Origin of the sequence: Methanothrix sp. (assembly GCA_029907715.1) — an archaeon.
Classification (GTDB): domain Archaea; phylum Halobacteriota; class Methanosarcinia; order Methanotrichales; family Methanotrichaceae; genus Methanothrix_B.
Genome location: JARYLI010000004.1, coordinates 54,790 through 112,460, shown reverse-complemented (window position 1 = coordinate 112,460; position 57,671 = coordinate 54,790). Strand labels below are relative to the sequence as shown.

50 protein-coding genes and 1 tRNA gene (2 of these 51 only partly in view) are annotated in these 57,671 nt (G+C 55.6%); 23 read left to right on the top strand and 28 right to left on the bottom strand.

Translation table 11 applies throughout. The annotated features are described in order from the left end of the window. From QHG98_04380 to QHG98_04340, 9 genes are all read right to left on the bottom strand, one after another. Positions 1-360: the beginning of a bifunctional 5,6,7,8-tetrahydromethanopterin hydro-lyase/3-hexulose-6-phosphate synthase gene (locus QHG98_04380; GenBank protein MDH7596969.1), read on the bottom strand. The gene continues 819 nt to the left of window position 1, outside the view; only the first 360 of its 1,179 coding nucleotides appear in the window; it begins with the start codon at positions 358-360; its stop codon lies beyond the left edge, outside the window. A 223-nt stretch (positions 361-583) separates the two neighbouring features. Beyond that, entirely contained in the window at positions 584-1,378 is a 795-nt protein-coding gene (gene truA, locus QHG98_04375; protein MDH7596968.1) for a tRNA pseudouridine(38-40) synthase TruA, read from the bottom strand. 95 nt (positions 1,379-1,473) lie between these two features. Continuing rightward, positions 1,474-2,724 carry a 3-isopropylmalate dehydratase large subunit gene (locus tag QHG98_04370; protein MDH7596967.1) on the bottom strand — a complete coding sequence of 417 codons (1,251 nt, stop codon included), beginning with the start codon at positions 2,722-2,724 and terminating at the stop codon, positions 1,474-1,476. A 189-nt stretch (positions 2,725-2,913) separates the two neighbouring features. Beyond that, positions 2,914-6,138, bottom strand: coding sequence for a carbamoyl-phosphate synthase large subunit (gene carB, locus QHG98_04365; protein ID MDH7596966.1), 3,225 nt, complete (start codon positions 6,136-6,138; stop codon positions 2,914-2,916). A gap of 1 nt (position 6,139) precedes the next feature. Further along, on the bottom strand, positions 6,140-7,225 hold the full coding sequence (gene carA, locus QHG98_04360; protein MDH7596965.1) for a glutamine-hydrolyzing carbamoyl-phosphate synthase small subunit: 1,086 nt from the start codon (positions 7,223-7,225) through the stop codon (positions 6,140-6,142). Between the two features lie 76 nt (positions 7,226-7,301). Further along, on the bottom strand, positions 7,302-8,171 hold the full coding sequence (locus QHG98_04355; protein MDH7596964.1) for a hypothetical protein: 870 nt from the start codon (positions 8,169-8,171) through the stop codon (positions 7,302-7,304). Between the two features lie 170 nt (positions 8,172-8,341). Beyond that, positions 8,342-9,274 (bottom strand): Vms1/Ankzf1 family peptidyl-tRNA hydrolase, encoded by a 933-nt coding sequence (locus QHG98_04350; GenBank protein MDH7596963.1) that lies wholly within the window; start codon positions 9,272-9,274, stop codon positions 8,342-8,344. Between the two features lie 87 nt (positions 9,275-9,361). Next, positions 9,362-9,913 (bottom strand): TATA-box-binding protein, encoded by a 552-nt coding sequence (locus QHG98_04345; protein ID MDH7596962.1) that lies wholly within the window; start codon positions 9,911-9,913, stop codon positions 9,362-9,364. A gap of 371 nt (positions 9,914-10,284) precedes the next feature. Continuing rightward, a tRNA-Arg gene (locus QHG98_04340) sits at positions 10,285-10,372 on the bottom strand. Between the two features lie 122 nt (positions 10,373-10,494). On the opposite strand from QHG98_04340, the gene QHG98_04335 reads away from it, so the two are divergent. From QHG98_04335 to cofC, 7 genes are all read left to right on the top strand, one after another. Continuing rightward, complete coding sequence (locus QHG98_04335) at positions 10,495-12,915, top strand: U32 family peptidase (protein ID MDH7596961.1); 2,421 nt, start codon at positions 10,495-10,497, stop codon at positions 12,913-12,915. A gap of 378 nt (positions 12,916-13,293) precedes the next feature. After that, positions 13,294-13,842 (top strand): XRE family transcriptional regulator, encoded by a 549-nt coding sequence (locus QHG98_04330; GenBank protein MDH7596960.1) that lies wholly within the window; start codon positions 13,294-13,296, stop codon positions 13,840-13,842. A 14-nt stretch (positions 13,843-13,856) separates the two neighbouring features. Further along, positions 13,857-15,740 carry an AMP-binding protein gene (locus QHG98_04325; GenBank protein MDH7596959.1) on the top strand — a complete coding sequence of 628 codons (1,884 nt, stop codon included), beginning with the start codon at positions 13,857-13,859 and terminating at the stop codon, positions 15,738-15,740. A 4-nt stretch (positions 15,741-15,744) separates the two neighbouring features. Continuing rightward, positions 15,745-16,788 carry a 3-methyl-2-oxobutanoate dehydrogenase subunit VorB gene (locus tag QHG98_04320; protein ID MDH7596958.1) on the top strand — a complete coding sequence of 348 codons (1,044 nt, stop codon included), beginning with the start codon at positions 15,745-15,747 and terminating at the stop codon, positions 16,786-16,788. Continuing rightward, positions 16,785-18,197 (top strand): 2-oxoacid:acceptor oxidoreductase family protein, encoded by a 1,413-nt coding sequence (locus QHG98_04315; GenBank protein MDH7596957.1) that lies wholly within the window; start codon positions 16,785-16,787, stop codon positions 18,195-18,197. The genes QHG98_04320 and QHG98_04315 overlap by 4 nt, the downstream gene beginning before the upstream one ends. Continuing rightward, positions 18,194-18,943, top strand: a complete 750-nt coding sequence (locus QHG98_04310; protein ID MDH7596956.1) for a coenzyme F420-0:L-glutamate ligase — start codon at positions 18,194-18,196, stop codon at positions 18,941-18,943. Before QHG98_04315 ends, QHG98_04310 begins: the two co-directional genes overlap by 4 nt. Positions 18,944-19,051: 108 nt before the next feature. Beyond that, positions 19,052-19,717, top strand: a complete 666-nt coding sequence (cofC, locus tag QHG98_04305) for a 2-phospho-L-lactate guanylyltransferase (protein ID MDH7596955.1) — start codon at positions 19,052-19,054, stop codon at positions 19,715-19,717. Between the two features lie 88 nt (positions 19,718-19,805). Here the strand turns inward: cofC and QHG98_04300 are convergent, their stop codons facing one another. The 7 genes from QHG98_04300 to QHG98_04270 all read right to left on the bottom strand — a co-directional run bounded on the left by QHG98_04300 (position 19,806) and on the right by QHG98_04270 (position 27,492). Beyond that, complete coding sequence (locus QHG98_04300) at positions 19,806-21,587, bottom strand: molybdopterin biosynthesis protein (protein MDH7596954.1); 1,782 nt, start codon at positions 21,585-21,587, stop codon at positions 19,806-19,808. A gap of 10 nt (positions 21,588-21,597) precedes the next feature. After that, on the bottom strand, positions 21,598-22,716 hold the full coding sequence (gene aroC / locus QHG98_04295) for a chorismate synthase (GenBank protein MDH7596953.1): 1,119 nt from the start codon (positions 22,714-22,716) through the stop codon (positions 21,598-21,600). Between the two features lie 3 nt (positions 22,717-22,719). Further along, positions 22,720-23,160, bottom strand: coding sequence for a ribonuclease HI (rnhA, locus tag QHG98_04290; GenBank protein ID MDH7596952.1), 441 nt, complete (start codon positions 23,158-23,160; stop codon positions 22,720-22,722). Then, positions 23,142-23,723 (bottom strand): flavodoxin family protein, encoded by a 582-nt coding sequence (locus QHG98_04285; GenBank protein ID MDH7596951.1) that lies wholly within the window; start codon positions 23,721-23,723, stop codon positions 23,142-23,144. Before QHG98_04285 ends, rnhA begins: the two co-directional genes overlap by 19 nt. 159 nt (positions 23,724-23,882) lie before the next feature. Beyond that, positions 23,883-24,419: an adenylyl-sulfate kinase gene (locus QHG98_04280; protein ID MDH7596950.1), complete on the bottom strand. Its 537-nt coding sequence runs from the start codon at positions 24,417-24,419 to the stop codon at positions 23,883-23,885. Positions 24,420-24,990: 571 nt separating this feature from the next. Continuing rightward, positions 24,991-26,259 (bottom strand): acyl-CoA thioester hydrolase/BAAT C-terminal domain-containing protein, encoded by a 1,269-nt coding sequence (locus QHG98_04275; protein MDH7596949.1) that lies wholly within the window; start codon positions 26,257-26,259, stop codon positions 24,991-24,993. A 639-nt stretch (positions 26,260-26,898) separates the two neighbouring features. After that, positions 26,899-27,492: a hypothetical protein gene (locus tag QHG98_04270; protein ID MDH7596948.1), complete on the bottom strand. Its 594-nt coding sequence runs from the start codon at positions 27,490-27,492 to the stop codon at positions 26,899-26,901. 696 nt (positions 27,493-28,188) lie between these two features. On the opposite strand from QHG98_04270, the gene QHG98_04265 reads away from it, so the two are divergent. From QHG98_04265 to QHG98_04250, 4 genes are read left to right on the top strand one after another with little or no spacing between them, the layout of a single operon-like run. Next, positions 28,189-28,356, top strand: a complete 168-nt coding sequence (locus tag QHG98_04265; protein ID MDH7596947.1) for a CopG family transcriptional regulator — start codon at positions 28,189-28,191, stop codon at positions 28,354-28,356. Next, complete coding sequence (gene queD, locus QHG98_04260; protein MDH7596946.1) at positions 28,353-28,709, top strand: 6-carboxytetrahydropterin synthase QueD; 357 nt, start codon at positions 28,353-28,355, stop codon at positions 28,707-28,709. Before QHG98_04265 ends, queD begins: the two co-directional genes overlap by 4 nt. Further along, positions 28,702-29,376, top strand: coding sequence for a 7-cyano-7-deazaguanine synthase QueC (gene queC, locus QHG98_04255; GenBank protein MDH7596945.1), 675 nt, complete (start codon positions 28,702-28,704; stop codon positions 29,374-29,376). The genes queD and queC overlap by 8 nt, the downstream gene beginning before the upstream one ends. A 7-nt stretch (positions 29,377-29,383) precedes the next feature. Beyond that, positions 29,384-30,118, top strand: a complete 735-nt coding sequence (locus QHG98_04250) for a 7-carboxy-7-deazaguanine synthase QueE (GenBank protein MDH7596944.1) — start codon at positions 29,384-29,386, stop codon at positions 30,116-30,118. A 119-nt stretch (positions 30,119-30,237) separates the two neighbouring features. On the opposite strand, the gene QHG98_04245 is transcribed toward QHG98_04250, so the two are convergent. The 10 genes from QHG98_04245 to QHG98_04200 all read right to left on the bottom strand — a co-directional run bounded on the left by QHG98_04245 (position 30,238) and on the right by QHG98_04200 (position 42,295). After that, positions 30,238-30,612, bottom strand: a complete 375-nt coding sequence (locus tag QHG98_04245; protein MDH7596943.1) for a hypothetical protein — start codon at positions 30,610-30,612, stop codon at positions 30,238-30,240. 196 nt (positions 30,613-30,808) lie between these two features. Then, complete coding sequence (locus QHG98_04240) at positions 30,809-34,387, bottom strand: cobaltochelatase subunit CobN (GenBank protein ID MDH7596942.1); 3,579 nt, start codon at positions 34,385-34,387, stop codon at positions 30,809-30,811. Continuing rightward, the gene (locus QHG98_04235; GenBank protein MDH7596941.1) at positions 34,378-35,163 is read right to left on the bottom strand and encodes an ABC transporter ATP-binding protein; all 786 of its coding nucleotides are present in this window, start codon (positions 35,161-35,163) and stop codon (positions 34,378-34,380) included. The genes QHG98_04240 and QHG98_04235 overlap by 10 nt, the downstream gene beginning before the upstream one ends. Then, positions 35,157-36,224 carry an iron ABC transporter permease gene (locus tag QHG98_04230; GenBank protein ID MDH7596940.1) on the bottom strand — a complete coding sequence of 356 codons (1,068 nt, stop codon included), beginning with the start codon at positions 36,222-36,224 and terminating at the stop codon, positions 35,157-35,159. The genes QHG98_04235 and QHG98_04230 overlap by 7 nt, the downstream gene beginning before the upstream one ends. 18 nt (positions 36,225-36,242) lie before the next feature. After that, positions 36,243-37,286: an ABC transporter substrate-binding protein gene (locus QHG98_04225; GenBank protein ID MDH7596939.1), complete on the bottom strand. Its 1,044-nt coding sequence runs from the start codon at positions 37,284-37,286 to the stop codon at positions 36,243-36,245. Positions 37,287-37,420: 134 nt separating this feature from the next. Next, on the bottom strand, positions 37,421-38,452 hold the full coding sequence (locus QHG98_04220) for a hypothetical protein (protein MDH7596938.1): 1,032 nt from the start codon (positions 38,450-38,452) through the stop codon (positions 37,421-37,423). Between the two features lie 108 nt (positions 38,453-38,560). Continuing rightward, positions 38,561-38,827: an alkaline phosphatase gene (locus QHG98_04215; protein ID MDH7596937.1), complete on the bottom strand. Its 267-nt coding sequence runs from the start codon at positions 38,825-38,827 to the stop codon at positions 38,561-38,563. Between the two features lie 614 nt (positions 38,828-39,441). Further along, complete coding sequence (locus QHG98_04210; protein MDH7596936.1) at positions 39,442-40,242, bottom strand: ABC transporter ATP-binding protein; 801 nt, start codon at positions 40,240-40,242, stop codon at positions 39,442-39,444. Further along, the gene (locus tag QHG98_04205) at positions 40,239-41,258 is read right to left on the bottom strand and encodes an iron ABC transporter permease (protein MDH7596935.1); all 1,020 of its coding nucleotides are present in this window, start codon (positions 41,256-41,258) and stop codon (positions 40,239-40,241) included. Before QHG98_04205 ends, QHG98_04210 begins: the two co-directional genes overlap by 4 nt. Then, positions 41,258-42,295, bottom strand: coding sequence for an ABC transporter substrate-binding protein (locus QHG98_04200; GenBank protein MDH7596934.1), 1,038 nt, complete (start codon positions 42,293-42,295; stop codon positions 41,258-41,260). The genes QHG98_04205 and QHG98_04200 overlap by 1 nt, the downstream gene beginning before the upstream one ends. 322 nt (positions 42,296-42,617) lie before the next feature. On the opposite strand from QHG98_04200, the gene QHG98_04195 reads away from it, so the two are divergent. The 5 genes from QHG98_04195 (at position 42,618) to QHG98_04175 (ending at position 48,243) form a co-directional block, all read left to right on the top strand. Further along, positions 42,618-44,633, top strand: a complete 2,016-nt coding sequence (locus tag QHG98_04195) for a putative cobaltochelatase (GenBank protein MDH7596933.1) — start codon at positions 42,618-42,620, stop codon at positions 44,631-44,633. 36 nt (positions 44,634-44,669) lie between these two features. Beyond that, entirely contained in the window at positions 44,670-45,659 is a 990-nt protein-coding gene (locus QHG98_04190; GenBank protein MDH7596932.1) for a dihydroorotate dehydrogenase, read from the top strand. Beyond that, positions 45,656-46,429 (top strand): dihydroorotate dehydrogenase electron transfer subunit, encoded by a 774-nt coding sequence (locus QHG98_04185; GenBank protein ID MDH7596931.1) that lies wholly within the window; start codon positions 45,656-45,658, stop codon positions 46,427-46,429. The genes QHG98_04190 and QHG98_04185 overlap by 4 nt, the downstream gene beginning before the upstream one ends. A gap of 10 nt (positions 46,430-46,439) precedes the next feature. Further along, positions 46,440-47,162 (top strand): fumarylacetoacetate hydrolase family protein, encoded by a 723-nt coding sequence (locus QHG98_04180; GenBank protein ID MDH7596930.1) that lies wholly within the window; start codon positions 46,440-46,442, stop codon positions 47,160-47,162. 136 nt (positions 47,163-47,298) lie between these two features. Further along, positions 47,299-48,243, top strand: a complete 945-nt coding sequence (locus QHG98_04175) for a rhodanese-like domain-containing protein (GenBank protein ID MDH7596929.1) — start codon at positions 47,299-47,301, stop codon at positions 48,241-48,243. Positions 48,244-48,273: 30 nt separating this feature from the next. Here the strand turns inward: QHG98_04175 and dapF are convergent, their stop codons facing one another. Beyond that, positions 48,274-49,113 (bottom strand): diaminopimelate epimerase, encoded by an 840-nt coding sequence (dapF, locus tag QHG98_04170; protein ID MDH7596928.1) that lies wholly within the window; start codon positions 49,111-49,113, stop codon positions 48,274-48,276. 58 nt (positions 49,114-49,171) lie between these two features. On the opposite strand from dapF, the gene QHG98_04165 reads away from it, so the two are divergent. From QHG98_04165 to gvpD, 3 genes are all read left to right on the top strand, one after another. Further along, positions 49,172-50,458 carry a bifunctional hexulose-6-phosphate synthase/ribonuclease regulator gene (locus QHG98_04165; GenBank protein ID MDH7596927.1) on the top strand — a complete coding sequence of 429 codons (1,287 nt, stop codon included), beginning with the start codon at positions 49,172-49,174 and terminating at the stop codon, positions 50,456-50,458. 446 nt (positions 50,459-50,904) lie between these two features. Continuing rightward, on the top strand, positions 50,905-51,282 hold the full coding sequence (locus QHG98_04160; GenBank protein MDH7596926.1) for a winged helix-turn-helix transcriptional regulator: 378 nt from the start codon (positions 50,905-50,907) through the stop codon (positions 51,280-51,282). A 78-nt stretch (positions 51,283-51,360) separates the two neighbouring features. Next, a complete protein-coding gene (gene gvpD / locus QHG98_04155; protein ID MDH7596925.1) occupies positions 51,361-52,722 on the top strand; it encodes a gas vesicle protein GvpD in 1,362 nt (453 codons plus the stop codon). Between the two features lie 157 nt (positions 52,723-52,879). Here gvpD and QHG98_04150 read toward each other — a convergent pair whose 3' ends face one another. Further along, positions 52,880-54,094, bottom strand: coding sequence for a proteasome-activating nucleotidase (locus QHG98_04150; protein MDH7596924.1), 1,215 nt, complete (start codon positions 54,092-54,094; stop codon positions 52,880-52,882). A 49-nt stretch (positions 54,095-54,143) separates the two neighbouring features. Between QHG98_04150 and QHG98_04145 the strand changes: the two genes are divergently transcribed. The 4 genes in view from QHG98_04145 to QHG98_04130 are tightly spaced (at most 14 nt apart) and all read left to right on the top strand, a layout consistent with a single transcriptional unit that may run on beyond the window. Next, positions 54,144-54,641 (top strand): multiprotein bridging factor aMBF1, encoded by a 498-nt coding sequence (locus tag QHG98_04145; GenBank protein ID MDH7596923.1) that lies wholly within the window; start codon positions 54,144-54,146, stop codon positions 54,639-54,641. A 7-nt stretch (positions 54,642-54,648) separates the two neighbouring features. Next, positions 54,649-55,263: an L-threonylcarbamoyladenylate synthase gene (locus QHG98_04140; protein ID MDH7596922.1), complete on the top strand. Its 615-nt coding sequence runs from the start codon at positions 54,649-54,651 to the stop codon at positions 55,261-55,263. Beyond that, positions 55,235-56,170: a nucleotidyltransferase domain-containing protein gene (locus QHG98_04135; protein ID MDH7596921.1), complete on the top strand. Its 936-nt coding sequence runs from the start codon at positions 55,235-55,237 to the stop codon at positions 56,168-56,170. Before QHG98_04140 ends, QHG98_04135 begins: the two co-directional genes overlap by 29 nt. Positions 56,171-56,184: 14 nt before the next feature. After that, a protein-coding gene (locus QHG98_04130) for an AMP phosphorylase (protein MDH7596920.1) crosses the window boundary here: on the top strand, positions 56,185-57,671 show its 5' portion. The gene runs 52 nt beyond the window's last position; 1,487 of the gene's 1,539 nt are visible here — the first part of the coding sequence; it begins with the start codon at positions 56,185-56,187; its stop codon lies beyond the right edge, outside the window.

The window sequence follows — 57,671 nt, the reverse complement described above, 5'->3', positions numbered from 1 at the left end:
CTTCGCATCCGGATGTATGAACACAGATACTACGATCACCAGCTCCTCAGCACGCTCCTTTGGGATCACACCCTCCTCCACGGCGTCTGCCACTGCCTTTGCCACAGCACTCTGGGCTGGACCGAATATGATCGCCGCCTGCTCCATGCTCTTCACAGTGACCTTCGGAACTATCAGCGTCGATGGCTTGGCCGGCAGGTTCGGCCTTATGACTGAGAGAAGTGGTGTGTGACCGGCAGAGAGCTGCGTGAGGCCATTTGCAAACGCAATGCCCACCGGACCGTTCTTATCCCCGATAAGCAGGTCGATGTGAGCTACCTCGGGCTCCTTCCCGATAAGAGCCTCTCCTACTAAAAACAATCCTACACCTCTCATCCCGAAGAAGGCTGCTGACGTATTAACCTTTCCGCCTGTCTGATGTCGAGCTGTGAGTGGTATTCCAGGCGGCTTAATCGCCCACTACGGGTCTTGCGATTCAAAGAACAGCCATTTGCAGCGCCCCTGGCATGCATCTCCATGATTATTCACATGATATCCCTGATGGGAGATCTCTCCGGCTAGGTCTTCGTTGATATCACAGATCTCACCTCATCCGCCAGAGCATCTCCTGGACAACGCAGGACATCGCTGCTCTCCTTCTCGCCTCGCTGATGAGCACCCTCGAGATGCGCTGCTTTGTGTAGCGATCCTCAACCCACTCCAGACCACTGTAGCCGACGTCCATGAGCATCAGTCCCTCTGGCGGGGCTGTTGGCGCGCCGTGTGGTGTCGATGGATCGAGGAGCTCCCGGATCCAGCCCACCGGCTTCTCGCCGATGCCTATCAGCTCGAGGGCTCCGACGATGCGCCGGACCATGTTCCAGAGAAACCCATCCGCTCTTATATCGAACATGACGATCCCACCGCGCTCGTTCACATCAATGGAGATGATCCTGCGGATCGTGTCCACCTTTGATGTGGAGAAATTCCTGAAGTCGTGGGTGCCTACAAGATGCTCTGAAGCTGCTCTCACTGAGCCCAGGTCGAGATCCGGAGAGAACAAAAAGTACCTGTACTCCCTCCACAGGGCGCTCCACCTGGCGCTGAACCCGACCGGCGCGACAGCCCTGGCCCATGCCCACACATCAGATGGGAGGAACCCGTTGATCACCCTGGGGAATGCGAGATGCCCTCTCTCATCATCAATCCAGAAGTCGATGACCTGGCCGAGCGCGCTTACGCCTCTGTCCGTTCTTCCCGCATAGCAGAAGTCCCCATTTGCGACCCCGATCCTCAGAAGAGCATCTCTTATGACAGATTCCACCGTGCGGAGCCCCGGCTGCCTCTGGAATCCGCAGTAGCGATCTCCGAGATATGCGACCTTCAGTGCAACCTTCATCGTATCATAAACGATCACGCAGAGGCCATTCGCGCCCCTGCGCCGCTCAGTGACTCATGCCTCTTCTGATGAGGGCCTTGCAGGTCCCACCACCATCAGATCTCCCGGGGATCCGTGATCTCTCCGGTTATGGCGCTTGCCCCTGCGACTGCGGGAGAGCAGAGATAAACCTCTCCCTTCGGGCTCCCCTGCCTTCCGACGAAATTCCTGTTCGATGTCGACAGCGAGACCTCTCCAGGCCCGATCAGCCCGAAGCTCCCGCCCATGCACGGGCCGCAGCAGGGTGACTCGACGATCGCGCCAGCCTCCACGAACTTCTCTATGAGTCCTGCCCTGAGAGCCCTCATGTACTCCTTCCTGCTCGCAGGGATGACGATCATTCTGACGCCCCGTGCGACCGGCTCATCGCCCATCACCTCTGCGGCGAGCTTGAGGTCCTCGAATCGACCATTCGTGCACGATCCGAGGAAGACCTGATCGATCTTCACGTGGGGGAGCCTGCTTACAGGTACAACATTATCGACGCGATGGGGCATGGCCACCTGTGGCTCGAGATCGTTCACGTTCCAGTGTCTTTCTGTGAAGATCGCGTCCTCATCGCCCCTGATCGGATCCCCAGTGACCCACTCCCTGAGGTACGTCATGGTCGTCCTGTCCGGCTCCACAAGCCCTGCCTTCGCCCCCATCTCTATCGACATGTTGGTCATGGTCATCCTCTCTGCGACGCTCATCCTTTCGACCGCGGATCCGGCGAATTCGCATGCGAGGTAGTTCGCACCATCCGCGCCGATATCCCCGATGATCCTTAGAATCACATCCTTTGATGTGACTCTCCTTGGCAGGCGCCCGTCTATCACAAGCCTGAGGGTCTGGGGGACCATAAACCAGAGCTTTCCTGTGGCGAAGACGCTGGCCATGTCTGTCGAGCCGATGCCGGTCGCGAATGCTCCCAGCGCACCGTATGTGCATGTGTGAGAGTCCGTGCCAACAATGAGCTGCCCTGGAAGCACATGGCCGTTCTCGGGCATGACCTGATGGCAGATTCCGCTGAATACATCGTAGTTTATGATGCCCTGCTCTCTTGCAAATGCTCTCAGCATCTGATGGTTCTCAGCCGCCTTTATGCTGTCTGCAGGCACCTGGTGATCGAAGAGTATCACAATCCTGGAGGGATCCCATACCCTGGCCCCCCTGCCTGCTATCTCGTAGAAGCCCCTGACAGCAAGGGGCCCGGTTATGTCATGTATCATCGCGCGATCTATCGAGGCCATGACGAACTCGCCCGCTCTGGCCTCCCTGTTCGCGGCCCTTGAGAATATCTTCTCCGAGAGGGTTTGACCAGCCATGCTCAGGCCCATCACGCCCATGATAGATAAATCTTGACCCTGATGCCACTTCGAACCCATGGCACCAGCATGGCCACAAACACGGCGATGGTTTGGTCTGTACCAGCAAGCGCCAGAAATAGCCTGATGTTTGAGGGCGTGGCTTATGCATCTGAGAAAGAGCTGATGAGGGTTGAGACGCTACTGGATTCAAAGGGTCCTGTAGCGCACCTCCCTGTGGTACTCGTCCAGCGCCTTTATCGTCAGCTCTCCCCTCAGAGCCTTCTCTATCGCCTCGGCTGCAGCCTTCGCCGCCTGCACCGTTGTTATGTACGGCACATGGTAGTCAACTGCGCTCCTGCGTATCTGGAAGCCATCCTTCACAGACTGCTTTGTCGTGGGCGTGTTTATTATCAGCTTCACCTCGCCCCTCCTGATGTAATCCAGAACGTTCGGGCTGCCGTTGTAGATCTTCCTGACGCGCTCCGCAGGAACACCCGATCTTCTCAGATACTCAGATGTGCCGCCTGTCGCTATTATCTTGAGACCGGCGTTTGCAAGCCTTCTGGCCACTTCTGCGATCTCAGCCTTGTCCTCGTCCCTCACAGAGATGAAGACGATTCCATCGAGCGGCAGGCTGTTCTCAGCGCTCATCTCCGCCTTGAAGAACGAGAGGCCCATGTTGTAGTCGATTCCCATGACCTCTCCTGTGGACCTCATCTCAGGGCCGAGGAGGACATCTGCGCCTGGAAGCTTGTCAAACGGCAGGAGCACCTCCTTTACAGCGACATACGGTATCTCAGGCTCGACGTTGAGGTTCATCTCCCTGAGAGTCATTCCTGCCATCACCTTTGCAGCGATCTTCGCCAGGGGCAGCCCCACAGCTTTTGACACGAATGGTATGGTCCTGGATGATCTCGGATTCGCCTCGAGGACGTAAATGGTGCCATCCTTGTAGGCCATCTGAATGTTGATTATTCCCCGGACATCCAGCGCCAGAGCTATGCGTCTCACATAATCCTTCACCGTCGCGATGACATCATCCGGAAGCGTCTGCGGCGGGATCATGCATGCGCTGTCGCCCGAGTGTATCCCCGCCTCCTCTATGTGCTCCATGATTGCTCCGATGAGAACATCGCGACCGTCGCACACAGCATCCACATCTATCTCGACAGCGTTCTGGAGGAAATCATCTATCAGCACAGGATGCTCATGCGATACGCGGACAGCCTCACGCATGTAGAGCTCCAGCCCGGACTCGTCGTAGACTATCTCCATCGCCCTGCCGCCGAGGACGTAGCTCGGCCTGACCAGGACGGGGTAGCCGATCCCCCTCGCGACCCTCTTGGCCTCCTCCGGCGAGTATGCTATGCCGGCCCTCGGCTGCGGTATCCCAAGCGTGTTCAGGAGCCTGTTGAAGCGCTCCCTGTCCTCCGCGATGTCTATGCTGTCAGGAGACGTGCCCAGGATCAAGGTCTTCAGGCCGCGCCGCTTCAGCTCTTTCTCCAGAGGAACCGCGAGATTCACAGCAGTCTGACCGCCGAACTGCACCATCACCCCCCAGTAGTTCTCCTTCTCGATCACATTCATCACGTCCTCGAGGGTGACGGGCTCGAAGAAGAGCTTGTCAGAGGTGTCATAATCTGTGGATACGGTCTCGGGGTTGTTGTTGATTATGTGAGCCTCGATTCCCATCTCCCTCAGGGCGGTGACCGCGTGGACTGTGCAGTAATCGAACTCTATGCCCTGTCCTATCCTTATCGGACCTGAGCCGAGTATCAGGACCTTTTTCTTATCTGATGGGGTCAGCTCGCACTCCTCATCGTATGTCGAATAGTAGTAGGGAGTCGATGCCGCGAACTCGGCTGCACACGTGTCCACCATCTTGTATGTGGGTATTATCCCCAGAGAGAGCCTGTAATCTGTGACCTCCTCTCTGCTCAATCCCACAAGCTCTGCGATCCTGCTGTCAAGGAAACCCATTTTCTTCGCGCGCCTGAGTCTGTCGGGGGTAAGGCCCTTCTTAAGCTCGTCCTCCATCCTGATTATGTTCTGAATCCTCTCGATGAAGTAGGGGTCGATCATGCTCAGCTGCGAGATCTCATCCACCGAGAAACCACGCCTGAGCGCCTGGTATATCGCAAAGAGCCTCTCATCAGTCGGCGTTCTCAGAAGCTCTCTGACATCGTCATCGCTCCACGGGGTGTACTTGCCGTTGTATCCCAGATCTATATCGATGTCAAGAGACCTGATGGCCTTCATGAGCGCCTCCTCGTAGCTTCTGCCTATGGCCATCACCTCTCCCGTGGATTTCATCGATGTTGTGAGCGTCCTGTCAGCCTTGACGAACTTGTCAAACGGCCATCTCGGGATCTTTATGACAACATAATCGACGGTGGGCTCGAACGATGCTGGTGTCTCCTTGGTCACATCGTTTCTGATCTCATCGAGAGTTAGACCGATGGCTATCTTGGCGGTGACACGTGCTATCGGATATCCTGTGGCCTTCGAGGCCAGAGCTGAGGATCTCGATACGCGGGGATTGACCTCAATAACCCTGTACTCGCCGTTTCTGACCGCGAACTGTATGTTGCATCCACCTTCGATGCCAAGAGCTCTTATGATGTTTATCGCAGCAGATCTGAGCATCTGTATCTCATGATCTGAGAGCGTCTGTATGGGCGTGACAACTATCGACTCTCCTGTGTGGATCCCCATGGGATCCATGTTCTCCATGTTGCAGATGGTGATGCATGTGTTGTTCGAGTCCCTCATCACCTCGTACTCCACCTCTGTCCACCCTATGACGCTCTCCTCGAGGAGCACCTGATGTATGCGGGACCTCTTCAGGCCCATCTCGCATATCCGCATGAGATCCTCGCGCGTCCTGGCGATCCCTCCGCCACTTCCTCCCAGCGTATATGCGGGCCTCACTATCAGAGGAAGGCCGAGCTCCTTCATCGCCTCTTCCGCCTCCTCGAGGCTTGTGACGGCAACGCTCCTGGGCACAGGCTCTCCGATGCGCTCCATCGCCTTCTTGAAGAGATCCCTGTCCTCTGCCTCCTGGATCGATCTCACCTTCGTGCCGAGCACCTCGACACCGTATCTCTCCAGAACGCCCATCTCTGCGAGCTCGCTTGTTATGTTAAGACCGGTCTGGCCGCCTATTCCAGCTATTATACCATCAGGGCGCTCCTTCTCTATGATCTTTGCAACGATCTCCGGCACCAGCGGCTCGATGTAGACCTTATCCGCCATATCGGGGTCGGTCATTATCGTCGCCGGGTTTGAGTTGACGAGGACTACCTCCACGCCCTCCTCGCGGAGGGATTTGCATGCCTGCGATCCGGAGAAGTCGAACTCCGCTGCCTGTCCGATCTGAATCGGGCCGGATCCTATCAGGAGGACCTTCTTGATGTCTGGGCGCTTCGGCATCTCAATCGCCTCCGGATGCGATCTTTAAAACAGAGCTGAAGAACGGATCCTCTGTGCACATCGGTCCTGGATGCGCCTCGGGATGGTACTGAACCGCCAGGATCTTCAGGTACCTGCTCCTGATCCCCTCGACGGTCCCATCGTTCGCATTCAGCTGTGTTATCTCAAGATCTGTACCTTCAACCGATTCGGGAACAACTGCGAAGTTGTGGTTCTGTGATGTTATGTAGACAATCCTGCTCTCGAGGTCCTTCACCGGCTGGTTGCCTCCGTGATGGCCGAACTTCAGCTTGAACGTCCTCGCGCCCAGCGCCAGCGAGATGACCTGATGGCCGAGGCATATGCCGAATATCGGCATCGATCCTGCGAAATGCCTGACAGCCTCTATGGCGCTCACCGCCCTCTCAGGGTCTCCGGGTCCGTTCGATATGAAAAGACCATCAGGCTCGATCGCCTCTATATCCGAGATGCTCGAATGTGCAGGAAGAACGTGCAGATCGAACCCGCGGCACTCCAGGCTCTTCAGTATGTGCCGCTTTATCCCTAGGTCTATTACTGCCAGCCTCGGGCCCGGTCCCCTTATCCTGTACGGGCTTCTGCAGGTGACCTCGCTCAGCAGATCCAGGGACGATATCGAGGGCTGATCCCTGGCGACCTGCACGATGTCGATCCCCCTCACCTCAGACTCACCAACAGCTAGAGCCGCCTTCATGGCACCCAGCCTTCTTATCCTGACTGTGAGCATCCTGGTATCCACGCCATGTATCCCCGGCCTGCCCTCATCGACAAGAAACTCCGCGAGCGTTCTCGTAGACCTGTGATGCTTCGGGCTCGGCCAGATGTGCCTGCAGACCATCCCCCTGGGCCACATGCGATCCGACTGGAACTCATCACCGCTCACGCCGTAGTTGCCCTGTAGCGGGTATGTGAAGAGCAGGATCTGCCCGTTGTATGATGGATCTGTCAGCGCCTCCTCATATCCAGACATCACTGTGGTGAAAACGATCTCTCCGGTTACGATCCCTGGGGCACCAAAACCGTAGCCCTCTACCAGAGTGCCATCCTCTAACCCTAAGACCCCAATCATAGTATCGCCACCACAAGCAATGAGGTGATCTAAATATGTTTCGATGATCCGGGGAGAAGGTACTCCTGCGAAGCATTCAAGCAGTGCGACCCCTAAGCCGCTCCCTGGCTGCCTTCTGCACGCTTGGATCCGGATCCCTGCTGAGCCTCTCCACGATGGACGCTGGCGTGGATATGTTCTTCGCAACCGCTTCCCTAACCAGAAAAGACCAGTGTCCTGACAGCGCCTCCAGCGTCCCCACAGGGGTGGAGGGGTTCTCAGCCACAGCGCGCCTGACCTCGATCATTCTGTCCCTGGAGAGAGCGATCAGCGAATCAGGAGGTGATTTTAAATTTGCCGCGACCGCAACCCTCACATCCGTAATCCTGTCGTCCGCCAGACGGCCGAGAACCTCCGGCGGAGTCAGTGGATTCCGGGCGACTCTGTATCTCACAATCCAGCTCTGATCCCGGGAGAGTTTCTCTATGATCTCTACCGGCACCCTCGGATTCGATGCGACTGCGGCTCTCACATCATCGCTCTGGCTGGCTGAGAGCCTGGCGATATCATTATCCGGAGTCCTTGGGTTCTTTGCCACAGACTCCATGACTATGTAGCGCAGCCGCTCATTTGTGGAATCGAATTCGACCATCTCATCCTCTGAGAGCTCCGACAGCAGGCTCTCCGGTGTTGCCGTATTAAGAGCAACAGCAGACCTCACATAGCCATCCGGATCCTTGGCGAGCATCTCCAGGACATCCAGGGGTGTGTTGGGGTTACCGGCGACAGCCTCTCTGACCCACTGAACCCTGTCCCTGGAGAGGGCCTTCAGGACCGGTACGGGCGTCGACGGGTTCCATCCGACAGCGCGCCTGACACGCCATGAGATCGATCTCGATAGCTCCTCTAGCACCTCTGGCTCTGTATCATGTGACGATGCCCTGCGCTCCAGCTCTAACTCTTCCATGATCGTGGGTATACGTGCAGAGTTTTTATACTCACCACAGCAACGATTCTGGACCGTGTACTTCCATCACCAGAATACACAGAATGCAGCTCCACATGCTTCATGGGCTTTGATTCTGATTCGTCCAGCTCCGGTATTCCGGGATCGATCCGATTTTGACAGCGCATCAACTACATCCTGAAGAGCGTGTATGTGTACAGCTCCTCAAGTGTCCTCTCCGGGTTCCGCTCATCATGCCTGCCCAGCCTGGCTCTGATCACAGGCAGGCTGAAGCACTGGTTCAAACAGCTGATGAGCTCAGGCTCGCCGCTCACGGTCACGCATCTCACAAGCGGAGCATATCGCTCAGCTGCTTTCTCCACCCTCTCCCTGAGATGCTCGCCGTGCCTCCTTATGTCCTCCTCCCTCAGCCGCTCGAACCTGCGCTGCGACCATCCCCCTTTCGAGTGCTTCTCCTTTACAGGCGTCTTCACAATCTCAAAGGTCTCGATGTGGTCTGCTCCCAGTGAGACCATGATCATGCTCTCGCCGGCATGTGCCGATACGAGAAGCACAGGAGTCTCCATGATCTCCTGGATGGGAGCAAGATCGAACCTGCGGCCCCTGGTCATGCTCTCAGAACCGAACGGCAGAGGTGGCACGATCACGAGCGTGAAGACATCCTGTAGGCTGAGAAGAGAGATGCCCCTTTCAGATGCCAGTGCCTTCAGGGATCTCGGGAGGATTGCTTCAGGCATGCTCTCCAGGTTCCCTCCTGGTTTGCGATACTCGCTGAGGATAACCTCTTCAGCTGATTCTATGTCATCGAGCCGCCTGAGCAGCCGCTTCATCGCCCTTGGAGAGAGCCTCTCAACGCCAGGAGCCTCAGAATGCTCCTCAGAAGGGTGAGCCTTAGAAGGGCGCTCTGAGGCTTCTCTGAGCCTGAGCTCCGCCTCCTTCAGGGCGCGCCTGGCCTCCTGATATGCGCTTGTGATCCTCTTAAGGCGCTCCTCACGCTTCTGAAGCGCGTGCTCAAGCTCCTCTCTCTCCCGGGTGAGGTCCTGGAGCATACGTTCAAGCTCTGCAATCCGCTCCTGATATCGCTTTTTCCCGAAGAGATCCACAGAATCACAACCTCCAGGGACTGCTGTTTCTCAGAGTTCTGATGAATGACCTGAGATTGAGGGCCGCGAGAGATATATGCTCTTTAATCAGAGCAGTCCGAGGTTCTCGAGCTGCTGCCTCACGATCCTCACACCCTCCTCGCACTCCTCAGGAGATTTTCCGCCTGTCACTACCAGCTTCCCAGAGCTGAATATCAGCACCACCACCTTGGGCTGCCTGATCCTGTAAACAAGCCCCGGAAACTGCTCAGGCTCGTACTCTATGTTCTCAAGACCGAGGCCAAGGGCGATGGCGTTGAGGTTGAGATCTGTCTTTAGATCTGCGGAGGCCACAATATTCTGAACGTGGATCTCCGGCTCGAGGTTGATGTTATCAAACCCTATTGACTTCAGCGTCCGGGCCATGTTTGTGATGACGGTCCTCACATCCTCCACGTTCTTGGCGCCGGTGCAGACAACCTTGCCGGATGTGAAAATCAGAAAAGCTGCCTTTGGAGACCTGACCCTGTAAACAAGCCCGGGAAACTTCTCCTTGTTGTACTCAGCGCCTTCAAGCTCGGACTCGATCTTGACGAGATCGAACTCATCAGCAAGCTTTGTGGATGCCACCACGTTCTCGATATTTATTGTGGACTCCATATCGCGCATCTCCTGGAGAGGTTTTTAAACGTAGGGGTATATAAAGGTAGTATATAAAGGATATAAAGGCGGGCGCTGCCCCTGCATTGCGGGAGTGTGCTACTGCACCAGCAGGATGCGGCATCCTGCGAAAGAAAAGTTGTGAGCCCGGATCGCCGAATGGTTTCTCAGGGATCCGGTTATTATAGTATTCCACATAAGTTGATATAATATTATGTTAAAAAAAAAAATAATCTATGAAGTGCGAGATATCCGCTAGATTTTAAATGGATTTACATGAAGTGATGCAAAGGACCAGACTATAATGACTCCCGGTCCACATGCCGATCTCAAAATGCATGCACAACCGGAAGAAGCAGCATGTCACAAAACGGACTCGCTGGGAATCGAACCCAGGTCAGCGGGTCTCCTCGATGAGATCTCCGAAGCCCGCTAGGATATCCTCTACCCCACGAGCCCGCGTGATCACCTCGTGCTCCCTCTGTTATTAACCTTTCCAGGCACTGTACGGAGATTGTCTTGGATTCCGGAGACAGCGCGGGATACGCATATTAATGATGTCGTGGCAGAACTGATACGGAATGCGTTTGAAGAGATCGAATGAGATCCCGGAGCTTCTGGCCCCTGCAGGCTCCTGGGATGCGCTGGTCGCGGCAGTTTCAGCTGGAGCTGATGCTGTCTACCTTGGAGGAAAACGATTCAGCGCACGGATGTTCGCTGAGAACTTTCCCAGCCTGGAGGAGGCGGTGGATTACGCTCACTCGAGAGGTGTGAGGGTGTATGTGACTGTGAACACACTCGTTCATGATGGGGAGATTGATGAGCTGGGGGATCTCCTCACAGAGCTCTGCGAGATCGGCGCAGACGCAATACTCGTGCAGGATCCAGGAGTCGTCAGGCTCGCCAGGGAGATCGTCCCGGAGCTGGAGCTTCATGCCTCAACCCAGATGACGATCCACAGCACAGAGGGAGTCGTCTGGGCCGCGAGGAATGGGCTGAAACGTGTGGTGCTTGCCAGAGAACTGTCTGTTGACGAGATAAAAAATATTAAAATAGTTTCCGATGATCTGGGCGTCGGGCTTGAGGTCTTTGTCCATGGCGCGCTCTGCTACTCCTACTCAGGACAGTGTCTCCTCTCGTCATCGATGGGCGGGAGGAGCGGAAACCGCGGGATGTGCGCCCAGCCGTGCAGGAAGCCCTACACCCTGCTCCGAGGCGCTGCGGACGAATACGGGAGGCTGAGAGATCTGAGAAAGACAGGAATGGAAGGATATCTCCTGTCCACCCGTGATCTCTGCACGTATCCCTCCCTCGATAAGATCGTCGCAACCGGCGTCGACGCGCTCAAGATCGAGGGTCGGATGAAGTCTGCAGAGTACGTTGCCGTTGTGACTGGGGTTTACAGAGATGCTCTTGATGCCATAGCTCGAGGCGAATGGGCCCCGGATGAGAGGGAGATCCAGAGGCTCGCGCTCGCGTTCAACAGGGGGTTTACAGAGGGATACATCCTGGGCGCATCGGATGTGATGGGCAGGGAGATGCCGGACAACAGGGGCGTCATTGCGGGCAGGATCCTGCGCTGCTCGGGCAATGTGGCAGTCGTATCTCACACAGGCGGGATCCTGCCAGAGCCTGGAGATGGTGTCGTGCTCCGCTCAGGAGGGGAGGAGATCGGATTCGTTGTGAGAGAGAGAATCCATTTGAGGGGCGGCGTGTTCAGGCTCAGGGTGCCTGAGGGGGCCCGGGCAGGAATGGATGTTTACATAACGCGATCCGCCAGGCTGAGGGATGATGCTGATAGGATAATCAGAAAGGGCAGAGATCCGATCCCGCTCGATCTGCGGATATCCTTTGACAATGGTGTGCCGGTTGCGGATGTGTATCTTGATGGACCATCTGGACGGATAAAGGTCTCTGTGAGAGGGAGCACTGCCATGGAGTCGGCGAGAACGCTTCCCCTGAGCGTTTCACAGATAGAGTCTCACCTCCGGAGAACCGGGGGCACTCAGTTCGTCTTCAGGGAGATGGTAATCGATTATCCAGGGGGCCTTTACACCACGCCGGCGAACCTCAATCAGCTCAGAAGAGATATTCTCAGGGCTGCTGAGGCCGCTCTTGTGGATGCGCACAAAAGAGAGTGCATCGGAGGAGGAAAACCAGCCCTTGAGAGGGCTGAGAGGAGAGCTGAAAGGCTGAGGATATCGGTTTACGCCGACACCCTGGAGGTTATCGAAGGAGCGCTGACAGGCGGCGCAGATAGGGTGTACTTCGAGCCGCTGATCGCAGATGATCTGGCCGCTCTCCTGGAGAAGGCTTCCGATCTCTGTGAGGGACGCGCAGAGCTGGTCTGGAAGTGGCCCCGGATCACCAGGGATCGTTTTCTGTGCATGGCCGGGAACATTTTGCGCGATGTTTCAGTCGATGGGATCATGGTGGAGAACCTGGGCGCCCTTGTGGCCGCAGAGCGATGCGGATGCGAGATCTTCGGAGGCCAGGGGCTGAACATCTGGAACTCGCTGAGCGTGTGCATGCTCTCCAGAGCGAGAGCCCTGACGCTCTCACCTGAGCTCTCCGCGAGCCAGATCTCCTCCATCGCTGCTCTCCGCAACAGACCTGATCTTGAGGTGATCGCCCAGGGAAACATCGTGATCGCAGTGACCGAGGACAGGCTCATCTCCGAGGGCGATGTCTGCGCGATCGGGGACCGCAAGCGCGTCTTTCCCGTAAGGAGAGATTCCACAGGTGTGACGAACATACTGAACAGCGTGGAGACCTGCCTGCTTGATCACATTCCACAGATCTCCTCGATGGGTGTGGATTCTGTGGCAATAGATGCCAGATGGAGGACCGGAAGGTATGCCAGAGAGATGACCGAGATCTACGCGAGGGCTGTCAGAGAGCATTCAGAGATACAGGAGCTCAAAAGCATGGTCCGGCGAATGGCCATGGGAGGGATCACCTCAGGCCATTTCCTCAGGGGCGTGGCAGAGGCAGGCGAATGACGGGAGAGCTTAGAGTTCAACGATCACAGCAGTGAGATTTCTGCCGTCGCTCTTATGTGATTGGCAACTTGTGGGTCATACAATGTGGTTGCTGAACGCACTTATTCATTCACCAGGAATGCATAGCAGAACCAGTACTTCTATGGGCAAGTCATAATATGGATAAGAGCGTCTGCCGTTAATGCGTCCGGATGTTGCGCATAAAGCACGCCATGCGATCGTCGTTCGTGCCTTCGAGGCCTGATACCCTTTACAGCTGTGATGGCGTTGGTCAGGTTGGTGCCCCGTCCAACCAGCGATGTGTGATTGAGAATGGTGTTCCAGGAAACGCATCTTCAGCGACAGGTTCTATATACATGCAGATATTGCTTGACCACCATGAACGAGAAGCTTGAGGAGATCGGATCGCGGATACGTGAGCTTCGAGAGCTCTCAAAGATATCACCAGAGGAGATGGCCGGCTATCTCAAAGTGCCGCTTGAGACCTACTGCGGGTACGAGTCAGGCCATCTGGACATACCGGCGAGTCTGCTTTTCAAGATCGCGCAGCGCCTCGATGTCGATATGAGCCTTCTGCTCACAGGCCAGGAGCCAAAGATGAGCATATTCACTGTGACCAGAAAGGGGGAGGGCGTTGAGGTCGAGAGAAGGAAGCAGTACAGGTACCAGAGCCTCGCAGGGAGGTTCGCTCATAAGAAGGCGGAGCCGTTCATAGTCACCGTCGAGCCGAGGTCGGAAAAGCCAGCTGTCTACAGCCATCCCGGCCAGGAGTTCGACTACATCCTCGAGGGGACCATAAAGATATACATTCACAACAACGAGATCGTCCTCAACGAGGGAGATTCGATATTCTTCGATTCGTCATATGATCATGCCATGGAGGCTCTCAACAACAGACCTGCCAGGATGCTTGTCATTGTCATGTGATGGAGGGGCTTTATTTGGCATCGCTTCTGCACAAGTTTGTGTCAAGGGTCGAGTTCGACTCATACGAGGATTTCAGGAACAACTTCAGAATAATAGTTCCGGAGAACTTCAACTTCGCCTACGATGTCGTCGATGTTTACGCTCATGAACAGCCTGATAAGATCGCTCTGGTCTGGTGCAACGATCACGGTGAGGAGAGGATATTCACATTCAGGGACATGAAGCACTGGAGCGACAGAGCGGCCAGTCTCTTCAGGAGCTACGGAATCAGAAAAGGCGATACTGTGATGCTCACGCTGAAGAGCCGCTACGACTTCTGGATCTGCATGATAGGGCTCAACAAGATAGGGGCTGTGGCCATCCCTTCGACCCACATGCTCAAGGCGAAGGACATTGTCTACAGAATAAAAAAGGCTAACCTGAAGATGGTTGTGTGCATCATCGAGGATGGCGTGCCTGAGGAGGTCGATCTCGCTCACAAAGAGCTCGGCGATATCCATCTCATAAAAGCATTTGTGGGCAGAGAGGATCAGGAGAGGGAGGGATGGATAAACTTCAGGCGCGCGCTTGCTGATGCATCTCCTGATTTCACAAGACCTGCTGGGGAGGAGGCCACCAGGAACGAGGATGTGCTTATAGCTTACTTCACCTCCGGAACCACAGGCTATCCAAAGATGGTGAAGCATGATCAGACATACCCGCTGGGACACATACTCACAGCGAAGTACTGGCAGAACGTCATGGATGATGGACTGCACTACACGGTCGCGGATACAGGCTGGGCGAAGTGCGCCTGGGGCAAGATATACGGCCAGTGGATAGCCGGCTCAGCGGTTTTCGTCTACGACTACGACAGGTTTGATGCGGGAAGGATGATGGAGAAGCTATCAAAATATAAGGTCACAACATTCTGCGCCCCTCCGACGATCTACAGGTTCATGATCAAGGGGGATATGTCGAAGTACGATTTCTCCACATTAAAATACGCGGTCACCGCAGGCGAGCCCCTGAATCCATCGGTGTATGAGAAGTTTCTGGAGGTCACAGGCCTCAGGCTGATGGAGGGCTATGGCCAGACTGAAACTGTGGTGACGATAGCGAACTTCCCGTGGATGGAGCCGAAGCCGGGATCCATGGGCAAGCCCGCACCTGGCTTCGATATCGTTCTCCTGAAGGACAGCAGGCAATGCGAGGTGGGAGAGGAGGGCGAGATAGTCATCCGTACAGACAAAGGAAAGCCGGTCGGGCTCTTCATCGACTATCACCTCGATCCAGACAGGGTGAGAAACACCTGGCACGATGGATACTATCACACGGGAGATACCGCGTGGGTCGATGAGGACGGATACATCTGGTTCGTTGGAAGGACAGATGACATGATAAAGACCTCCGGCTACAGGGTCGGGCCGTTTGAGGTCGAGAGCGCCCTGATGACACATCCCGCGGTCCTGGAGTGCGCCATAACAGGCGTTCCAGATCCCATAAGAGGGCAGGTGATCAAGGCGACTGTGGTTCTCACTAAGGGCTACACTCCCTCAGAGGAGCTGAAGAGAGAGCTGCAGGAGCATGTCAAGAGGATAACAGCCCCATACAAGTACCCCAGGATCGTGGAGTTCGTGGAGGAGCTCCCGAAGACGATAAGCGGGAAGATAAGAAGAGTGGAGATCAGGGAGAAGGACAAGCCGTATCCAATTATAAATATAACGGAATGCAAGGGCTGTGAGCGGTGCGTTCTAGCATGCCCTGTGAACGTGCTCAGGATGAGTGAGGAGCTGAACAGCAGGGGCTACAGATACTCGACGTACCTGGGCGACGGATGCATAGGATGCGGCGCATGCTACTACACATGCCCCGAGCCAAACGCGCTTGCTGTTCACATACCATCGAAGGGCGAGTGAGATCATGCCATCAAAGCTGGTAGCGGGCAATACAGCTGTTGTGATCGGGGCGATGTATGCGGGCTGCGACTGCTTCTTCGGCTACCCCATAACCCCTGCAAGCGAGATCCTCCAGGAGGCAGCCAGGTACTTCCCGATGGTTGGGAGGAAGTTCGTCCAGGCTGAGTCTGAGGAGGCCGCGATAAACATGGTTTATGGGGCGGCTGCTGCCGGACACAGGGTGCTTGCCGCCTCCTCAGGACCCGGCATGAGCCTCAAGCAGGAGGGCGTGAGCTACCTGGCAGGGGCCGAGCTCCCGTGCGTCATAGTAGATATCAACAGAGCAGGACCTGGCCTGGGCAACATAGGGCCAGAGCAGTCGGATTACAACCAGACCACAAAAGGCGGGGGACACGGCTGCTACAGGAACATCGTGCTTGCTCCAAACTCCGTACAGGAGATGTGCGATCACACCATAAAAGCCTTCGAGCTTGCGTTCAAATACAGGAACCCGGCCGTAGTGCTTGCAGATGGTGTTCTGGGACACATGGTCGAGCCGCTCAGGTTCCCTGAGAGCGCGATCACGCCGGTGATAGACACATCATGGGCGGTCTGTGGGACACGTGAGACGAGAGGGAATGTTATAACATCGATCTTTCTCAACTTCGATGAACTTGAGAGACACAACCTCAGGCTTCAGGAGAAGTACAGGCGCATAAGGGAGAAAGAGGTATCCTATGAGACCTACAGGATGGACGATGCAAATGTGGTTCTTGTGTCGTATGGCATAAGCAGCAGGATCGCCAGGTCTGCGGTCGATGCCGCCAGGCGGGATGGCGTGAGGGCAGGTCTGTTCAGGCCCATAACGCTCTTCCCGTTCCCGGACAGGGCGTTAAAGGAGATCGCTGACCGGGGCTGCAGGTTCATATCTGTGGAGATGAGCGACGGCCAGATGAGGGATGACATAATTCTCGCAACAGGCGCAGATGTTGAGCTTGTCTCGAGGTACGGAGGCAATCTCATCACACGCGAGGAGATCATGAGAAAGATCAGAGAGGTGAGCAGATGAGAAAAGATCTCGGCGGGCATCCGGGCCTTTACAGCGAGTACCCCAGGAAGGGGGGAAGCGCACCAGGAGCGACGCACTACTGTCCCGGCTGTGGCCATGGTATCCTGCACAAGCTTATAGGCGAGGCGATGGCTGATCTCGGCATACAGGACAGATGCGTCCTTCTGAGTCCTGTCGGGTGTGCTGTCTTCGCCTACTACTACCTTGACTGTGGCCATGTCCAGGCAGCCCATGGCAGAGCTCCTGCAATAGGCACAGGGATTTCAAGGGCTGAGGACGATGCGATAGTGATCTCATATCAGGGGGATGGTGATCTCGCGTCAATAGGGCTCAACGAGACGATACAGGCCGCTAACCGCGGGGAGAAGATGGCCGTCTTCTTCGTCAACAACACGGTCTACGGGATGACGGGCGGCCAGATGGCTCCGACCACACTGGTTGGAGAGGTCACATCCACAACGCCAACTGGAAGAGATCCAAGAGAGGCGGGCTACCCACTGCACATCTGCGAGATCCTGGACACGCTCAGGGCGCCTGTTTACATAGAGCGCGTCTCTCTCTCTGATATAGAGCACATCAGGAAGGCCAGAAGGGCGGTGAGGAAGGCGCTTGAGATACAGAGGGACAAGAAGGGATACGCTTTTGTGGAGTTCCTCTCGCCATGCCCGACGATACTGAGGATGGATGCCAAGGGAGTTGAGCGCTTCATAAATGAGGAGATGGAGAGGGAGTTCCCTCTGAAGCGGTTCAGGGACAGATCCGCAGAGGCTGAGCCGATTGTGAGGAGCAGGAGCGATTTCTCAAAGGAGGCGCTTGACCGCATATTTGGTGTGTCAGGAGAGGGGGCGATAGAGCCGGTGCCTGATCCAGAGTTCGGCACGCGAAGCGTCAGGATCTCCGGTTTCGGAGGGCAGGGTGTTCTCAGCATGGGGCTCGCGCTCGCCCAGGCCGCGTATCTTTCGCGCAGGTTCGTCTCATGGTACCCGGACTACGGGCCGGAGCAGAGGGGAGGCACATCAAACTGCACTGTGGTGATATCAGGAGAGCCGATATCATCGCCTGTCGTGGATGAGATCGATATCCTGGTGGCATTCAACCGGCCGTCGCTGGAGAAGTTCTCGTCCAGTGTCAGAGAGCTCGTGCTCTATGATATGCTCGCGGGCGAGTTTAAGGGAAGCATGAATTCCATACCTGTGCCTGCGACGGAGATCGCCACGCAGAAGGGAGCACAGCAGGCTGCGAACACCGCGATGCTCGGCGCTCTCATGGCCTCCGGCAGTCTTGGGCTCCCTGAGGACTCGTTTGTGGGCGCGATAAAGGACGCCTTCTCTAAGAAGCCGAAGCTGGTGCCTCTGAACCTGGAGATATTCGGGGCAGGGGCGGACTGGGTGCGGAAGATGGTCCGATGATTGAATCTGTGAGCCTGCATCTCGTAAGGGGTCTTCCTGTTATCAAGGAGGGTGACTGTCTCGCGGACCTGATCCAGTCGAGGTTCGAGCTACTAGATGGCGATCTGGTCTGCATTGCAAGCACTGTGGTCTCAAAATCCGAGGGAAGGGTCAGGGATCTGAGCTCTTACACGCCAGGAGAGAGGGCGTTTAAGATTGCAGGAAATCTCGGAAAGGACCCCAGGTTTGTTCAGGCGGTTCTCGAGGAGTCCGCTCAGATCCTCCTCGAGCGCCCGTTTCTCCTGGTCGTCACCAGGTTCGGTCACGTCTGCGTCAACGCTGGCATAGACCAGTCGAACGTGCCGGCAGGGAGGATACTGCTCCTTCCGGAGAACCCATCGCTGAGCGCTGAGCGGATACGCAGAGAGCTGAGCAGGGATTGTCCGGTCATAATAACAGATACCTGCGGCAGACCGTTCAGGTTCGGGGTCGCTGGCGTGGCGATCGGCTGGTCCGGCCTCTCCCCCATCAGGGACTGGAGAGGTGCCTCTGATATCCACGGCAGGAAGCTAGAGATAACCCTGGAGGCAGTGGCTGATGAGATAGCAGGGATGGCGAACCTGCTGATGGGAGAGGCAGGGGATTCAACGCCCGTGGTCGTCGTTCGAGGGCTGCCGCGCTTCGATGGCGATGGCAGCGTCTTCATGCCGGAGGAGCAGGATGTGATAAGAGCTGTACTTTCAGGGCGTGGATCCCGAAGAGCCTGACTGAAGCACTCATGGCGCAGGCTCCTGTACTGGAGCGATTGACGCTGAGAGTTCCGCTTCCCCATGTAGCAACGCAAATCATTTATCTCCATCAGCCAAGATCAGCGTGTGCCCAGACCCATACACTGCGTTGTTCCATTCAAATCGAGCGGCTGCAAGAGACGCCTCTCTTCCCTGCTCTCCAGCGAGCAGAGATGGCTTCTTGCAGTGGCGATGCTCAGGGATGTGCTCAGGGCGCTGAGGTCGATCGAGATGGTGACTGTCCTTGCGCGCCCCGGGATGAGTGAGGATCTCATTGGAGATCTCAACGCATCCCTCAGGTTCTCAGAGCTGGAGCTCGGTGATGCTCTGAACGAGCTCATCGCTGAGAACGCGGCAGCGGGATGGCCTGCGGATCTCCTCATAGTCATGGCAGATCTCCCCCTGATCTGTGAGGAGGATGTCCTCGGAATCATCAGAGTTCCTGGCGACGTCGTCCTGGCTCCGGGCCGCGGCGGCGGGACCAACATGATCCTGATAAGGGATGGAAGGTTCAGGACAAGATACATTGGTCTAAGCTTTGCGAAGCACCAGAGAGAGGCCGAGGAGCTGGGAATCGAGACCGGATACTACTACTCGTACAGGGCGGGGTGCGACATAGACGAGCCAGGGGATCTGATAGAGATAATGCTGCACAGCAACGGCGAGGCGAGGGCTCTGCTGGAGAGGTTCGGGCTCAGCATAGTCGAGAGCGAGGGTCGAGCCAGGCTGAAACGGATCCAGGCGGATGGGTAGAGGCCGTGGAGGTCTGGAGGTGCCCCCGATCTCAGCCAGCGGGAGTCAATGCATCAGGGAGCAGTCGGGAACGGGGACGCGCCGACATTCACCTCAGAAATGAATTCGGTTCATCCATCGATATGCCCACTGACGCATTCTGAGACCTCTCTTTGAGCGCATCAGCGATGCCTTTTATGATATCCCTCGTGTCATCCATTCTCGCAACGATTGAGATCTCATCCTCAGCAAGATGCTTGAACTGCAGCCCCAGCATCTGAGCAGATTCTTTGATCGCGATTGCGAGATCCGCCTTTCCCTGGAGCACTGCCAGAGCCGCGCCTGTGTGTGTCCTGACCTCCAGAGACCTCCTCACTCCAGGCAGCATCGAATCCACGATGGATCGTACACAGGACTCCATGCTCCATGCTGCGAATGTTGCACCATCTGGATTCAGAAGAAGATCAGGATTCCTGGAGAGGAGACCGAGCTCTCTTCTGTAGGACGCAACGACCCTGAGATCATCCGGTATTTCTCCTGTGGCTGTGACAGACGCGATGTCCGCCAGCCCGTCCTGGAGATCTGATAATGCTCTCAGGGATCCCCTTACCATGTACCTGAACCGCAGATTCATCCGATCCAGAGCAGATTCCAGCAGAGGGCAGCTCTCCCCGCTGATGATGAGATCGATATCATCCCGTGAAAGCGGATAAACATCAACCACCTCCCCTGCCTGCAGGTACTCCCGCTCCGCGGGGATGTCGACGATGCCATCAGATGCTGCCAGGGTCGTGACAGCGCCGCTCCCCCTGTCGAACGGATAAGCCCTGCCCCTGTGAAGTATAACAGGAAGCATCTGCCTCCTGGATTCGGATCTGAACGGCCTGGCAAGTGTTGCTTTCACGGAGACAGATCCTGATCTCAGGCCGAGCGAGCGCTGTATCATCGGTGCCACAAGCTGCCAGAAGACGGTCAGCGCGCTCGTCGGATACCCCGGCAGACCGATCACAGGCTTTCCTCCCACCATGCCGAAGAGCGTTGGCTTCCCCGGCTTGAGGTTCAACCCGTGGAAGATCAGCTCCCCCAGATCGCTCACAACCCTGTAGAGCATATCACCCCGGCCTGCAGATGTCGATCCACTCAGAATCACCATATCGCAATCGATCAGAGCGGTGGCGATCGTTTCTGCAAGCGCATCGTAGCTGTCCGGAACGACGCCATATACCACAGGCTCTGCGCCGAGCTGTGAGAGAGCGGCTGAGATCGTGTATGTGTTCACATCATAGATCCTGCACGGCACGAGATTTTCATCAGGCGATAGGATCTCATTTCCCGTCGATGCCACCCCTACCTTGAGAGACCTGATGTTCACTCTGCTCATGCCCAGGGCTGCGAGCATGCCTATCTCCCTCGGGCCGAGCTGCGTGCCCGCGCTCAGCACCCTTTCTCCCAAAGAGACATCAGCGCCCCTTCTCTGGACGTTCTCATAGGGGTGCACAGGTCTTCTTATCATAACATAACCATCAACCGCATCAGCATGCTCGACCATCACGACAGCATCAGCACCCTCAGGCATGGCAGAGCCCGTCGATACCTCCACAGCCTCGCCAGGGCCTGCAGATGTACCGGGAATGCTGCCAGCTGAGACCGATCCCGCGATCCTGAGCCTGACAGGGGAGAGTTCGGATGCGCCGATGCAGTCCTCAGATCTCACAGCATATCCGTCCATGGCGGCTCGATCAAAGTGAGGAACATCGATCTCCGCGATCACATTCCCGGCAAGGACCCGGCCGAGCGCATCATTCAGATGAACGCTCCTCACCCTTGGAGCCGGAGCATCTTCAAGCACGAGCTCGATCGCTTTATCCAAAGGTATGAGCCTGTGGAACATGTGCACAGCATCACCTCAGCCTCGCTGACCTCTGGCGGAGGAGATGGTCAGCAAGAACCAGCGCGATCATCGCCTCTGCAACAGGCACAATTCTCGGAGGTATCGCCGGGTCGTGCCGCCCCCTGACAGAAATATCCACAGCCTCTCCGGACTGCAGATCCACAGTTCTCTGGGAGGTGGCAATGGACGGGGTGGGCTTCACGGCTATCCTGCATATGATCGGAGCGCCTGTGGATATGCCGCCGAGTATCCCACCGGCGTTGTTCCTCTCAAACGATATCCTGCCGTTCCTGTAAAGAATAGGATCGTTCATCTCGCTTCCCCTCAGCCGGGCGCTCTCGAAGCCCGCCCCTATCTCGACTGCCTTTACCGCGCCAATGCTCATCAGGGCCTTGGCGAGATCTGCGTCCAGCTTGTCGAAGACTGGCTCACCAAGTCCGGGGGGCACGCCGATAGCGACAACCTCAACCACCCCACCGATGCTGTCCCCATCTGATCTCACAGACTCCAGGAGCGAGAGCATTCTTGAAGACGCATCGGCGTCCGGGCATCTGATGGGGCTCGATTCCGCTCGCTCTCTGATGCTCAGAAGCTCCTCTCTATCCACGCTCCCCCTCGAGGTCCATCCTGGGAGAGACGCCCTGATGCCGCCGAGCTCGATGACGTATCCGGTGATCTCCACTCCGAACTCTGATAGAAGCTTCCTCGCCACAGCCCCTGCCGCGACCCTGCCCACGGTCTCCCTCGCAGATGCCCTCCCACCGCCACGGTGGTCCCTGATCCCGTACTTCGCATGGTACGTGTAATCAGCATGCCCGGGACGGGGGGTGTGGCGAATGGAATCGTAATGGGAGCTTCTCGCGTCCTTGTTCCACACCAGCATCGATATGGGCGTGCCGGTTGTGAGCCCCTCGAACACACCGCTCAGGATCTCGACCACGTCCGCCTCTCTCCTTTCCGTTGTCGCTGTGCTCTGCCCGGGGCGCCTCCGGTCGAGCTCCCTCTGCACGTCATTTTCGCTTAGCTCCAGCCCTGCAGGGCATCCATCAACCACAGCTCCGACGGCTCTGCCATGCGATTCTCCCCATGTTGTGACCCTGAAGACCGTTCCGAATGTGCTCCCGGTCATCTTTCACTCCTGGCGCCCTCTCCTGTGCATCTCGTAAGCGTGTTTGGAGAGGGCATCGGCCTCCACATTCTCCTCTCTTGGTATCCAGACGAACTTGTGATCGATCCCCTCCAGCATGCTTTTTATCAAGGGGACGTACCGCCTGGATGTGTCTGACCTCACCTTCCATTCGCCGCTCATCTGCTTTATGACAAGCCTGGAATCACCCTTGAACACCACACTCTCCCCGTGGGCGTTCTTCTGGATCCACCGGATCGCAGCGAGCAGTGCCTCGTACTCAGCCACGTTGTTCGTCATGCCCCTGCCCTCGCCCACCACACCCCACCCTCTGTGTAGCAGCTCGCCGTTGCGATAGATGAGGTAACCGTATGCCGCCACGCCGCCCGGATTTCTTGGACTGCATAGGCCATCGAAGAATACAGTGATCATTCGCTGCTCCAGCATCCGCCCTTCTTTTTGAGGTCCAGCAGATCGCAGAGCTTGCTCGCGGTCGCCTCCACTGTTGAGATGCCCACATCATCATTCTCCGCGGGCCTGACCGCGATCCCGCCGAAGTGGCTGTTGTCGCCGACAACAATCATCCCATGGATGTGCATCCATGAATGTATCACATCTATCGTCTTCTCCTGACCCCCGTTCCTCGATCCCCCGACGGCTATCGCGCAACCGGCCTTGTCCTTGAGCCTGAATCCCTGCCGACGGAGGGGCAGAGTGCGGTCGAAAATCGCCTTGAGCTGCGCTGTGACAGAGCCGAAGTAGACAGGAGAGGCGACCACGATCCCGTCCGCGCTCTGGAGCAGCTCGCAGATCTTTGGCATGTCATCATCGATCGGGCATTTCTTCCCTTTGCCGCACTCGCCACAGTCGGTGCAGAACTCCACCCTGACCCGGGAGCAGAGCACGCTCTCTGTCCTGTACCCCCTCTCCGAGGCCACCCTCAGCGCCCTCTGGAGAAGGTACTCTGTGTTCCGTCCGCTCTTCGGGCTTCCAGATATTCCAAGCACCATCGCCATCGTATCACCTTTTTAAAGGATGACACACATCTATATGAGATCTCGGTCTGGATCCTGAACTCCGGCGATATCATGATTGCGGATGTGAGTGCCGGCGAAGGCCAGAGAACCATCTTGATGTTCTACAGTGGAGAGCACGATCTGATCACATGCTCACACAGCGAAGAGCTCAAGTATCCTTCTTGAGACGAACTCCGCCGCGCTGTCAGGATCCATCGTGGTGGTGTCCACAACTATCTCCGGGCTCATCGGCTCCTCGTATTCCACCCCCACGCCTGGGACCCTGGCTCCAGAGGCGGCTTTTCTGTATATGCCCCTCGGCGCGAACTCTGCCTTTCTGGAAGCCTCCCGCTCAATGCACAGCTCGAGGGGGGCCTTTATGTAAACCTCCGCGAAGTTCTTCACGAGTTCTCTCGCAAGATCTCTGTACCTCCTGCGGTTTGCGGTCGCATCGATGATCACATTGACCCCTGCATCGCAGAGCAGCTTCGCCATGTAGGCGAGGCTTGCATAGACGATATCCCTCTCCTCATCCGTGTACCTCGGGTTTGGCGTTATCACCTTCCGTATCTCGTCGAGCTCGAGTATCATTGCCTCGACGCCCATCCTCGAGAGGTGCTCCTTTGTCCTTCTGGCGATCGTGGTCTTGCCACAACCGGGAAGTCCGGTGAACCATACTGCCCAGGCCATGGAGGGACTGTGGTGGGCGATACAATAAAAAAGTGCGCCCCTGTCAGCTTGATCTCCTCGACGATCCGGCCACGGGATCTGACGAATACGTGCGTTCAGCACCAGACCTGTATGGCCAATCATGATGCATGAGAGCGATCGATACATACAAATGCAGTAAAATCCAGATCGAGCGATCTATTAGGAAAATTTATTAACAATCGGTGGTAATAATAAAGTGAAGGCCTATGGCAGAGAAGCTGATACCCGCTCTCCTGACGAAGCTTGGAGTTTCCTATAACAGGGAGACGATAATGCATCACATAATAATATTAATAGCATGGCTGCTGCTTCTTCTGCTGTCCATCATGTGCAACCCGAAATTTCATAATTAATTTTAATTTAATACCACCCTGGACTGTATGCCTCGATCAGCGGGTGGTTAAGCGAAACCGGCCGTCGGATCGATTCTTTCACGGATCTGTTGAGCGGATGGCGCGGATTTCGGTGCTGCGCAAACCATCATATTTTGGCAGTGTTGCGCCATCCGCCCCCCCCAGAAAGTTGGGGCTGCCCGGGGAGCAGAACCCCATCAGGCCAGTTCACGCTTCAGGAACTCGATCACCCTCGGCCAGGAATCCTCTGCAGCCCTCGCAGCACCCTCAGCTGTTCCTCCCAGCCCCTCCCAGACGTTTACGGTTGGCAGATAGAACTGACGCATCGTTGTCGGGTAATAGGGATACGTGATCAGCATGTGCCCTCCCTGATCGTAGGAGAGAAGCTGGTACGTGCGGGAGTGATTGTGGGATCGCAGCCTGTCGATGACTATCTGTGAGAGCATATCAGATGGCCAGACCCCGTCCCCAGGGTTGCCTATGAGCAGAAAGGCCGCCTGCGAGTCCTCCACATGTATGGTGGCCTCCCCGACCCTGGATCTCTGCATCTCCAGGCTGTAGAGGAAGGATGGCGCATCCAGATAGGGTGTGCCATTCTTCTGAGCCTCCAGAAACTGCCTCCCCTGCTCCTCACTCATCATCGCCTTCAGATACGGAAACGCCCTGCCCTGGTAGGTCCATGCCGGTGCATCCGGGTTCTCTCCGATGCCAGACCAGATGACTCCGCTCGGTGTGTACCCCACCACAGCTTTGATCTCTGGATATATCGAGGCTGCGAGAAGGGCCAGCTCACCACCACGCGATGCCCCGACGATTCCGATGTGGTCTCTGGCAACCAGAGGCTGCTGATTCAGCCATTCGATGGCCTTTCCCACTGTCTCCACAGGGATGTTCTCAAGGGTCTGCGGCAATCCCGGCGCGCCGAAGTAGGCGAGCGCCAGCGTGGGCATGCGCGTCTTGGAGGCGATCACGCTCGCCCAGCCCTCCTTGTAACCGCCCTCGGAGCCGCCCAGCACTATGATCGCCGGCGTGGGCTCCGTGATCTCTTTTGGTATCAGGAAAACACCCACGATGGGATCTGTCACATTCTCCCTCTCAAGATCGATCTGGGCGATCCGCTGGACCACCCTGCTGTCCACCTCCCGGCCGTCAACATACAACCCCACAGTGAGGTTGTGTATCACCGGGAACGCAGAAACAAATTCTCCTGTCTGATTGACACTCATGGACCAGAAAAGCCCAGCCTGATCGATCCCGTGGTACGAGCCCTCCACCGGCGCGTCACGTGAGGTGTCTATCGTTCCCGCATCGTCCGCCCGGAAAGACGCCTCCGATTGCCAGGTGTTTCCTAAGACATCCTGGCCAGAAACACGCAGCGTGGCAATCTGCCCCGCATCAAGCCCGCTCGCCCTTATGCTGATCGGATCGCCGATCAGCACATATTGTGGTTCCACATCCAGTCTCATAACACCCTCATCCTGTGCAGCGAAACCCGGGATAAGCATGCTCCCGATAAGGATAAAACACAGAAGAGTTCTCTCCATGTGAGAAACTGTTAAAAAATTCGTGATGAACTCTATTTCAGTCGTAACGAACCGTCTCATGCTCTTTGCACCCTGCTCTGACAACCGTCTTCTCAATGATCCTGTCTCAAAACAGCCAGCATCCGCAGATGCCCCTTATGCCACGATCCTGAAGTCGTGGGGATTCCTTTATCTTCCCCAGATTGCAAGCGTATTTTTGAGACAAATTTAATGGAAGTTGTGCGCGCCTCGTATATTAAAGATTTGGCTCGAATCCGCAAATACGGGCGTGGGCTATGGATCTGGCCCTCCTGTACAAAGCTCAGACCCAAAGCAGCATCTCTCTTCATAACTCACATTATCCTGAGATCCTCATCGCCAGTCGACCAAGCGACGAAAAGGGGAGGTAGCGGTCGCTTTTACTTCAAATGGAATTGTCATCATTGCCCGCATAAATCGATACGCTGTAGCCACGTATGTCTAAATAACAGAGTGGTCTTGGTAGACCGCCCGTAAATTATTTATATAAGTTAAAAAAAATATCTTTTGATGTATTTTGCAGGGCGACATAAATTATTTAATTTATTTTTTATCTATTTTTGGAATTTTTCTTATTGTATCGATGTTTTTATTCAGAGACTCCCTTATGTCGGCCAGCTCTGGGACATTTGCAATCGCCTCGGCCCCCTGCGTCATCTCGTGTAAAATTTCGTCCTCCCGGAGATTTCCTGCAGCCAGCATGGTTCGCGCGGTGATTGCAAGATGTTCCTCAGGAACCAGGCGGCGTGCTGCCCCAAGAATCGCATTTATGTCGCGTCTAACACAGTGTATTACGGGGGGAACAAACAGATTCACGCATTCCATCTGTCCGCAGCCCACTATTACTATTGCTCGATCGGTAGGGCCGTTTCTGTATCCTCTGCGGTCATTTTCACACACTTTGCCCTCAACAATATAACATCCTGGTGGAACCTCTGTAACCACATGTGCAGAATCCTTTGGAATCGGAAGCTTATCAGTAACTGCTTCGCCCATGCAGTTATAGACACGTACCCAGTCGAAGGTGGGAAAACCTGGCGCGAGTATCGGGTAGGGTCTGCACTTCTCATCCCTCAGCCATATATCCAATTTTGCGTTAGCCATTTTCTCAACTCCAAAACTGCCTTCGAAGTTCAAATCTGCATAAAATTGTGCAGCACGTTACACGATTCAAAATATGGAGATACATGCTGGAAAAAGCTTTAAAACCACCACGTTCTGATTGATCCCGCGCGCACTTCCCACTGAGAGATGACTATCAGATTCAGTCACTGCAGGAATAACTCCCCTTGCCACTAAGCGATAGGTAGTTCAAACTTTTTTGCGATGGATTTCATTTTAATATATATTTTGCAGTTATACAGATGGGCATTTCACCTCCAAAAGATACAGCCAATCTCTGGCATCAAACTATTTAAACTTATCTTATATGTTTCTCCGTAAATTTGATCCCATGCGAATTTAATTTTATTTCTATACATGTGACCACATGAGCTCATATTGTCATCATGGTCAGCAGCAGGCTGATCGGTAGCATACCTTTGTTGGGTTGATCCGATGAGGTTGGCTCCCCAAAATGTGTTTATTCTGAAAGGTATCGGCATCGAAACCGATATCCATTGGGCTGTTAATTTTGTACAACGCCCACTGCTTGGTTGATGGCCATAATCGCCTGCAATTATTGCTTTTGCGCTTATCCACACATTACAGGCTGGCTGCCGGCTGATCTATCCCGACGGATCCTCAGAGATACGTCAAGGCTCACTGCATAGAGGGATAAGTTCATATCCCAGGATTCTTCCAGGAATACCAAAAGAACACCAGAGGAATACCATGCCGAAGGTCACAGTTGAGATCCCCCAGCACATCATAGATGATGTGAACAGGCATGTGGGCGATGGAAAGAAGTTCGTGAGCTTCTCAGATGCGGTGCGCACTGCTCTCAGAAAGATGCTCGATCAGCTCGATGAGATAGACAGGATGCGGGGACGCCTTGAATGAAGATTGGCATATCGATGGAGTTCGATGCGGCTCACCACCTCCCCATGCATGAGGGCAGATGCTCCCGGATCCACGGCCACACATACAGGGTGGAGGTGGTTCTGCAGGGAGAACCAGGAGACGATGGCATGATCATAGATTTCTTTATGCTGAAAAAGATCGTTGGCAGTGTGATCCAAGAGCTCGATCATAACGATCTCAACAGCATTCTCCAGAACCCGACCGCTGAGATGATCGCATCTCACATACAGAGAAGGCTGCGTGAGGAGCTGTCCGGTGTATCCGGAAGGGCAACCCTGCTCTCAGTAAGGCTCTGGGAGGGTCGCGACAAGTGGGTGATGGTGGATGGGTAAAACTGTATGCCTCTGCTCCGGTGGCCTGGACTCGACCGTCGCCGCGACGATCGCGCGCAGATCCGGCATGGATGTCTGTCTGATACACGTGAGCTACGGACAGCAGGCCGAGCGGCGGGAGATCGAGGCGATCGAGAGGATCGCAGATGCCATAGGCGCGTTGGATCTGATGCGCGCCCGTATCGATCTGTTCAGGAACCTCTCGGCACTGACCACCCAGGGCGCCAGGATACCGACGGGTGGAGATGTCTCACTGGATTCTGATTCCACACCGCCGACATGGGTTTACTGCCGCAACACCGTGCTGCTCTCGATGGCTGCAGCATACGCTGAATACCTCGGAGCTGAGAGCATCTACGTCGGGTTCAATGCCGAGGAGGCGATGTCATACCCAGACAACAGGAGGGAGTTCGTAGAGCGGTTCAATGCGCTTCTTGAAAGAGCGGTCGCATCGTTCAGCCGTCCGCCGAAGGTCGTGGCGCCGCTTGTGGATATGCGTAAGAGGGAGATCGTACGTCTCGGCGCCGAGATCAAGGCACCTCTGGAGCTCACATGGTCCTGCTACCTTGATGGAGAGATCCACTGCGGCACATGCGAGTCTTGCCAGCACCGCAGGAGAGGGTTCGTGGAGGCTGGGGTCCCTGACCCGACAGAGTACCGGCATTGATGGATATGTGGGAGAGATCTTCACCAGCCTGCAGGGAGAGGGGCCGCTTCTGGGTCGCAGGCAGGTTTTCGTGAGGTTCTCCGGATGCTCCCTCGGATGCAGCTACTGCGATACACGGGCGTATCTGAGGCGAACAGAGAGCTGCCAGCTCGAGGCCGCTCCGGGCTCGCGCATGTTTATCAGAATCAGAAACCCTCTCAGCGTGGATATGGTCATCGAGTGCGTGAAGCTCCATGCGGCTCCAGAGGTACACAGCGTATCGATAACCGGGGGAGAGCCGCTGGAACAGCCGGAGTTCGCAGAGACCCTCGCAGGAGAGCTGAAGAGCCTGGGGATGAGGGTCTATCTGGAGACGAACGGCTTCTCATGCGATCTCTTCTCGCGCATCGCAGAGCACATCGATATCGCGGCGATCGATGTGAAGCTGCCGGGCACAGTTCGATGCAGCAGAGATCAAAGCGACCGTCTGATAGAAAATGAGCTCGCCTGCCTGAGGAGATCATCCGAGATGGGGATACACACGATAGCAAAGGTGGTGGTGCTGCAGGAGACCGGCGAGCGCGACCTGGAGCGCATCTGCCGTGAGATGCCATCCGTGGACGCCATCGTGATACAGCCGGCCACAGGTCAGTGTATGAGCGAGCTCAAGCTTCTGGCGCTCCACAGCATCGCATCCAGGCATCTTGGAGCGGACAGGGCGATGGTGATCCCGCAGATGCATAAAGCCCTGGGCATGATGTGAAGATCCGGAATCAGGGGATGCCAGGATGCACCGTGTAAATCAATGTCCTCAAGTCAGACCAGCTGACGCTCAGCAAGGTGTTCCCAAATGAAAGAGGTTGTGGGGCATAAGAGGCGTTTTCAGCGCATCATGCCGGTGCTGGAATCCAGAGCGCTCCCGCCGACGTCCTCTGCGGCCTTCTTCTCGCGCTCCTCCTTGCTGAGGGGCTTGTACATCTTTCTGTATTTCTCGCCCCTCTCGTCCCTCTTCCACTCCTCTAGCTTTCTGTCCAGCGCCTCGAACATGTACTTCTCGGCCTGCTTGATCGTATCGAGATCTCCACGCAGCACGAGTATCTCCCGCTCGTCGACCTCCCCGATCACATCGACCCTGGCGCGCCTCTTCACAAGATCGACCTCGAACTTCTCCACGAGCTCCCTTATGACGCTCACGGGTATGCCCGGAGGTATGGCAAGATCGTAAAGCCCCTCCAGGTCCTTCTTACCGCTCTCCATCGCAAAGACCTCTGATCAAATTGAGAATCGAGGGATTTAAGATTGTCGAGATGCCTGGCGGGTCTCAGCCTGAGTGGGATGCTCCCAGCCGGGCACATCCAGCCGCGCTTTTCAAGATATAGACATGCCGGCAAGTGAGCTCATTGCTGATTAAGGCTGTCCGAACTGATACACAGGCGGTCAGAGATGCTGGTCCTCACTCCACCCCCGCCTCCCGCAGTATCCTCGCTGCCTTCTCGCGCCACTCTGCGATGTCCTTCATCGTCATCACATCTATCGAGCCGCCCTGGAACCCGCCGTCTCCGACCTTTTCCTCGATCCACCCCTCGATCTCGAGGTACGCGGATCTGAGCGAGTCCAGAACCTCAGGGTCCGCATCCCACAGTCCCCTCTGATGGGCCTCCAGCAGCCTCCTCCCGATCTCCTCGAGCGCCCACGGATTGCTCTCCTCAAAGAACCTGCGCATATCCTCATCGAGCACGAAGGTCCTCGCTATATCATCGAAGATCCAGTCATCGACCTCCCTCGTCGTGGCCTCCCAGCCGTAGACCCTGCCGACCCTCTTAGAGATGTCGCCTGCGCCCTTGTAGCCGTGTCGCTTCATGCCCTCGATCCATTTGGGGTTGAGAAGCTTTGTTCTCACGACCCTTCTTATCTCATCGGCAAGCGTCCTTATCTCGATCCTCTCACTGTCCCTGGTATCCCCGTAGTACGTGGAGATTTTGTGCCCTGAGAGGCTCTCAGCAGCGTTCGTCAACCCCCCATATGTGCCGAAGTAGCAGCAGCAACCCAGGAGATCGTACTCATCGGTGACGGTCTTGTTGAACGCCACATCCACCGAGCTCAGCATCTTCTTCAGCGCTCCTGGCGCTGGATCTCCGAAGATGTCCTTCCCGTAGGCATAGCTGTTCCACTGCATGAACACATCCGTAAGATCCTTATCGTCCTTCCATGCCGAGGCATACACCGCCAGGTTCACGCCGCTCCCGTAGGTCCCAGGGGGGCTTGCAAAGATCCTCAGAGCCCTCCCATCCCCGCTCTCGATCATGTGCTTTCTCACATAATTCATCTCAGGCGGTTCATCCAGAGATGCCACATCCTGTATCGCAGAATCGAGAAGCTCTATGCATCCCATGAAACAGTCCCTCGTGATGCCGGATACGCGGACAGTGAGATCTATACGGGGTCGTTTGAGATCCTCCAGAGGCATTATCCTGTACCCGCTTACCCTTCCGCCCCTCCACACCGGCTCCACGCCCAGAAGATAAAACATCTGTGCCAGCTGCTCCCCGTCAGACCACATTATGTCGCTGGCCATCCAGTACATCGCCACGTTCTCAGGCCATCTCCCGTGCTCTTTCCTGTATCTCTCCAGAAGCTTCTCAGCGAGCTGTTTGCCCACAAGAGCTGCTGCCTGCGTCGGGATGTTCCCCGGGTCCAGTGAGTACATGTTCCTGCCGGTCGGCAGCACCTCCGGCCTACCTCTTGTGATCAGTCCTGATGGGCCTGGCCTGACGAACCCGCCATCGACCGCGTGCATCAAGCTCCCCATCTCATCTGACTCATCCATCCGCCTGGATATGTCCAGGACGATCTCCCTCACCTCAGGATCTGCATCCTCGCCGCTAAGAACAGCCCTGACAGCATCTCTGAGATCTGCAGCGCTCTTAACCAGCGGCTTTGTGATGGCGCTTATCATCTCCACCCTCTTTTCGCCCTGCGGAACCTCGCCGAAGATGTGCATGCCATCTGGAATGTATGAGCTGTATATCTCAGAGAGCTTTGCATGCGCTCTTTCAATGATCTCCTCAAAATTGTGATCTTCAGGATCAGCCCCAAGCTCCTCTGCGAGATTTGATCTCTCCAGAAGCTCCAGGATTATGTGCTTCAGAGCGTGTTTTCTCCCGTGATCCTCAGCCTTTCTGTACTCCGCTATCCTCTCGTCCAGCTCCTTGAGCTCGCCGTAGAGACCAGCGGTTGTCATCACGGTCTGCATGTGATCCACGATCACCGCGTAGCTCCTGCGCTTCGCAACGGTCCCCTCCGGAGGATTATCGGAGTTGTAGATGTAGAGATGCGGTGTATCGCCTATCGCGATATCGGGGAAGCAGTTCTGAGACAGAGCAACAGACTTTCCCGGGAGGAACTCGAGGTTTCCGTGTGTTCCCACGTGTATTATGACATCTGCGCCGAAATCTTTCTGAAGATACCTGTATGTCGCCAGGTACTGATGCGGCGGCGGGATCTCAGGATCGTGGAGGATCCTGCACGCCTGGCCATCGCATCTCGCCCCTGCACACCCTCTCTTCGGCTGGACGCAGACCACGACATTCCCGTACCTCCTTCCGGTGACGACGATCTTTCCCTGATAAACCATGGGCACCGGCACCCCATCCCTGGGCTCGCCCGGCGGCCTTCCCCATGCGCTCCAGATCCGAGTTCTGCTCTCCTCCGGGAGCTCGCTGAACCATTCGCTGTACTTTTCCTGATCCACAAGCGCCAGCGCTCCGCCCCTGCTCACTATCTCCTGAACAGTCGTCCACCTGAACTCAGAGATCGCCTTGTGATTCAGTATGTCCTCTATCAGCTCCTTACCGCTCTTCGGAAAGGAATCCAGCGTGTATCCGAGCTCTGCGAGTCTGGAAATTATCCGCGCCACGCTCTCAAGAGAATCGAGATGCGCTGCCGCTCCCACCGTGGCCTCCACAGAGGCGCAGGGGCTGTTGTGCAGTACGAACGCTATCCTTCTCTCAGACCTGGGCTTCGATCTGAGTCGTATCCATGAGCGGATTCTTCTGACAAGCTTCTCAACACGCTCCTCTACAGGATAATGAATCTCGACCTCGTCCCCCCACATCTCCCTTCTGGCTGCAACACCCACCGGTATGTTCTCTATAAGCCCCTCGAACTCCGGTAGGGCCAGGGACCATCCGATCTCTGCCGGATCCATCCCCTTTATGTCCTCCCTCCACTCATCCTCTGTCTTGTGATACAGCGTCAGAGGATGCAGTACGGGCACATCGATCTCCTCCAGAGATCTTATTGAAACCTCAACGCTTCCAGCATGGAAGACGGACTGGAGATTTATGATCAGGTCCACGCGCCCTGAGAGGAACTCCCTGACCACCTGATCTATTGGCTTCGCATCCGGCTGCTTTGATCCCACGCTGCCGAGACCGAAGGCAGCGATCACATTGAACTCCTTCTCCAGGGATCTTATGAGATGATCCACGATCTCCAGATCCCCGTTCGCCCAGTATGTCCTGAAGAACAGTATCCCCACGGTGTGCTCATGTCTGAACGGCCTCCACTCCAGGTACTCCTCGATCGTGCTGAACGCTTTCCCGGAATCCGGATGGTATATCCCCTGCCAGAGCGTCTCCTGAGGTTCTCTGCAGGGGAGATCGAGACCCAGGACCTCTCTGCCTATGTAGAGAAGCATGTTCCTGATGTTCTCCAGGCCACCGTAGACCACATACGCATTCACAGTGGCCACGACCTTCTGAGAGACACCCCGGGAGAAAGACCAGAGCGCAGGATCGAAGCCGAACGCTATGACCGGTTTCCCGGTCTCCAGGAGCTCATCAAACCTGCCATCATGCGTTGGATGCACGAGGATGACATCCGCCTCGTTCAGAGATCTCCTGCACTCCTCCAGGGTATCCGGATCTAACAGCTCCTGGACAGACCAGGCTTTTAGATCAATCCCGAGCTCTGCGCCGGCCTGGACAAGCAGCGCTTTGTCGCTAGCCCATGTCAGCGCCCTCACTCGCATGCAAACCCTCCGTTGAGTGATCTTATGGGGATTACAAAGGGCCGCTCGAGCTGCATGACCACCGCCTCCACGCTGTAGACCTCACGCAGCATCTCAGGTGTGAGGAGGGATGATGCGTCGCCGGCAGCCCATATCCTGCCATTTTTGAGCACTGCGAGCTTGTCGACGAATCTGGCAGCCAGATTGAGATCATGGACCGCCATGACCGCGGAGATCCTCTTCCTCTGAACCATCTCCCTGATGATCTCCATGACCTCCAGCTGGTGCTTCATGTCCAGATTTGATGTTGGTTCATCTAAAAGAAGGACGGACGGCTCCTGGGCAAGGGCTCGCGCTATGAGGACCTTCTGCCTCTGACCGCCGCTGAGCTGGCCGAACTCGCGCATCGCAAGATCCTCTAGATGGAGGAGCTCTATGACCTCTGTTACGATCTCCAGGTCTCTATCAGATACCCGCCAGCTGATGTGAGGCTTTCTCCCCATGAGTATCGTCTCGAAGACTGTGGTGCCCATCGCGCCGCTTCCCGACTGCGGGACGTAGCCTATCTCCCTTGCGATCTCACCCCTGCTCATCAAGGTGAGATCCCTGCCGTCGAGGAGTATGCTCCCCCTCGGCTTCAGTATCCTGTCGATGCACTTTATCAGGGTGGTCTTGCCGGAGCCGTTTGGGCCGACGAGGCCCAGAATCTCGGAATCCCCGACGACCAGGTTCAGGTCGTTCAGAATCAGACTGGAGCCGTAGCTGAATGATACATTCTGTATGGTGATCTTCACCAAAACTCCTTCCTCCTTTTCAGGAACAGATAAACAAAGAACGGCACCCCCAGGAACGATGTCATTATGCCAACAGGCAGTATCACGGGCGCCAGAACAGTCCTGGCGAGCGTGTCCGCGGCGAGAAGTAGGAGAGCGCCCATGAGCGCGGATCCCGGGAGGAGAAACCTGTGATCCCCGCCTAGGACCATCCTGGTCATGTGTGGCGCCACGAGGCCTATAAATCCGATGGTGCCCGTGAAGCATATAACGCTCGCTGTTATGAGAGACGCAAAGACCATGGAAAGAACGCGCGTCCGCTCGACGTTCACGCCCAGGCTCTTCGCTGTCTCGTCACCTGCGCCTATCGCGTTTATGTCCCACGACTTCAGGATCAGATACGGAAGACAGATGATAATTACAAGCGCTGATGCATAGACCTTCTCCCACGACGATCTTCCGAGAGAGCCCATCATCCAGAATACGACCTCCTGGACCTGCTCTGCTCTCCCGACATACTGGAGAAAGGAGGTCATCGCCGAGAAGAAGTACATGATCGCGATGCCCGCGAGGATCATGGTCTCGGGCGTTATCCCCTTGTACTTGGCCAGACCGTAAACCGCAAAGGTCGCAAGAAGTGTGAAGACGAACGCGTTTCCTATTATGAGGTACTCGCCGCCCGCGAACCCGGCTCCCAGGATTATGGCGAGCGCTGCGCCGAATGAGGCTGCGGATGATATGCCGAGCGTGAACGGGCTGGCCAGTGGATTCTTCAGTATGCCCTGCATCACAGCCCCTGCGATCCCGAGCCCGGCGCCCGCCACCACCCCCATCATGATCCTGTGGAGCCTCAGCCCCCACACGATCGTATCCGCAAACCACGTCGTCTCGAAATGCCCGGGGAATGCCCTGGCGAGTATCGCGCTGTAGACCTCGAAGACAGAGAGGTTCGCAGATCCCAGCGTCGCGGAGACGCCCGCGACTGCTATTATGCAAAGGGAGATCGCTGCCAGAAACAGCAGCTTTCTCCCCACGAATCTGGTGTATTCCTCCTTCAGGGCGATTCTCGATTGCATGCAGTCCATTTATGTCAAGAGTCTCCGTTACACTTCAGGGTACACGAATATCCTGTTCTCCGGATATTTCAAACCCAGGAACTCCAGGTACTCGCTGTAAACGCCCTCCGGATCCAGATTCACCTCAGGATGGAGGATCTTCGCAAGATACGTGAGACCGACAACATCATCCAGTCCGGCCATGATCTCCCAGTTGACCACGTAGACCCTGTTGTTCTTCACAGCGTTCACGCTTGCTGCACCGCTCCTTCCGAGGATCTCGTTGAGCGTGTTCTCCAGATTCACCGAATCGGTCGATGGCGGTTTTTCCCAGCCGAGCTGGGTGGATGTCGATCTCTTTATTATAACATCAGGATTCTTTGAGATCACCCACTCCCACCCGATCTTTGGATACGCATCCTTCAGATCATTCGCTACGCTGTAGCCCCTCGCCATTGAGACAAGCTGCGCTGCGCCTGAGCCGGTGCCCATCGTTGTGAGCTCTCCACCCTTCGATGTCCACTCCACGTAGACCTTTGGAACGTTCCTGTTCGCCACAGCGTTCTCAACATCCGCCTGCTTCTCCTCGTACCACTCTATGAAGCGCTGCGCCTCCGCCTCCTTTCCGAGGATCCTGCCGAGGAGCTCTATCTCCTTCGTCATGTTCTCCGGCTTGTAGAAGTCCAGGCCGATTGCAGTGATGCCTTCGAATGGCTCCAGCCTCTTTGCCACCTCCACTATGCCGTAGGGCTTATCCGGATACGTGTAGCTTATCACGATTATGTTTGGAACGATCCTATCACCGCTCCTTGCGATCTCCCCTATCATCTCGTAGTCAGGCTCGTTCCACTTTCCCACGCTCTGCCTGTTCTTCAGGGCGGGGAAGTAGTACGCCTTGTTCTTCACGCTGTCCGATATCCCCACGATCTTATCTGCTGCCCCCAGAATGGTCACAGCCTCTGCCGCGTCGGAGTTCAGCACTATGATCCTCTCCACAGGCATCTGTATGGTGACCTCACGCCCTGCGGAGTCGGTGATGGTCATCGGATACTCGGCGCCTGAGCAGAACGATGTAACAATCAGTAAAAGCAATACTGAATATGAGATCCATTTAATCATAACATATTCCCCTTTATTCGATATTATTATCACCCAATGCGTCATTTGCTGTTTAAGTTAATAAGTATTTTGTATTCTGTGTCAATTAAAAATAAATTGAGATCCCCTCAGGGGACGTACTGATACTTTCCTGTGGGGAACTGCGCGATCGTGCCGTTCCAGGCTGGCTTGAAGGTGCTTATTGAGGTATTCCTGCATGTGCAGTCGAAGATACCTATCTGCCCCTTGTTCGCCTTGCTGTAATCAGGAACATCGAAGAACCCGCCCATGCAGCACGGGAGCCAGTCCTCCATCGTCACCGCCTTGGATTTCGTGACCTCCAGCTTCATGTTCCTCTGTATATCGAAGTTGCCGATGTAGTTCTCATCGATCTCGATGAGAGCACCCTTCACACCCAGAGCCTTCATCGATGAAGATGGTGTGTAATACGTTTTTGTAGTTTTATCTACCTTCTTAGAAGCCGACTTTAAAGTCTGTGGATTCGTTAGGAGCTCCGCGATCTGCACAGTGCCCTGGATGACCTTGTCCTCGAGCTTCATGCTCGCGAGGCCGTATCCATCCTTAGTCTCCGTGGGTCCGGTGCAGTTCAGCTCGACAGCCATATCGCCCACGAATCCACGTGCGTACTCGAGCTGGTGGAGCATCATGCTCCCCTCCTGGTAGCTCTTCGCGACGGTTCTGTCCTTAAGAAGGGAGTTGTAAGTTATCGGATGTGATGCATACCATCCTGTGCCGTATGCGAAGGTCATCGGCGACTGTGTCATGTCGCTCTGCCTGGTGAGCTTGATGACACTGTTCGCGCCGGTCCATTGCTGCTTCCACTCAGGCACTATCTTCCCATTTGCAAGACTCTGATAGTAGTAAGACCCACCATGTCCAGTCTTCTGCTGCGAGTCTATTATATCCGCCACATCGAATGATCCGCTGCCGTGCATGTACTCGACAGCTGAGAGGTTATTGGTGTTGATGTTCTGATACACCATCACAAAGCCCTCTCCTGTCACATCCCCCTCCGAGTGATGCGTGTGCTTCAGCGCCTCCTTTCCGGGGTTGAGATCCCATGGACCTGCATATGTGCTTCCCAGTACAAATAATAGTACTAAGGAGATTACAATCATCTTTCTTTTCAGATGATTCATTTTCGTCCTCCCTCTTTTTAATACTATTTTTACATATCATGAGATAATGTATTATTTAAGCATTACTGGATCTAAAAAAGTCTGTTGTTTTGGATTATAGATGTGATTTCAGTTCCGCTGTAAAGCGTTGATATCCACAGCTCTCAGGTTCTCGGAACAGATGTTTGTCTTGCGAGCTGTGGCCATTGCTGTCGATGCCGGTGCGGAGTCGGTGACAAAGGAGTTCGCACTGAATGTCCTCAGAAATCCAGTGTGTTCCATGCTGTCCATTTGGAGCTGTGTCTCTGAGTATCTGGAGAGGTTCCAGTCGGCCCTCTCAATCCTGGCCATCGTCTCATGTGAAAGCCCCATGCCATCCCTGATCATCAGAATCACATTCCTGGCATGAGAATCCCCGAGATCATCTTTATCCAGCACTGGCAGATGTGCACGAGAGTGCAACCATCAGGCTCAGAAGTGTATATAGTAACATCCTCACTCAGATACCTCAGAGCGTCGATTTCTCTCAGAGAATATAATTTTGATCGAAATAGAATATAGTTATGGGCTTAGAGTATGTAGATTAATTTAAAATATTTACTAACTGCGCCCTGTGGTTTGGGATGAACTCTGGAAGCATCCTGAGGACATCTCAAAACCCTGCATGTCAACGGCAGAGGCATGCCAAAAGAATGAGGCTGATTCAGGATTTGGGATTGTAATAGCGCCTCAGCAATCCATACGCCTCAATCCGATTATCCCAAATCCGCGTAGATTACACAAGGGCGGGTGCTGCTGGTGGGACTTTTATGCGACAGCCCTTTGATGGGCTGTGAGCACGCTGGCAATTTCCATCCAGGTTGGTCTTTCAACATCACGGTTGTTCCCGCCGATCCGAATCGAGCACTGCAGCACCTCTGGAGAGCGCCTTCAGCACTTTTCAGGGGGAGAGATGCATTCTGCCCTTTATCGATGCCGATCCCCTCGAGTATCTCGATCTGCTGCTTGGTTCAGAGGGGGAAGAGAAGCATTCTGCCCTTTATCTCGAGCATCTCGACATCTATCCCGTAAGCGGATCTGATGTTATCAGGCGTCATGACATCTCGGGGTTCGCCCATCGCAACGACATTCTCCATATCCGAGGGGTTGCCATCGATCTTCCTCATGAGGACTATTCTGTCTGAGAACATCAGCGCATGGTTGGGATCGTGAAGGGTCATCACAACGGTCATTCTGCCGTTAGCTGCAAGCCCGGTCACTATCTTCAGTATCCTTATCTGGTTCCTGAAGTCCAGGTACGATGTCGGCTCATCCAGCAGCAAAAAAGATGGCTCCTGAACAAGCGCCCTTGCGATCATCGCAAGCTGGCGCTCTCCGCCGCTCACCTCTGTGTAAGGGCGATCCGCAATATGCAGAGCGCCAACCATATCAAGTGCCCTGTAGGCCTTCTCAAGATCACGCTTCCCCGGCCTGGAGAGCGGGGAGAGGTGGGGCATACGGCCGGTCAGAACAACATCGAGAACTGTAAATGGAAACGTCGCCCTCTGAGCCTGCGGCACATGCCCGATCAGCCTTGCAAGATCTCTGGAGCTGAGCGAGCCCGTATCTCTTCCGTCCACATAGACCTTCCCGCTCGTGGGTGGAAGCAGGCCATTGATGAGCTTGAGCAGGGTTGTCTTGCCACAGCCGTTTGGCCCAACAAATGTTATGACCTTGCCTCTCTCAAGATGCATGAAGATATTATTCAGCACGATCCTGCCGTTGTAGCTGAGTGAGAGCCCCTCTATCGAGATCCCGCAGCTTGATGTCATTCCCATCCCCCGCTGCGTGTGCTTCTCAGGAGATATGCGAAGAACGGCGCGCCTATAAGAGTGGTTATAACGCCCACGGGCACCTCAAAGCCCATGCCAGCACGTGCGATGTCGTCCACCAGCACCATGAATGTGGCTCCGAATGCCATGCATAGGGGAATCAGATGCGTGTGATCGGGTCCGAATAACATCCGGATCATGTGCGGCACAACAAGCCCCACGAAGCCGATTATCCCGACGACTGAGACGACTGCAGAAGCAGCAAGTGCCGCGGCCAAAACAAAGAGAGCCTTGTAAAGATCCGTGTTCATGCCGACACCTCTGGCCTCCTCATCACCAAGTGCCAGGACATTCAGCCTCCATCGCAGCAGAAAAATTATCATCATACCAGCAGCTGCAAGCGGAAGCGCGCTGTTTACCCTGGACCAGCTCGCGGCTCCAAGGCTGCCCATCAGCCAGTAGACTATGCTCTGCAACGCCCGTTCGTTAACTGCTATCTGGATTATCGAGAGCATTGAGTCGAAGATCGCCGATACTATAACACCGGACAGGATGAGGGATATCACCGGTGTGCTGCCCCGGGAGCTCGCTATGTAGTATGCAAAACCGACGGCTATGAGGCTGAATAGCAATGCTGATATCTGAACAGGAAACTGAGGCACGATCGCTATCGAAAGCGCGGCGCCGAATGCTGCCCCTGACGAGATGCCGAGTATGTAGGGGCTCACAAGCGGATTTCTGAATATTCCCTGGAAGGTCGCACCTGCTGCAGATAGAGAAGCGCCAACGAGCAGCCCGAGAATTATTCGCGGGAGACGGACCTCGAAGATGACAGTCCTGTATGCCGTTGGGTACCGCACCTCAGTGCCTGTGAGATTGGATATAATAATATGAAACAGATCCACAGGATCTATGGGATATCTGCCTATGAAGAGCGATAGACCAGCCGCCAGAAAAGGGGATATTAAAATAAAAAAATAAATTAGATTTCTGTATTTCGACCGACCCGCAACCATCATGCCTTCTCCATGCTCGGGTAATGCACTCCCCACATGTCCACGTGGAAGTCATCGATGGTCCTGTTCATATCCACATCCCTGAACTTATCTGGATGGAGATCCATTGCCACGTGCAGTAGCGCTAGAGGCATGCGTGGGGAGAACGCGTCGAATAGATACGGATTCCTGATCTCGTAAACCCGACCGTTCTTAACAGCGTTTATATCCTTCCATCCCTTGAAATCATCACCAGTCAGTATATCCTCTGGATCGAGATTCTCGTTGTACCACATGTATATCACATCAGGATTGAGCTTTATCAGAGTCTCCAGGTTTACTACCGGATGCTCCATCGTCATGGCGGTCTCGTTCTCAGCGAACTTCATCACATTGACACCACCAGCGAGCTCTATGAGATCGTTTATCCCGCTATTAACGCCTGCTGTCCCCAGAACATCGGTCCACATCCAATAGACCTTAGGTCTCTCGCTCTCCGGGATGTTGCTGGTCACATTAGTTGTTATGTTCATATAATCGTGCATTATCTTCTTAACCTCCGCAGCCCGCTCCATTCTGTCGGATATCGCCCCCATTGTATCGACCTGGTGGAGCACGTCATCGATCGATCTGACGAATATCGCAAAGACCGGAACACCAAGCGTCTCCTCGATCGCTTTGATGTTTACATCATCTGGGGTGGTTGCCCATAGAACCACAAGATCCGGATCTGCCCTGGCCAGGGATTCGAGATCGACACGATCGCCTGTCATGCTGACCGTGAGCTTCTTCTCGAAGTCAGGATCTATCACCGGGAATATATCCTCAAGCAGCTTTCGCATCCATTTGTCGTCCTTCAGAGCCACGATGTTCTCAGGATCTCCCACAGCATAGTACGTCTTAAGCGCGTTTTCCATCATGAAAACCACACGCTCGCTCGGGGAGTTGATCTTCACCTCACGGCCCAGATCGTCTTTTATTGTGATCTCCGCGCAGCATGCAGCAGATACAGCCAGAACAAGGCATGCAAAAGCTGCAACCACGGATATTTTATGCATTTTTATCACCCGCATCCTACTTAAATAGATATTTTTCATTTTCAGTAACATTAAGTGCTATTTAATCTTTCTTGTCTGGGAACCTTGCCTTCAAGTGCTCAAGTGCCTCACCTGACGAGGATTATGTGCTCAATCTCTGTATCATTGATGCATTTAGCTGGTCGACGACAACTTGGGGACCACGATACGATAGCTGCATTCAATCTCATATTATTGACACTTTATCAGATAATCAATCTACAATCCAAGATTGGTTTCATATCTTAATACCAAAAATCTACTTATATGACAAGATATGATCAAACCCCAAAGAGGTATAAAGATGCATCATCTCAAGAGGCGCACGATTCCGTTCACATCAATCGTTGGCCAGGACCTGATGAAGCTGGCCCTTGTGCTCAATGCCATCAACCCGAGGATAGGCGGTGTTCTCATACGTGGAGACAAGGGCACCGCCAAATCGACTGCAGTTCGGGCCCTCGCAGATCTTCTCGATGAGATACCGGTCGTCGATGGCTGCCCGTTCAACTGCAACCCATTCAGCGAGGATGAGATGTGCGATATCTGCTATCAGAAGAGCCAGAATGGCGATCTGCAGGTTCTGATGAGGAGAATGCCTGTGGTGGACCTGCCGCTCGGAGCCACAGAGGACAGGGTTGTAGGCTCTCTGGATGTGGAGCGCGCGATAAAGGAGGGGATAAAGGCGCTGGAGCCTGGGATACTGGCTGCAGCAAACAGGGGCATTTTATACATAGATGAGGTGAACCTTCTCGACGACCATGTCGCTGATGTTCTTCTAGATGCAGCGGCAATGGGGGTGAACATCGTCGAGAGGGAGGGGGTGTCGGTTGCGCACCCATCGAGGTTCATGCTCGTCGGCACCATGAACCCTGAGGAGGGTGAGATCCGTCCGCAGCTTCTCGACCGCTTCGGCCTCCAGGTCAACGTCGAGGTTATCTCAGATGTCGATCTCAGAGTTGAGATCGCAAAGAGGGCCGAACGTTTTGAATCCGATCCTGAGGCGTTCATCTCGGAGTGGAGCGATGAGCAGAACCTCCTGCGCGAGAGGATCCGCAGGGCTAAGCAGATGCTTCCAGGGGTCGTGATGGACGACTCTCTCCTGAGGCTCATAGCCCGGACATGCATCGAGATGGGGGTCAGAACTCACAGGGCTGAGATAGTCACTGCCAGAACTGCCAGGACAATAGCTGCATTCGAGGGCAGGAACGATGTCACGGAGGAGGATGTGAGGAGGGCGATGATCCTGGCGCTGCCCCACAGGATGAGGAGCAAGCCCTTCGAGCCGCCATCGATGGCCCAGGAGAAGCTCGAGCAGGCGATCTCAAAACACCAGGAGCAGAAACACCAGCAGAAGCATCAGCATGAACACCACCACGAGCATCACGATACACCACAGGAGGAAAGCTCTGAGGCCCCCAGCGAGCAGCCAGAATCAACGCCTGATGAGAGGGTCTTCGAGATAGGCTCCCCGATAGATGTGAGACAGCTCAGGAACAGCCTGAGGCGCGACAGGGTGCTGAGAAGGATGCCCAGGGGACGAAGGGTGAGCAGTCTGAGCATGCGCAGATCTGGCAGATACCTGAGATCAAAATTGCCCGTGGACGGGAAGGACATCGCATTCGATGCGACGATCAGGGCGGCTGCACCCTACCAGCACCTGCGCGAGAGAAGGTTCGCGGTGAGCATCCTCCCGCAGGATATAAGGGAGAAGGAGCGGGTCAGGAAGACATCTGCCACGGTGCTGTTCGTGGTCGATGCTAGCGGCTCCATGGGCGCGATGCGCCGGATGGAGAGTGCAAAGGGCGCAGTCCTCTCGCTGCTCATGGAATCCTACCAGAAGAGGGACAGGATAGGAATGGTTGCATTCAGGGGGAACGATGCAGATCTTCTCCTCCCCCCGTGCTCCAGCGTCGATCTGGCGCTGAAACGGCTCTCAGAGCTTCCTACCGGCGGCAGGACTCCGCTCTCTGCAGGACTCTCAAAGGCTCTAAGGGTCATACAGGGTGAGCTGAGGAAGAACAGGGAGATCAGGCCGATGATGGTGCTCATATCTGACGGGCGGGCGAACGTCTCGATCTCAGGGGACCCGAAGAGGGAGATCGTTCAGCTCGCCGAGGAGGCGAGGAGGCTCGGGGTCCATACCGTTGTCATAGACACAGAGGTCGTGGGGTCATCGTTCATGGAGATGAGGCTGGGATACTGCAGGGACCTCGCAGAGGCAGCCGGTGGCAGATACTATCCCATCACCGACATCACGCCTGAATCCCTAAGCAGGATCGTGGAGCAGGAGCATCTGGGTCTGTTCCAGGGAAGCTGAGAAGCCTTTTATCTCTGCAGCAAGATCTCCCCCCACATGTCATCCCTCTCGGGAGATGTTGGCGGCCTGAGGCTTGAGAATCCTCTGATACTGGCGGCCGGCATTCTTGGAACTACAGGCGCATCAATGCGCAGGGTCGCGCTCGAAGGCGCAGGGGCTGTGGTGACAAAATCCATCGGAGTGGAGCCCAGGGACGGCCATCCCGGGCCGACAGTTGTCAGGCTGGGCGTCGGCCTCATAAACGCGATGGGCCTCCCGAATCCCTCATACAGATCGTTTCAGGATGAGATCGATATCGCGAGGGAGGGCGGGGTGCCTGTGGTCGCGAGCATCTTCGGCTCATCCCCGGAGGAGTTCGCAGAGATCGCCTCTGCTCTGGATGTAGACGGGTTCGAGCTGAACCTCTCGTGTCCGCATGCAGAGGGCTACGGGATGGAGATCGGCTGCGATCCCGCGAACGTCGAGGAGATCACGAGAGCTGTGAGGAGAGCTGTTAATGTTCCTGTATGGGTCAAGCTCACCCCCAATGTGACGGACATAAGGGTCCTCGGGATCGCGGCACAGCGCGGTGGTGCGAACGCAGTCGTCGCCATAAACACCCTGAAGGCGATGGCGATAGACGTCGAATCCGGATACCCGATACTGGGCAACGTGATCGGCGGTCTCTCGGGGCCGGCGATCAAGCCGGTCGCCCTTAGATGCGTGTACGAGCTCTCCGGCGTTCTTGAGATACCAGTCATCGGAGTCGGCGGCGTCTCATGCTGGCAGGATGCTGTTGAGATGATCATGGCCGGAGCAGCTGGCGTCCAGATCGGAACAGCGCTCATGGGCGGGCTTGAGGTCATAAGGGATATCACGAGTGGGATCATCAGGTTTCTCGATAGAAAGGGCTGGAGCCTGGAGGAGATACGGGGAATCGCGCGGAGGCGTGGATCGACTGCACCTTCGAAGGAATATCCCCTCTCAGCATCTTCGACTACGTCGAAGAGTTTCGACGAAGTCGAAACGCACAAGGAGGTTCCATGAGGTTCAGGCCGGCGAATCTTGTTATAAAAGATGTGGTGCGTGAGACAGCATCTGTCAGCACTATACGCTTCGACAGATCGCTTGACCCCACACCGGGGCAGTATATCATGGTGTGGGTTAGGGGAGTGGACGAGATACCGATGAGCTTCTCCGCCCCGGACTCGATCACAGTGCACGCGGTGGGTGATGCAACAAGAGCTCTCTGCGCGCTCAGGCCGGGGGATAGCGTTGGCAGCAGGGGTCCGTTCGGAAATGGCTTCAGGCTCACCGGCGAGAGGATCCTGCTCATCGGTGGGGGTGTCGGGGTGGCTCCGCTCGCTTTTCTCGGGGAGGATGCCAGGGCGAGGGGGGTCGAGGTGACCTCCCTGATAGGGTTCAGATGCCGAGAAGACATCATATTTTTGGACAGGTTCAGGCGGCTTGGGGATGTGATACTCACCACAGACGATGGAAGTGCTGGAATCGAGGGGAGGGCCTCAGCAGGCCTGAGCGAGATCGATCCTGAGGATTACAGTCAGATATACCTCTGCGGCCCTGAGATGATGATGATCGATATAATAAGGAGATGCAGAGAGCACGCCTCGAGGATCCAGGCGAGCATCAACCGGTACTTCAAGTGCGCCGTGGGGATCTGTGGATCGTGCTGCCTCGATCCTGATGGGATAAGGGTGTGTGTTGAGGGGCCTGTGATCACAGGGGACAGGCTCCTCGAGAGCGAGTTCGGGAGGTACAGGCGCGGCCCATCCGGGATGAGGGAGAGCTGCTACTAGAGGTTTTGCTATGATAGCACGTTTCAGATACGGAGATCGTGTGTTTAATGGAGATGTTGATGGTGACCGCATTGTATCAGACGGCGTTTCATACGAGCTGGAGGAGGTGAAGCTTCTCCCGCCATCAGTCCCCACAAAGGTTGTCTGCGTGGGTCTGAACTACCTGGAGCATGCGCGGGAGCTCAGGATGGATCTGCCAGATGAGCCGATCATCTTTTTAAAGCCGCCATCCGCTGTTGTGGGCCACGACGATGAGATAATCCTGCCGGAGATGAGCAGACGCGTCGACTACGAGGGCGAGCTTGCTGTTGTCATTTCCAGGAGGTGCAGGAGGATCTCCGCAGATGAAGCTGATGATTACATTCTGGGATACACATGCTTCAACGATGTCACAGCCCGCGATCTCCAGCAGAAGGACGGCCAGTGGACCAGGTCGAAGAGCTTCGATACATTCGCTCCTGTGGGGCCATGGGTGGCTCAGATGAGCGTTGAGGATGCGGAGGACCTCAGCATATCCACCAGGGTCAACGGGGAGACAAGACAGAGATCGAACACCTCTGACCTGATATTCGGGGTCGCAGAGCTGGTGGAGTTCGTGAGCTCCATAATGACGCTGGAGCCAGGAGATGTCATAGCAACAGGCACACCTCCAGGGGTTGGAAGGCTCGAGAGCGGCGACATCGTTGAGGTCGAGATAGAGGGGATAGGCCTGCTCAGGAACCGGGCAGTCTAACATTGACCTGAGCCTCACAATCCCTGCGTGATGACGGGGCTCCGCTCAACCAGCGATGCTCGTAGCAGTGCCTTTGCGGTTGTTCTCCAAGCTGCCTGGGTAAATCTTTTATGATTCGATGAATACAGTGATGTCAATGCGTCTGATCACATCGGTTCTCATCCTGCTCCTCCTCCCAGCGCTCTTCGGCGCTCTGGCTGGCACAGAGGACGGCTCGTTCTGCCCGACATGCCCTGACTGGACGAACCTTGATGGATGGTACAGGCAGAAGGAGGCGTACTCGCAATCGCAGCTTCCTCCCGCGCTCAGGACTGCGCAGCAGAACGAGACGCTTCAGGTCAAGAGCGCAGAGAAGAGATACGAGGTGGAGGAGATCGCAGCAGATGCTGGGGATCTTGCAGGTGCTGTGCCCGTCGATTCCCGCTCGCCTGAGGAGTATGCAGCGGGCCATATACCCGGGGCCAGGAACATCTGGTGGAGATCTGTGAGATCTGGAGAGAGCATAAACGCATCCGCGCTCGTCGAGGCCTTGAGGGAGAACGGCGTGAACACCACAGACAGAATCGTGGTTTACGGAGAGGAAGGCGATGCATCATACCTCTTCTGGGCTCTGGAGTACATCGGGCACAGAAACGTCAGCCTGCTGAATGGCGGAGTTGACGCATGGGCGAAAACAGGCAGAGCACTGGTGCGGAACTCCCCATCGATGCCTCGATCCGACTACAGCGGGATTATCAGTGAGGATCTCCTCATAAAGCCAGAGGATCTCGAGGATGTGATCGGTGCCGCTCAGATCATAGACACGCGGGAGAGCTTTGCAGACTTCGGCAGATCCAGGATCCAGGGGGCTATACAGATACCGATCTCAACGGTGATCGCAGACAATAGCGTCAGGGACGCGGCATCACTGGAATCGATATTCTCAGGCCGCGGCCTTGACAGAGGAAGATTGCAGATCGTGTACGGGGATATGCCGGATGCGAGCATCATGTACTACTGCCTGAGGCTGATGGGCTACAGGGCCGCGCTTATGGACGGCAACTGGAGGGCATCCGGCGCGGTCGTGGGCAACATCAGATGAATGCATTCTTTCTGGGCGGTCGGCCGCATGCTACTGCAGCGTCTGCAGAATCTCATCGGAGACAACGCCCCTGCACACGGTCACAGCTGGGCCCTCCATGAAGGCTTTCTCTCCCACAAACGAGATCAGCAGGGGCCCGCCTCTGGTTCTGACCTCGACCGAGTCACCCACAAGGCCGAGCCTGCGGGCGACTGCAGCTGCTGCCACAGAGCCCGTGCCGCATGATAACGTCTCGGCCTCGACCCCGCGCTCGAACGTTCTGACCTCCAGATGATCCCCGTGCCTGACAAAGTTCACATTCGCCCCCTCCGGGAAGCATGAGCTGTGTCTGATCTTTGGGGCCATCCGCTCCACAGGAAGATCGAGATCATCGACGAATATCACAGCGTGCGGGACGCCTGTGTTCACCGCAGATACCTCGAAGCCGTGGATCGGCACCTTCAGAAACAGCCCCTCGCCCTCAGCGGGAATCTCAGAGCGCTCGAATCTGGGGATGCCCATCTCAACCCTCGCCCAGAATCTGTTGCCATCCATTCTGACATGGATTGGTATCACGCCAGCCAGCGTCTCAACAGAGAAGCTCTCCCCCACATAACCGCTCTCCCATGCGTGCTTTGCTAGGCAGCGTATACCATTTCCACACATCTCAGCCTCAGAGCCATCCGGCTGGAGGAGACGCATGCCGATATCCGCTTTTTCTGAGGGCACCAGAAAGAGAACACCATCGCCGCCGATGCCGAAGTTGCGATGGCACAGAATCCTGGAAGCCTCGCTTTTCGCATCTTCCGGTATCCTCTCCCTGTTCAGCTCATCTATGAGTATGAAATCATTCCCATTCCCATGAAGCTTCACGAACTCCAGCTGATTCATGTCTTCTCCATGGGACCTCCCTTTATATCCCTCTTCCCAGAATGGTATCAGGGTGGTGATGGATATCAGGCCGATTCTGCAGGTTGCTCTGGATCTTCTCGAGATCGATCGGGCGGTTGAGATTGCCAGGGAGGCGATAGCGGGCGGAGCGGACTGGATCGAGGCGGGCACGCCGCTGATCAAGAGCGAGGGAATGGATGCTGTTCGCGAGCTCCGGCGCTCTCTCCCCGGCGTCAGGATTGTTGCTGACATGAAGACAATAGACACCGGCGCCATGGAGGTCGAGATGGCGGCGAAGGCCGGCGCAGATATCGTGGCGCTGCTTGCGATATCCGATGATTCGACCATACAGGACGCGCTCCGTGCCGCGAGGAAGTACGGAGTTGAGATAATGGTCGATCTCCTCTCCACACCGGATCCGGTGAAGCGTGCGAAGGAGCTTCAGGATCTCGGGGTGGACTACATCTGCGTGCATGTCGGCATAGATCAGCAGATGATCGGAAAGAGCACCATAGATCTCCTCAGGGAGGTCGTCCAGGTAGTCAGCATTCCGGTGGCTGCAGCCGGAGGCATAGATGCGTCCTCTGGAAGAGATGCGATCTTCTACGGTGCATCGATAGTGATAGTCGGAGGCAACATAACAAGATCTGCGGATGTCACAGGCTCTGCCCGGAGGATCAGAGAGGCGATAGACCATGTCGAGGGCGCTGGCACTTCCCGGAGGAGCCTGGAGGAGGAGATGATCTCCATATTCAGAGAGGTCTCCACGCCGAACATAACTGATGCGATGCACCGCAAGGGCGCGATGCGCGACATACTCCCGATAATTCCAGGAACTAAGATCGTGGGCACTGCGGTGACAGTTCAGACCTTCGAGGGCGACTGGGCGAAAACTGTGGAGGCAATAGATGAGGCCGGGCCGGGGAAGGTCATTGTAATCTACAACGGCAGCCGCCACATCGCGCCGTGGGGAGGGCTGGCGACGCTGAGCTGCATGCAGAAGGGTGTTGAGGGGGTCGTGATCGATGGAGCTGTCAGAGATGTGGACGAGATCCGCAGGCTCAATTATCCTGTGTTCGCAAGCGCCATAGCCCCCACTGCGGGAGAGCCGAAGGGAATGGGGGAGATAAATGTGGAGATCGTCTGCGGAGGGCAGGTTGTGCGTCCGGGGGATTACATCGTGGGGGATGACTGCGGTGTCGTGGTGATACCGAAGGAGAGGGCCTACGAGATCGCGAGAAGAGCTAAAGAGGTCGAGAAGAACGAGAGCAGACTCTTCGAGGAGATAAGAAGAGGGAGGACGCTGTCCGAGGTCGCAAAGCTGAAGAAATGGGAGAAGCTCTGAAAATGGCATGCAGGGCCTCTCTGCATGATGGCTCTAAAGCTCGAGCTGACTCATGTTCGCGAATCATCTGAGTCCGCGTCGAGACCGGTTTCTCGTGAGCAGCATGACCCATACCCCAGCATCTGCCGTCATCGCTGAATCAGCTGATGAACCACCCGACTTTTTATTTGAGATCTTTGATGTAAACGTGTATCGAGATGGGAGATCTCATGCATGTGGTCTACGGAGATACTTTTCTGTATCTGAATGGACAAGCCTCTCTGTGGACCAGATGGCTGCTGTGCTCCGGTGATCCAGGCTCACAATCCAGGAGCGCACAAGTTGAGTTGACTGCATGGCATGCCAGTCATTCACTAAATAATTTTATCTAGTTGTCCATCCATGTAATCTACTGTACGTACTACATGCAGGAAAATTTATGAGTTTGACTGGAGCGAGATGACTGGATGCTCGCCGCGATCATGGTGGATGCGATGTCCTATAAAGAGAAGATACTCAGGGCGATTCAGGACTCCAAGGATGGTCTGACAACGGTAGAGGTGGCCAGGCAGGCTGGGGTGAGCAAGACGACAGTCATAAAATACCTCTCCGTTCTCAGATCTGAGGGAAAGTGTGAGTACGTGGAGGTCGGCCCCTCGAAACTCTGGCGCGCTGTGACCCCCAAAAAAGAGATATGCAAGCGCGATATAGAGCCATGTGAGGTGGAATCTGTCTCGATCAAACCACCGGACGATAGCGGGATGGTCTCCATCTCATTCAGGGTCAGGGCTGATCAGCTTTCTGCGCTTCTCAAACAGATACAGTCTATAGAGGGCAGGTGCTGAGATGATGCGCAGGCAGTCGTATAAATAGTAATACTATAAGTAGAATGATTACTACAAGAGGGTGGTTGGAGGGAACCCATGCGCATACCTGCTGAGATACACAGGTTTTTCGATATCGGCGAGGGTCAGACCCTCCTGATAAAAGGCCTGCCCGGAACCGGCAAGACCACGCTCGCATTTGAGATACTGAATGAGATGTGCGAGAAGAGAAATGGGATGTACATCTCCACGCGTGTCGATCCTGACAGGCTTTACAGGACGTTTCCCTGGATAAAGGAGATCGTGCCGCCGAGAAATGTCGTTAACGCGACGCAATCAAAGCTTCTTCAGACTCTGAGAGACATCGCCGGAGGGATACCGACATACGATACAGTCCTGGATTTCTTCCGCGTCCTCTTCGAGGATGTGGAGGAGATGGAGAGCCCGATCATAGTCTTTGACAGCTGGGACGCGCTGATGAACTACGTCTCTCCGATAATAAAGGAGCAGCAGAGCTTCGAGCAGAATATATGCGAGTTCGCAAGGGACATGGGGATCCACATGATATTCGTCAGCGAGTCCGCTGATCTGATGCCGCTCGACTACATAGTCGACGGCGTTGTTTACATGGAGCACTTCAGGATCGCCGGAACTCCCTCTTCCGCTGTGCGGGACAGCATGCGGACTAGATACGCCCGCGAGATCAGGCTTGAGAAGCTCCGCGGCGTTGAGATACTCCAGCGCGCATTCACAGCAACGCTTCATGGTGGCAGATTTCAGTGCTTCACTCCCTGTGTTGAGGAGGTAGATGCCAGTATCGGCGGAGATCACATGAGAATCCCGGATCCGACAGATGATTGCGCATCGACAGGCATTCCACAGCTCGATGAGATAACCGGCGGTCTCAGGTATGGATCCTGCAATGTCCTGGAGATCAACCACGGGGTTGGAAAGCGGTACTACCACATACTCACAGCCCTTGCTTCAAACGCTCTGAAGAACGGGAGAGCTGTGTGCATAATCCCGTCGATAGGATACCAGCTAAGCCCCAGGGAGATCTTCGTGCCGACGAATGTCCGTGTTGTCCAGCCTCATGGGAAAGATATAGTCTCATGGGGAAAAGAGCTGCTCGGCATATGGGATGAGCTGCGTGAGCGCAGCGGCCGGCCCATTCTCAACATAATCGGCATGGACGCGATGGAGTTCGCCTTCGGGTACAGGCAGCTTCTGAACATAGCGAACCGGCTGATCAACCAGTGGAAGGAGACGAACGACATCAATCTGCTGGTCGTAAAGACCGGCCAGGAGAGCATCAACATGGCGATTCACGTCGCAGACACGTACTTCGTCGTCAACGAGCTCAATGGAGGGCTCTGCATATACGGCGTGATCCCGCGCACCGAGCTCTACAACATGAGCATGGAAGGCGGGAGCAGGATCTGCCTGACGCCGATAGTCTAAAATCAGACTCATGCGGGATCACCTCCATTACGTCCACTCAGGAACTGTATCGCCCATGATAAGCCCGCATCTATCGCTGAGAGCATTGCCCTGGGAGAGGGATGCACAGAGCGCTGCAGGTGCCAACTGACAGAGCAGCGCTCTCCTCGAGGAGGACTCACGCATAGTTCGGGAGATCTGGCTCCTCGCACGCGCCATGCGTCTCTGCCTGAAGCACCCTGGCGATCGCACGCTCGAAGTCCCTCTGGAGCACCTGCGTCCGCTCCTCGCGGATTGCAGACATTCCTGCCTCGGTGACTATCGCCTTCAGGTCCGCACCGCTCGCGTTCTCTGTTAGATCCGCTATGCTTCTCAGATCCACATCAGGGCTGAGGTTCATCCCCTTTGTGTGGATGAGGAGGATCGCATACCTCCCATCACGGTTGGGCAGCGGGACGTAGATCGCCCTGTCGAACCTTCCCGGGCGGAGAAGTGCTGGATCGAGCATATCGGGTCTGTTTGTGGCGCCTATTATCTTGACCTCCCCGCGCGGATCGAATCCGTCCATCTCAGCGAGCAGCTGCATCAGTGTCCTCTGGACCTCACGATCCCCGCTCGTCGCACCGTCAATGCGCCTGGAGCCTATCGCATCGAGCTCATCTATGAATATGATGGCAGGGGCCCTGCTCTTTGCCAGATCGAAGAGCTCCCGGACAAGCCTGGCGCCCTCTCCTATGTACTTCTGGACGAACTCGCTCCCGACCACCCGCAGGAACGTCGCCTCTGTGCTGTTGGCCACCGCCTTGGCGAGAAGTGTCTTGCCGGTGCCCGGAGGCCCGTAGAGAAGAACGCCCTTTGGCGGCTCGATCCCGACCGCCTGGAAGAGATCAGGTCTCTTCAGCGGGAGCTCCACGATCTCCCTGAGCTCGGCGATCTGGCTGTCGAGGCCACCGATGCTGGCGAACGTCACGTCCGGCACCTCCTCGACCTCCATTCCAAAGACCATGGGATCGCGCGGTGATGGAAGCACGCACATCACCGCGAACGTCTGCTGGTTCAGACCGACCTGCACACCCGGCCTCAGCTCCTCCTCGATGAACTGCGAGACGCTCACGACAAGTCTTGGGCCTGTGCTCGACTTCACGATCACCCTGCTCTCGTCGAGAACCTCCACAACCGTACCGACGATCATGGGCCCGACACGCAGACGCTCCAGCTCGCTGCGGAGCTTCCGGGCCTCGCGCTCGTACTTGAGCTTCTGGTTCTCTATCAGCCGCTTCTCGCCCTCCGCGCGGTCCTTCTGCTCCCTCAGGGCGAGGTTGCGCTCCTCAAGCTGCTTCATCCTGTCCAGGATGTACTTCGAGAAGTCGGGTCCACTTTGAGGCTCGTTCATCCCATCTCCAAAGCTTATTAAACTCCGAGGGCTATAAAAGATTTCCGAGATGAGAGAGATGAGCGATAGGCAATGTGAGATCTGCGGCGCAGACATCTCTGGCTCTCCCGAGAGGATAGTGATCGACGGCTCGGTTCTTGAGGTCTGCAAGAGCTGCGCTCGCTTCGGCAAGCCTGAGGACAAATGGTCTCCTGTTCCGAGAAAGATCGTGCCTGTTGAGAGGAGCTTTCGCGTGCAGAAGCCAAAGCCACGCGACCACTTCAGGGATCTAGTGGAGGTAGTGCCGGATTACGGGAATATTATAAAAAATGCCAGGGAGAGCATGAATCTCTCTCTCGAGGATCTGGCTCTCAGGATAAAGGAGAAGGCATCTCTTCTCAGAAAGATCGAGCGCGAGGAGCTCGTCCCGGAGGACGATGTGAGGAAGAAGCTGGAGAAGGAGCTCAAGATAAAGCTCACCGAGGAGACGACCGAGGAGAAGCTCAAATCGCGGGGAGGATCGAAGGTTCTGACGCTCGGGGATATCGCAAACATCAGGAAGAGATGATTTGCAGATGGCTGTTGTTGGTGGCACAGACGAGGCTGCAAGATGCATACTCTCAGGCGGCATTGTGGTGTACCCCACAGAGACCGTCTATGGCATAGGTGCGAACGCTCTTGATGAGAGCAGCATCGTAAGGGTCTACGCGATCAAGAGGCGCCCCCTCGATAAACCGATATCCATAGCTGTATCAAGCTTCGAGATGCTCTGTGATGTGGCGCATGTCCGGCCTGAGGACCTGGATATGATGAGAAAACTCCTGCCCGGGCCCGTGACATTTCTCGTGCGGAAGAGATCGATCGTCCCAGATATGCTCACAGCAGGATCTCCGCTTGTCGGAGTCAGATACCCAGATCATGAGATGGCGCTCAGGCTCATCGAAATGACCGGGCCGATCACGTCCACAAGCGCGAACATCACCGGCGCCACTCCGCCATCAGATCCAGGGGATATAGATCCAGAGATTTTATCCCGCGTGGATATGCTTATAGATGGAGGGAGATGCAGATACGCCGTACCATCCACCCTCGTGGACCTCTCCACCAGGAGGATCCTGAGGATGGGCGCGATGGCAGATCGGGTCCTAGAGGTAATCGGTGATGAGAGCCAGAATCAGGGACTTTCTTGAGAGCAGGGACGGGTGGATCTTCTCGGTCGTGGATTACATCCACACCGATGGCGTGAGATCCCTGCTCAGATACATCCCGGATGAATCCGGGGACAGGATCGCAGGGGGTACAAGATACAGAAAGCTGGATTTCGAGGAAGCGTTTGATTTTCTCAGGGTGAGACGCCCTGATTACGTCAGGGACGTCCATGTGGTACCGTTTGATGATGTGAAGAGGTTCTTCAGACCGGCTGATGAGCTTCCAAGGGTGAGAGCTGAGGACGAGAGGGTCGGCAGGATCGCTGAAATACTGGAGGAGCATGGCATCCCTGAGAGGTGCATCGGGATCACCGGATCGATGCTCCTGGGGCTCCACAGCAGATCATCAGACATAGATCTGGTTGTTTACGGAAACGCCTGGTGGAGGGCGAGGGATGCCATAGCAGATGCAAAGCGCAGCGGCTCGATCCAGGAGCTCGATAGCGCAACATGGATGAAGATCTACATGAAGAGAAAGCCCTCGATCCCCTTCGATGAGTTCGTGGCGCATGAGATGCGCAAGGGCAACCGCGGAGTGATCGACGGCACGTACTTTGACCTCCTCTTTACGAGAGACTGGGATGAGATCGAGCCGGTACCCCCAGGCAGGCCACTGTGCCGAAGCAGAATAGTCGCAGAGGTGGTCGACGCCAGATATTCCTTCGACAGCCCTGGCATTTTCAGGCTCGATCATGAGATCGGGGAGATACTCTGTTACTCTCACACATACGCAGGCCAGGCATTCGAGGGGGAGATGATCGAGGCATCTGGGGTGGTCGAGGAGACCCCAAACGGCCTGAGAATGGTTGTCGGCACGACGAGAGAGGCGAAGGGGGAGTGGATACGCTCGCTGACACTCATGTCGAGCCTATCCAGAGGGTGTGGATGATCTGGGTGATCTGAATGTTCGAGGTTGTTCCTTTCGATATAGAGATCGGGCAGTACAAGGTAATGCTCAACATCGCAGACGCCAGAGCGATGGGCCTCAACCCGGGAGACAGGGTTCGGGTGAGAACGAGAGGCGCATCTCTGACTGCGATTCTTGACGTGACTGGACAGATGATCGGGCAGGGGCAGGTCGGCATATTCACAGAGGCGTTCAGGGATCTGAAGGAGGCGAAGAGCGTGGAGATATCGCCCGCCCCAAGGCCTGCCTCGATATCATACATAAAGATGCTGATGGACAGGCAGAAGCTGAGCGAGGATCAGATCAGGAGCATAGTGAGGGATATCGTCGATAACAACCTCAGCGAGATCGAGCTCTCAGCCTACATCACAGCGTCCTACATCCATAACCTGGATCCACAGGAGACGGAGTGGCTCACCAGGGCGATGATAGAGACTGGCGAGAGGATATACTTCGATAAGCATCCTGTCGTGGACAAGCACAGCATAGGTGGGGTTCCAGGGAACAAGGTCTCGATGCTCGTGGTTCCGATTGTCGCAGCCTCAGGCCTGCTCATACCGAAGACAAGCTCGAGGGCGATAACAGGCGCAGGCGGGACCGCGGATCTGATGGAGGTTCTTGCGCCCGTTGAGTTCACAGCCGATGAGATCAAGGAGATCACCGAAACCGTGGGAGGGGTCATCGCATGGGGCGGCGCCACAAACATAGCGCCGGCGGACGACAGGTTGATAAAAGCGGAGTACGCCCTCGCCATCGATCCCTACAGCCAGATGCTCGCCTCGATAATAGCGAAGAAGGGGGCAGTCGGAGCTGACGCTGTCGTGGTCGATATGCCCACAGGCCCTGGAACGAAGCTGGAGACGCCGGAGAAGGCGAGGGTACTCGCGAAAGATCTCACAGACCTTGGAGAGCGGCTGGGGATCAGGGTGGAGTGCGCGATGACCTTTGGCGGCTCTCCCGTCGGTCGCACAGTGGGACCTGCTCTCGAGGTCAGAGAGGCTTTAAAGATGCTGGAGACAGGCGAGGGGCCGAACAGCCTCAGAGAGAAGAGCCTCGCCCTCGCAGGCATACTCCTGGAGATGGGAGGGGTTGCGGCCAGGGGCGAGGGATACAGAGCCGCGGAGGAGATACTGGTGAGCGGAAAGGCCCACAGGAAGCTCATGGAGATCGTAGAGGCGCAGGGAGGGGATCCGAAGATAAGGAGCGAGGACATCCAGATCGGAGAGCATCAGAAGCAGATACTCTCCCCGACGAACGGATACGTGGTCGCATTCTACAACAAGAGAATCATAGAGATCGCGAGGGCAGCAGGCGCGCCCGGTGACAAGAGGGCGGGAGTGATAATACACAAGAAGATGGGAGAGATCGTGAAGAAGGGTGAGCCGCTGCTCACGATATGCTCCAGCACAGACTGGGAGCTGGAGTGCGCGGTGAAGATGTGCTCGATGAGGGACGCCTTGGAGCAGCCGCCGATAGTCGTGGA

What these genes read in the sequence shown, in the direction of transcription:
- aroC (MDH7596953.1), bottom strand. Translation starts at nt 22,716, where the DNA reads ATGACCGGGAGCACATTCGGAACGGTCTTCAGGGTCACAACATGGGGA.
- QHG98_04240 (MDH7596942.1), bottom strand. Translation starts at nt 34,387, where the DNA reads ATGCGAGTGAGGGCGCTGACATGGGCTAGCGACAAAGCGCTGCTTGTC.
- QHG98_04310 (MDH7596956.1), top strand. Translation starts at nt 18,194, where the DNA reads ATGATTGAATCTGTGAGCCTGCATCTCGTAAGGGGTCTTCCTGTTATC.
- QHG98_04370 (MDH7596967.1), bottom strand. Translation starts at nt 2,724, where the DNA reads ATGGCTGGTCAAACCCTCTCGGAGAAGATATTCTCAAGGGCCGCGAAC.
- QHG98_04300 (MDH7596954.1), bottom strand. Translation starts at nt 21,587, where the DNA reads ATGTTCCACAGGCTCATACCTTTGGATAAAGCGATCGAGCTCGTGCTT.
- QHG98_04275 (MDH7596949.1), bottom strand. Translation starts at nt 26,259, where the DNA reads ATGAGACTGGATGTGGAACCACAATATGTGCTGATCGGCGATCCGATC.
- queC (MDH7596945.1), top strand. Translation starts at nt 28,702, where the DNA reads ATGGGTAAAACTGTATGCCTCTGCTCCGGTGGCCTGGACTCGACCGTC.
- QHG98_04320 (MDH7596958.1), top strand. Translation starts at nt 15,745, where the DNA reads ATGCCATCAAAGCTGGTAGCGGGCAATACAGCTGTTGTGATCGGGGCG.
- QHG98_04135 (MDH7596921.1), top strand. Translation starts at nt 55,235, where the DNA reads ATGAGAGCCAGAATCAGGGACTTTCTTGAGAGCAGGGACGGGTGGATC.
- QHG98_04355 (MDH7596964.1), bottom strand. Translation starts at nt 8,171, where the DNA reads ATGGAAGAGTTAGAGCTGGAGCGCAGGGCATCGTCACATGATACAGAG.
- QHG98_04150 (MDH7596924.1), bottom strand. Translation starts at nt 54,094, where the DNA reads ATGAACGAGCCTCAAAGTGGACCCGACTTCTCGAAGTACATCCTGGAC.
- QHG98_04345 (MDH7596962.1), bottom strand. Translation starts at nt 9,913, where the DNA reads ATGGAGTCCACAATAAATATCGAGAACGTGGTGGCATCCACAAAGCTT.
- QHG98_04265 (MDH7596947.1), top strand. Translation starts at nt 28,189, where the DNA reads ATGCCGAAGGTCACAGTTGAGATCCCCCAGCACATCATAGATGATGTG.
- QHG98_04230 (MDH7596940.1), bottom strand. Translation starts at nt 36,224, where the DNA reads ATGGACTGCATGCAATCGAGAATCGCCCTGAAGGAGGAATACACCAGA.
- QHG98_04245 (MDH7596943.1), bottom strand. Translation starts at nt 30,612, where the DNA reads ATGGAGAGCGGTAAGAAGGACCTGGAGGGGCTTTACGATCTTGCCATA.
- QHG98_04180 (MDH7596930.1), top strand. Translation starts at nt 46,440, where the DNA reads ATGATAGCACGTTTCAGATACGGAGATCGTGTGTTTAATGGAGATGTT.
- carA (MDH7596965.1), bottom strand. Translation starts at nt 7,225, where the DNA reads ATGATTGGGGTCTTAGGGTTAGAGGATGGCACTCTGGTAGAGGGCTAC.
- QHG98_04280 (MDH7596950.1), bottom strand. Translation starts at nt 24,419, where the DNA reads ATGGCCTGGGCAGTATGGTTCACCGGACTTCCCGGTTGTGGCAAGACC.
- QHG98_04145 (MDH7596923.1), top strand. Translation starts at nt 54,144, where the DNA reads ATGAGAGAGATGAGCGATAGGCAATGTGAGATCTGCGGCGCAGACATC.
- QHG98_04335 (MDH7596961.1), top strand. Translation starts at nt 10,495, where the DNA reads ATGCGTTTGAAGAGATCGAATGAGATCCCGGAGCTTCTGGCCCCTGCA.
- QHG98_04330 (MDH7596960.1), top strand. Translation starts at nt 13,294, where the DNA reads ATGAACGAGAAGCTTGAGGAGATCGGATCGCGGATACGTGAGCTTCGA.
- QHG98_04210 (MDH7596936.1), bottom strand. Translation starts at nt 40,242, where the DNA reads ATGACATCAAGCTGCGGGATCTCGATAGAGGGGCTCTCACTCAGCTAC.
- truA (MDH7596968.1), bottom strand. Translation starts at nt 1,378, where the DNA reads ATGAAGGTTGCACTGAAGGTCGCATATCTCGGAGATCGCTACTGCGGA.
- QHG98_04175 (MDH7596929.1), top strand. Translation starts at nt 47,299, where the DNA reads ATGCGTCTGATCACATCGGTTCTCATCCTGCTCCTCCTCCCAGCGCTC.
- QHG98_04160 (MDH7596926.1), top strand. Translation starts at nt 50,905, where the DNA reads ATGCTCGCCGCGATCATGGTGGATGCGATGTCCTATAAAGAGAAGATA.
- QHG98_04315 (MDH7596957.1), top strand. Translation starts at nt 16,785, where the DNA reads ATGAGAAAAGATCTCGGCGGGCATCCGGGCCTTTACAGCGAGTACCCC.
- gvpD (MDH7596925.1), top strand. Translation starts at nt 51,361, where the DNA reads ATGCGCATACCTGCTGAGATACACAGGTTTTTCGATATCGGCGAGGGT.
- carB (MDH7596966.1), bottom strand. Translation starts at nt 6,138, where the DNA reads ATGCCGAAGCGCCCAGACATCAAGAAGGTCCTCCTGATAGGATCCGGC.
- rnhA (MDH7596952.1), bottom strand. Translation starts at nt 23,160, where the DNA reads ATGCTGGAGCAGCGAATGATCACTGTATTCTTCGATGGCCTATGCAGT.
- QHG98_04220 (MDH7596938.1), bottom strand. Translation starts at nt 38,452, where the DNA reads ATGAATCATCTGAAAAGAAAGATGATTGTAATCTCCTTAGTACTATTA.
- QHG98_04165 (MDH7596927.1), top strand. Translation starts at nt 49,172, where the DNA reads ATGGATATCAGGCCGATTCTGCAGGTTGCTCTGGATCTTCTCGAGATC.
- QHG98_04185 (MDH7596931.1), top strand. Translation starts at nt 45,656, where the DNA reads ATGAGGTTCAGGCCGGCGAATCTTGTTATAAAAGATGTGGTGCGTGAG.
- QHG98_04140 (MDH7596922.1), top strand. Translation starts at nt 54,649, where the DNA reads ATGGCTGTTGTTGGTGGCACAGACGAGGCTGCAAGATGCATACTCTCA.
- QHG98_04200 (MDH7596934.1), bottom strand. Translation starts at nt 42,295, where the DNA reads ATGCATAAAATATCCGTGGTTGCAGCTTTTGCATGCCTTGTTCTGGCT.
- QHG98_04195 (MDH7596933.1), top strand. Translation starts at nt 42,618, where the DNA reads ATGCATCATCTCAAGAGGCGCACGATTCCGTTCACATCAATCGTTGGC.
- QHG98_04285 (MDH7596951.1), bottom strand. Translation starts at nt 23,723, where the DNA reads ATGGTGCTTGGAATATCTGGAAGCCCGAAGAGCGGACGGAACACAGAG.
- QHG98_04205 (MDH7596935.1), bottom strand. Translation starts at nt 41,258, where the DNA reads ATGGTTGCGGGTCGGTCGAAATACAGAAATCTAATTTATTTTTTTATT.
- QHG98_04190 (MDH7596932.1), top strand. Translation starts at nt 44,670, where the DNA reads ATGTCATCCCTCTCGGGAGATGTTGGCGGCCTGAGGCTTGAGAATCCT.
- queD (MDH7596946.1), top strand. Translation starts at nt 28,353, where the DNA reads ATGAAGATTGGCATATCGATGGAGTTCGATGCGGCTCACCACCTCCCC.
- dapF (MDH7596928.1), bottom strand. Translation starts at nt 49,113, where the DNA reads ATGAATCAGCTGGAGTTCGTGAAGCTTCATGGGAATGGGAATGATTTC.